This is a genomic window from Paracoccus sp. S3-43 (assembly GCF_029027965.1).
In the GTDB taxonomy this organism is placed as follows: Bacteria; Pseudomonadota; Alphaproteobacteria; order Rhodobacterales; family Rhodobacteraceae; genus Paracoccus.
This window is the reverse complement of record NZ_CP119082.1, coordinates 3,178,641-3,221,824: the sequence shown is the minus strand read 5'-3', so window position 1 is coordinate 3,221,824 and position 43,184 is coordinate 3,178,641. Positions and strand designations below refer to the sequence as shown.

At 68.0% G+C, this 43,184-nt stretch carries 47 protein-coding genes and 1 riboswitch (1 of these 48 only partly in view); of the genes, 19 read left to right on the top strand and 28 right to left on the bottom strand.

What is annotated here, in order from left to right; genetic code table 11:
- Positions 1-462: 462 nt before the first annotated feature.
- From rpsT to mutM, 3 genes are all read right to left on the bottom strand, one after another.
- On the bottom strand, positions 463-732 hold the full coding sequence (gene rpsT, locus PXD02_RS16750; protein ID WP_275104944.1) for a 30S ribosomal protein S20: 270 nt from the start codon (positions 730-732) through the stop codon (positions 463-465).
- A gap of 161 nt (positions 733-893) precedes the next feature.
- Entirely contained in the window at positions 894-1,670 is a 777-nt protein-coding gene (locus PXD02_RS16745; protein ID WP_275104943.1) for an enoyl-CoA hydratase, read from the bottom strand.
- Positions 1,671-1,740: 70 nt separating this feature from the next.
- Positions 1,741-2,586 carry a bifunctional DNA-formamidopyrimidine glycosylase/DNA-(apurinic or apyrimidinic site) lyase gene (gene mutM / locus PXD02_RS16740; protein WP_275104942.1) on the bottom strand — a complete coding sequence of 282 codons (846 nt, stop codon included), beginning with the start codon at positions 2,584-2,586 and terminating at the stop codon, positions 1,741-1,743.
- A 75-nt stretch (positions 2,587-2,661) separates the two neighbouring features.
- Between mutM and ubiE the strand changes: the two genes are divergently transcribed.
- Positions 2,662-3,408 (top strand): bifunctional demethylmenaquinone methyltransferase/2-methoxy-6-polyprenyl-1,4-benzoquinol methylase UbiE, encoded by a 747-nt coding sequence (gene ubiE / locus PXD02_RS16735; RefSeq protein WP_275106462.1) that lies wholly within the window; start codon positions 2,662-2,664, stop codon positions 3,406-3,408.
- The gene (gene ubiB, locus PXD02_RS16730; RefSeq protein WP_275104941.1) at positions 3,405-4,943 is read left to right on the top strand and encodes a 2-polyprenylphenol 6-hydroxylase; all 1,539 of its coding nucleotides are present in this window, start codon (positions 3,405-3,407) and stop codon (positions 4,941-4,943) included. The genes ubiE and ubiB overlap by 4 nt, the downstream gene beginning before the upstream one ends.
- A gap of 25 nt (positions 4,944-4,968) precedes the next feature.
- On the opposite strand, the gene PXD02_RS16725 is transcribed toward ubiB, so the two are convergent.
- The 10 genes from PXD02_RS16725 to thiD form a co-directional block, all read right to left on the bottom strand.
- A complete protein-coding gene (locus PXD02_RS16725; protein WP_275104940.1) occupies positions 4,969-5,847 on the bottom strand; it encodes a DUF2189 domain-containing protein in 879 nt (292 codons plus the stop codon).
- 193 nt (positions 5,848-6,040) lie between these two features.
- Positions 6,041-6,778 (bottom strand): ABC transporter permease, encoded by a 738-nt coding sequence (locus PXD02_RS16720; RefSeq protein WP_275104939.1) that lies wholly within the window; start codon positions 6,776-6,778, stop codon positions 6,041-6,043.
- The gene (locus tag PXD02_RS16715; protein ID WP_275104938.1) at positions 6,775-7,437 is read right to left on the bottom strand and encodes a TenA family protein; all 663 of its coding nucleotides are present in this window, start codon (positions 7,435-7,437) and stop codon (positions 6,775-6,777) included. Before PXD02_RS16715 ends, PXD02_RS16720 begins: the two co-directional genes overlap by 4 nt.
- Entirely contained in the window at positions 7,434-8,363 is a 930-nt protein-coding gene (locus PXD02_RS16710) for an ABC transporter substrate-binding protein (RefSeq protein ID WP_275104937.1), read from the bottom strand. Before PXD02_RS16710 ends, PXD02_RS16715 begins: the two co-directional genes overlap by 4 nt.
- Positions 8,360-9,304: a HesA/MoeB/ThiF family protein gene (locus PXD02_RS16705; RefSeq protein ID WP_275104936.1), complete on the bottom strand. Its 945-nt coding sequence runs from the start codon at positions 9,302-9,304 to the stop codon at positions 8,360-8,362. Before PXD02_RS16705 ends, PXD02_RS16710 begins: the two co-directional genes overlap by 4 nt.
- Complete coding sequence (locus tag PXD02_RS16700; RefSeq protein ID WP_275104935.1) at positions 9,301-9,897, bottom strand: thiamine phosphate synthase; 597 nt, start codon at positions 9,895-9,897, stop codon at positions 9,301-9,303. The genes PXD02_RS16705 and PXD02_RS16700 overlap by 4 nt, the downstream gene beginning before the upstream one ends.
- On the bottom strand, positions 9,894-10,655 hold the full coding sequence (locus PXD02_RS16695; RefSeq protein WP_275104934.1) for a thiazole synthase: 762 nt from the start codon (positions 10,653-10,655) through the stop codon (positions 9,894-9,896). The genes PXD02_RS16700 and PXD02_RS16695 overlap by 4 nt, the downstream gene beginning before the upstream one ends.
- A 4-nt stretch (positions 10,656-10,659) precedes the next feature.
- Entirely contained in the window at positions 10,660-10,854 is a 195-nt protein-coding gene (gene thiS, locus PXD02_RS16690) for a sulfur carrier protein ThiS (RefSeq protein ID WP_275104933.1), read from the bottom strand.
- Positions 10,838-11,788, bottom strand: a complete 951-nt coding sequence (locus tag PXD02_RS16685) for an FAD-dependent oxidoreductase (protein ID WP_275104932.1) — start codon at positions 11,786-11,788, stop codon at positions 10,838-10,840. The genes thiS and PXD02_RS16685 overlap by 17 nt, the downstream gene beginning before the upstream one ends.
- Positions 11,785-12,603, bottom strand: coding sequence for a bifunctional hydroxymethylpyrimidine kinase/phosphomethylpyrimidine kinase (gene thiD, locus PXD02_RS16680; protein ID WP_275104931.1), 819 nt, complete (start codon positions 12,601-12,603; stop codon positions 11,785-11,787). Before thiD ends, PXD02_RS16685 begins: the two co-directional genes overlap by 4 nt.
- A 68-nt stretch (positions 12,604-12,671) precedes the next feature.
- Positions 12,672-12,778, bottom strand: a riboswitch (TPP riboswitch).
- A gap of 346 nt (positions 12,779-13,124) precedes the next feature.
- On the opposite strand from thiD, the gene PXD02_RS16675 reads away from it, so the two are divergent.
- Positions 13,125-13,460 carry an H-NS histone family protein gene (locus tag PXD02_RS16675; protein WP_275104930.1) on the top strand — a complete coding sequence of 112 codons (336 nt, stop codon included), beginning with the start codon at positions 13,125-13,127 and terminating at the stop codon, positions 13,458-13,460.
- A 237-nt stretch (positions 13,461-13,697) separates the two neighbouring features.
- On the opposite strand, the gene PXD02_RS16670 is transcribed toward PXD02_RS16675, so the two are convergent.
- The 3 genes from PXD02_RS16670 to PXD02_RS16660 are packed head-to-tail and all read right to left on the bottom strand — an operon-like array spanning position 13,698 to position 16,452.
- Complete coding sequence (locus PXD02_RS16670; protein WP_275104929.1) at positions 13,698-14,987, bottom strand: TRAP transporter large permease; 1,290 nt, start codon at positions 14,985-14,987, stop codon at positions 13,698-13,700.
- A complete protein-coding gene (locus PXD02_RS16665; protein ID WP_275104928.1) occupies positions 14,980-15,474 on the bottom strand; it encodes a TRAP transporter small permease in 495 nt (164 codons plus the stop codon). The genes PXD02_RS16670 and PXD02_RS16665 overlap by 8 nt, the downstream gene beginning before the upstream one ends.
- Positions 15,475-15,480: 6 nt before the next feature.
- Positions 15,481-16,452 carry a TRAP transporter substrate-binding protein gene (locus tag PXD02_RS16660; protein ID WP_275104927.1) on the bottom strand — a complete coding sequence of 324 codons (972 nt, stop codon included), beginning with the start codon at positions 16,450-16,452 and terminating at the stop codon, positions 15,481-15,483.
- A 395-nt stretch (positions 16,453-16,847) separates the two neighbouring features.
- Between PXD02_RS16660 and PXD02_RS16655 the strand changes: the two genes are divergently transcribed.
- The 5 genes from PXD02_RS16655 to PXD02_RS16635 are packed head-to-tail and all read left to right on the top strand — an operon-like array spanning position 16,848 to position 21,235.
- The gene (locus PXD02_RS16655) at positions 16,848-17,438 is read left to right on the top strand and encodes a carboxymuconolactone decarboxylase family protein (RefSeq protein WP_275104926.1); all 591 of its coding nucleotides are present in this window, start codon (positions 16,848-16,850) and stop codon (positions 17,436-17,438) included.
- A complete protein-coding gene (locus PXD02_RS16650) occupies positions 17,435-18,508 on the top strand; it encodes an acyl-CoA dehydrogenase family protein (protein ID WP_275104925.1) in 1,074 nt (357 codons plus the stop codon). The genes PXD02_RS16655 and PXD02_RS16650 overlap by 4 nt, the downstream gene beginning before the upstream one ends.
- Positions 18,505-19,284: an ABC transporter ATP-binding protein gene (locus PXD02_RS16645; protein WP_275104924.1), complete on the top strand. Its 780-nt coding sequence runs from the start codon at positions 18,505-18,507 to the stop codon at positions 19,282-19,284. The genes PXD02_RS16650 and PXD02_RS16645 overlap by 4 nt, the downstream gene beginning before the upstream one ends.
- A gap of 11 nt (positions 19,285-19,295) precedes the next feature.
- Positions 19,296-20,483 (top strand): ABC transporter substrate-binding protein, encoded by a 1,188-nt coding sequence (locus PXD02_RS16640; RefSeq protein ID WP_275104923.1) that lies wholly within the window; start codon positions 19,296-19,298, stop codon positions 20,481-20,483.
- On the top strand, positions 20,480-21,235 hold the full coding sequence (locus PXD02_RS16635; protein WP_275104922.1) for an ABC transporter permease: 756 nt from the start codon (positions 20,480-20,482) through the stop codon (positions 21,233-21,235). The genes PXD02_RS16640 and PXD02_RS16635 overlap by 4 nt, the downstream gene beginning before the upstream one ends.
- A gap of 171 nt (positions 21,236-21,406) precedes the next feature.
- On the opposite strand, the gene PXD02_RS16630 is transcribed toward PXD02_RS16635, so the two are convergent.
- From PXD02_RS16630 to pqqA, 12 genes are all read right to left on the bottom strand, one after another.
- Positions 21,407-21,745, bottom strand: a complete 339-nt coding sequence (locus PXD02_RS16630; protein ID WP_275104921.1) for a hypothetical protein — start codon at positions 21,743-21,745, stop codon at positions 21,407-21,409.
- Positions 21,742-22,359: a hypothetical protein gene (locus tag PXD02_RS16625; RefSeq protein WP_275104920.1), complete on the bottom strand. Its 618-nt coding sequence runs from the start codon at positions 22,357-22,359 to the stop codon at positions 21,742-21,744. Before PXD02_RS16625 ends, PXD02_RS16630 begins: the two co-directional genes overlap by 4 nt.
- An 88-nt stretch (positions 22,360-22,447) precedes the next feature.
- On the bottom strand, positions 22,448-23,770 hold the full coding sequence (locus PXD02_RS16620) for an ATP-binding response regulator (protein WP_275104919.1): 1,323 nt from the start codon (positions 23,768-23,770) through the stop codon (positions 22,448-22,450).
- On the bottom strand, positions 23,760-24,926 hold the full coding sequence (locus PXD02_RS16615) for an FIST N-terminal domain-containing protein (RefSeq protein ID WP_275104918.1): 1,167 nt from the start codon (positions 24,924-24,926) through the stop codon (positions 23,760-23,762). The genes PXD02_RS16620 and PXD02_RS16615 overlap by 11 nt, the downstream gene beginning before the upstream one ends.
- Positions 24,926-25,633 carry a response regulator transcription factor gene (locus PXD02_RS16610; RefSeq protein WP_275104917.1) on the bottom strand — a complete coding sequence of 236 codons (708 nt, stop codon included), beginning with the start codon at positions 25,631-25,633 and terminating at the stop codon, positions 24,926-24,928. Before PXD02_RS16610 ends, PXD02_RS16615 begins: the two co-directional genes overlap by 1 nt.
- A 196-nt stretch (positions 25,634-25,829) precedes the next feature.
- Positions 25,830-26,090, bottom strand: coding sequence for a thiosulfate oxidation carrier complex protein SoxZ (locus PXD02_RS16810; RefSeq protein ID WP_342759287.1), 261 nt, complete (start codon positions 26,088-26,090; stop codon positions 25,830-25,832).
- The gene (locus PXD02_RS16805; RefSeq protein WP_342759285.1) at positions 26,042-26,419 is read right to left on the bottom strand and encodes a thiosulfate oxidation carrier protein SoxY; all 378 of its coding nucleotides are present in this window, start codon (positions 26,417-26,419) and stop codon (positions 26,042-26,044) included. Before PXD02_RS16805 ends, PXD02_RS16810 begins: the two co-directional genes overlap by 49 nt.
- A 3-nt stretch (positions 26,420-26,422) precedes the next feature.
- Entirely contained in the window at positions 26,423-27,559 is a 1,137-nt protein-coding gene (gene pqqE, locus PXD02_RS16600) for a pyrroloquinoline quinone biosynthesis protein PqqE (RefSeq protein WP_275104916.1), read from the bottom strand.
- Positions 27,556-27,876, bottom strand: coding sequence for a pyrroloquinoline quinone biosynthesis peptide chaperone PqqD (gene pqqD, locus PXD02_RS16595; RefSeq protein ID WP_275104915.1), 321 nt, complete (start codon positions 27,874-27,876; stop codon positions 27,556-27,558). Before pqqD ends, pqqE begins: the two co-directional genes overlap by 4 nt.
- Positions 27,873-28,616 (bottom strand): pyrroloquinoline-quinone synthase PqqC, encoded by a 744-nt coding sequence (gene pqqC / locus PXD02_RS16590; RefSeq protein WP_275106461.1) that lies wholly within the window; start codon positions 28,614-28,616, stop codon positions 27,873-27,875. The genes pqqD and pqqC overlap by 4 nt, the downstream gene beginning before the upstream one ends.
- Positions 28,617-28,621: 5 nt before the next feature.
- Positions 28,622-29,503: a pyrroloquinoline quinone biosynthesis protein PqqB gene (pqqB, locus tag PXD02_RS16585; protein ID WP_275104914.1), complete on the bottom strand. Its 882-nt coding sequence runs from the start codon at positions 29,501-29,503 to the stop codon at positions 28,622-28,624.
- A gap of 71 nt (positions 29,504-29,574) precedes the next feature.
- A complete protein-coding gene (gene pqqA / locus PXD02_RS16580; protein WP_275104913.1) occupies positions 29,575-29,667 on the bottom strand; it encodes a pyrroloquinoline quinone precursor peptide PqqA in 93 nt (30 codons plus the stop codon).
- Between the two features lie 185 nt (positions 29,668-29,852).
- Between pqqA and PXD02_RS16575 the strand changes: the two genes are divergently transcribed.
- The 11 genes from PXD02_RS16575 to PXD02_RS16525 form a co-directional block, all read left to right on the top strand.
- Entirely contained in the window at positions 29,853-30,686 is an 834-nt protein-coding gene (locus tag PXD02_RS16575) for an MBL fold metallo-hydrolase (protein ID WP_275104912.1), read from the top strand.
- Positions 30,662-30,856, top strand: a complete 195-nt coding sequence (locus PXD02_RS16570) for a hypothetical protein (protein ID WP_275104911.1) — start codon at positions 30,662-30,664, stop codon at positions 30,854-30,856. The genes PXD02_RS16575 and PXD02_RS16570 overlap by 25 nt, the downstream gene beginning before the upstream one ends.
- Before the next feature lie 82 nt (positions 30,857-30,938).
- Positions 30,939-32,306 carry an ABC transporter substrate-binding protein gene (locus tag PXD02_RS16565; RefSeq protein WP_275104910.1) on the top strand — a complete coding sequence of 456 codons (1,368 nt, stop codon included), beginning with the start codon at positions 30,939-30,941 and terminating at the stop codon, positions 32,304-32,306.
- A gap of 52 nt (positions 32,307-32,358) precedes the next feature.
- Positions 32,359-33,354 (top strand): carbohydrate ABC transporter permease, encoded by a 996-nt coding sequence (locus PXD02_RS16560; protein ID WP_275104909.1) that lies wholly within the window; start codon positions 32,359-32,361, stop codon positions 33,352-33,354.
- Positions 33,354-34,487, top strand: coding sequence for a carbohydrate ABC transporter permease (locus PXD02_RS16555; RefSeq protein WP_275104908.1), 1,134 nt, complete (start codon positions 33,354-33,356; stop codon positions 34,485-34,487). The genes PXD02_RS16560 and PXD02_RS16555 overlap by 1 nt, the downstream gene beginning before the upstream one ends.
- Positions 34,480-36,024 (top strand): alpha-amylase family glycosyl hydrolase, encoded by a 1,545-nt coding sequence (locus PXD02_RS16550; protein WP_473092037.1) that lies wholly within the window; start codon positions 34,480-34,482, stop codon positions 36,022-36,024. The genes PXD02_RS16555 and PXD02_RS16550 overlap by 8 nt, the downstream gene beginning before the upstream one ends.
- Positions 36,025-36,036: 12 nt before the next feature.
- Complete coding sequence (locus PXD02_RS16545) at positions 36,037-37,146, top strand: ABC transporter ATP-binding protein (RefSeq protein ID WP_275104906.1); 1,110 nt, start codon at positions 36,037-36,039, stop codon at positions 37,144-37,146.
- A 237-nt stretch (positions 37,147-37,383) separates the two neighbouring features.
- Entirely contained in the window at positions 37,384-39,798 is a 2,415-nt protein-coding gene (locus PXD02_RS16540) for a membrane-bound PQQ-dependent dehydrogenase, glucose/quinate/shikimate family (protein ID WP_275104905.1), read from the top strand.
- A 67-nt stretch (positions 39,799-39,865) separates the two neighbouring features.
- Entirely contained in the window at positions 39,866-40,810 is a 945-nt protein-coding gene (locus PXD02_RS16535) for a GAF domain-containing protein (protein WP_275104904.1), read from the top strand.
- Between the two features lie 127 nt (positions 40,811-40,937).
- Positions 40,938-42,464, top strand: a complete 1,527-nt coding sequence (gene adh, locus PXD02_RS16530) for an aldehyde dehydrogenase (RefSeq protein ID WP_275104903.1) — start codon at positions 40,938-40,940, stop codon at positions 42,462-42,464.
- A 103-nt stretch (positions 42,465-42,567) separates the two neighbouring features.
- A protein-coding gene (locus PXD02_RS16525; protein WP_275104902.1) for a DNA topoisomerase IB crosses the window boundary here: on the top strand, positions 42,568-43,184 show its 5' portion. The gene runs 442 nt beyond the window's last position; 617 of the gene's 1,059 nt are visible here — the first part of the coding sequence; its start codon is at positions 42,568-42,570; the stop codon falls past the right edge of the window.

The window sequence follows — 43,184 nt, the reverse complement described above, 5'->3', positions numbered from 1 at the left end:
CCTGCGGCCCCGGACGGGCCGCATGACTGAGGCTTTCGCCCGATGTCCAATCCAAGACACGGGGTTCCGCGCAGCCGGTGGCAGCCGTCTGCAAGAACAACCCGAGGGCCGTGAAGGCGCCTGAAGCCTTCTGGCCCGACCGATGCCCGCGACCCTTTCGGATCCGCGGGAAACCGGCCCGTCCCCAACACAGCGACGTGAATCGCCTCATGAGGTTAGCAATGGCGCGCGGCCCGCTGCAACCGAACTATGTGCTTGACAGGGGCTTTGCCAAATCGAATCTGCGAGCCCCTTGACTCGAAAGGAAAGAATCCTGAACGCCTTGATATGTCGGCATTTTTGCAACATTCGCAGGCGCAGAAACGGAAATCGGGCGCGGTTTCGCAACCGCACCCGACCGGGTTTCCTGGCCCCGCGGGGCCGCGATTTCAAGGCAATCAGCGCCGCGCAAGGCGCGGGGGATCAGGCCGCCGACAGGGCCTTCACGCGCGATGCCAGGCGCGAGATTTTCCGCGACGCGGTATTCTTGTGGACGACGCCCTTGGTCACGCCGCGCATCAGTTCCGGCTGGGCCGCTTGCAGGGCCGCCTTGGCCTCGTCGGCATTGCCCGAGGCGATGGCCTCTTCGACCTTGCGGATGAAGGTGCGGATGCGCGAACGGCGGGCCTTGTTCACGTCGGTGCGACGCTCGATCTGGCGGGCGCGTTTCTTGGACTGGGGCGAGTTGGCCATGGGTCTTGTTCTTCCTGTTCAGGTCTTCAGCGTTTCGATTGCGCAAAAGACCCAAGACGCCGCCTTCCGGGGAAAGCGGTCATGATTCTTGCCTAAGCGGGCCCACGCGCATGTAAGCCGGGGCCTATAGGGCAAATGGCCCGCAAAGGAAAGCCCGAAAATCAGCGGTCGCGGAATTGCGGCTCGCGCTTTTCCAGGAAGGCGGCCATGCCTTCCTTCTGGTCCTCGGTGGAAAACAGCGCCTGGAAATTGCGGCGTTCGAACAGGATGCCTTCGGTCATGGTCGTCTCGTAGGCGCGGTTGACGGCCTCTTTCGCGGCCTTGACCGAGATCTGCGATTTTTCCGCGATCTTGCGGGCGGCGGCCATCGCCTCGGGGATCAGCTTGGCGGCGGGGACCACGCGGCTGACGAGGCCCGACCGTTCCGCCTCGGCCGCGTCCATGAAGCGGCCGGTCAGGTGCATGTCCATGGCCTTGGACTTGCCCACGAATCGCGTCAGCCGCTGGGTGCCGCCGATGCCCGCGATGACGCCCAGGTTGATTTCCGGCTGGCCGAATTTCGCGGTGTCGGCGGCGATGATGAAGTCGCAGATCATCGCCAGTTCGCAGCCCCCGCCCAGGGCATAGCCGGAAACGGCGGCGATGATCGGCTTGCGGATGCGGGTGATGGCGTCGATGCGGGCGCCGAACAGATCCTCGTCATAGGCGTCCACGAAGGTCTTGGTGGACATCTCCTTGATGTCGGCCCCGGCGGCGAAGGCCTTTTCGCTGCCGGTCAGAACGACGCAGCGGATCTTGTCGTTGCGGTCGGCATCCGCCAGGGCCTGGCCCAGTTCGGTGATCAGCGCGGTGTTCAGCGCGTTCAGCGCCTCGGGGCGGTTCAGCCGGATCAGGGCGACGCTGCCCTCGATCTCGACGATGATGGTGTCATAGGCCATGGGCTACGTCCCGGTTGCAAAGGGTTCGTGGCGGACCCTATCAAAAGCGCGGGCGGAAAGCCAAGGCGGGCTATCGCTGGCACATCGGACAGAAGAAACTGGATCGCCCGCCCTGCACGATGCGGCGGATGGTGCCCGCGCAGCCGGGGGTGGGGCAGGGCGCGCCCTCGCGGTCATAGACGCGGAAGCTGTGCTGGAAATAGCCCAGTTCCCCGCTGGCCTGGCGGTGATCGCGCAGACTGGATCCGCCCGCCGCGATGGCATCGGTCAGCACCTCGCGGATATGGCCGACCAATGCGGCGATGCGCGCGGCCCCGATGCGCCCCGCCGCCCGGCGCGGGTCGATGCCCGCGCGGTGCAGCGCCTCGGACACATAGATATTGCCCAGCCCCGCGACGATCCGCTGGTCCAGCAGCGCCTGTTTCACCGGCACCTTGCGGCCCGCGAAGGCCGCCGCGAGAGAGGCGGGCGAGAAGGCGTCGTCGAAGGGTTCCGGCCCCAGGTGGTCCAGCAGCGGATGCGACACCCCTTCGCGGATCAGGTCCACCATGCCGAAGCGGCGGGCGTCGTTGAAGGTGATCGTGGCCCCGGCATCCGTCACCAGCACCACATGATCGTGGCGCGGCAGGATCGCCGGATCGCGGTGGAAATCGCCAAGGCTGCCCCCCTCCACCAGCATCCGCCCCGACATGCCCAGATGCATCAGCAGCGTGCCGCCCCGGTCCAGATCGGCCAGCAGGTATTTCGACCGCCGCCGCAGCGCCGTGACCGTGGCGCCGGTCAGCACCTGCACCAGATCGACGGGCAGCGGCCAGCGCAGGTCGGGGCGGCGAACCTCGGCCCGCGCGATGCGTTGGCCTTCCAGATGCGGCAACAGGCCGCGGCGGACGGTTTCGACTTCGGGCAGTTCTGGCAATCCCGGTCCTTTCGATCCATTGTGCCGCAGGCGCGTCGGGTCTATCTGGCGATGAAACAGCGGATCGGCAAGCGGATGAGCGACAAGAAGCAGACCCATTTCGGTTTCCAGACCGTGGACGAGGATGCCAAGGCCGGGATGGTCCACGGGGTCTTTTCCAGCGTCGCGTCCCGTTACGACCTGATGAACGACCTGATGAGCGCTGGCATCCACCGCGTCTGGAAGAATGCGATGATGGACTGGCTGGCGCCGCGCGACGGCCAGCACCTGCTGGACGTGGCGGGCGGCACGGGCGACATCGCCTTCCGTTTCCTGGACCGCGCGCCGGGCGCCCGCGTCACCGTCTGCGACATGACCGAACAGATGCTGGTCGAGGGGCGCAAGCGCGCCGATGCCGTCGAAAAGTCCGACCGGCTGGCCTGGGTCACGGGCGATGCGATGGCGCTGCCCTTTGCCGAGAACAGCTTCGACCGCTATACGATCAGCTTCGGCATCCGCAACGTCACCCGCATCCCCGACGCCCTGGCCGAGGCGTTTCGCGTGTTGCGCCCCGGCGGGCGGCTGATGGTGCTGGAATTCAGCCAGATCCCGGTGCCGGCGATGCAATGGGCCTATGACCGCTACAGCTTCAACGTCATTCCGGCGATGGGCCAGGCGGTGACGGGGGATCGCGACAGCTATCAGTATCTGGTCGAATCGATCCGCAGGTTCCCCGACCAGGACGCCTTTGCCGGCCTGATCCGCGCCGCCGGGTTCGACCGCGTGCAATATCGCAACCTGTCGATGGGCATCGCCGCCCTGCATTCGGGCTGGAAGCTTTGAGGGGACCGCACAACCTTCTGCGCCTGATCCGCACCGGCGCCACCTTCGAACGCACCGGCGCGATGGGCGCGGTCCTGGACGCGGTGGAGGCGCCGCCCCGGCTGCGCGCCGCCGCCCGGATCCTCGGCTGGCCGTTCCGCTGGCTGGGCTACAGGGGCGACCCGGCGCTGCCGCCGATCACGCGGGCGATCACCGCGCTTGGCCCGGCCTATATCAAGTTCGGCCAGATCCTGTCGACCCGCGCCGATGTGGTCGGCGTGCAGATGGCCGACCAGCTGCGGATGTTGCAGGACCGCCTGCCGCCCTTTCCGACGGATCAGGCGAAAGAGATCATCCAGACCGATCTGCGCCAGCCGGTCGATCTGCTGTTTTCAGAGTTTTCCGAACCCGTGGCGGCGGCCTCGATCGCCCAGGTCCACCGCGCCCGCGTGCGCGAGACGGGGCGCGAGGTCGCGGTCAAGGTGCTGCGCCCCGGCATCGCGGGCGCCTTCCGCCGCGACATCGACGCCTTTCATTTCGCGGCCGGAATCATCGAGTTCCTGTCGCCCGGCAGCCGCCGCCTGCGCCCGCGCGACGTGGTGGCCCATTTCGAAGCCACCGTCACCGCCGAACAGGACATGCGGCTGGAGGCGGCGAACGCGTCCGAATTCGCCGAAAACACCAAGGGCGATCCGGGTTTTGCCATTCCCCATCCGCATTGGGATCTGTCCTCGCGCCGCGTCCTGACCTCGGACTGGGCCGAGGGCCTGCCGATGGGCGACCGCGCCGGGCTGCTGGCGGCGGGCCATGATGTCAGCCGCATCGCCACACGGGTGATCCAGCTGTTTCTGCAACATGCCCTGCGCGACGGGTTCTTTCATGCCGACATGCATCACGGCAACCTGAAGGTCGCGGCGAATGGCGATGTGATCGCCTATGATTTCGGCATCATGGGCGAGATCGACGAATACACCCGCCGCATCTATGCCGAGATCCTGTATGGCTTCATCCAGCGGGATTACCGCCGCGTCGCCCGCGTGCATTTCGAGGCCGGCTACGTCCCCCGCGACCGCGACGAGGCGCAGTTCGCCCGCGCCCTGCGCGCCGTGGGCGAGCCGATCTTCGGCGCCAATGCCAGCCGGATTTCCATGGCGAACCTGCTGGCCTATCTGTTCGAGGTGACGGAACGCTTCGGGATGCAGACACAGACGCAACTGATCCTGCTGCAACGCACCATGGTCGTGGTGGAAGGCGTCGCCCGGTCGGTCGATCCGCAGCTGAACATCTGGGACGCGGCGAAGCCGGTGGTGTCGGACTATATCCGTTCGAACATCGGCCCCAGGGCGCTTGCGGGCGACATGGCGCGCGTGGCTCACACGGTGGGGCGCTATGGCCCGCTGCTGCCGCGCATTGTGGAACAGGCCCTGTGGGAACGCGCCCACCCCGAGGATGCGCGCCGGATCCAGCCGGTCGTGATCCGAAGCGGCGCGCCGGTCTGGCTGGCGGTGGCGCTGGCATTGGGGGCCGGGGCGGCGATCGGGATGGTGCTGGTCTAGGGTCGCCTGCGCTCGGGGACGGTCCTCAATCGGCGGCGGGGTCCGGGAAGGTCACGGCGCGGCGATAGAGGTGCCAGGTCGCATGGCCCAGGATCGGCAGCACCACGATCAGCCCGGCAAAGAGCGGGATCATCCCCAGCACCAGCAAACCGGCTACGACAAGCCCCCAGGCAGCGGTGGCGCCGGGATTTGTCCGGGCCACGGCCAGCGAGGTCACAAGGGCCAGCGGGACGCCCACGGGGCGGTCGATCAGCATCGGGAAGGAGACCATGCCGATGCAGAGGACCAAAGCCGCGAACAGAAAGCCCGTGGCGGTCCCCAGGACCAGCATCTCTCGTCCCGGTTCGGTGGTCAGGCAATCCCGCAGCAGGGCCAGAAGGCTGTCATAGGTCTGCGGTCCCAGCGTTGCGCCCCAGATGGCATGGGCGGCATTCAGCCACAGCACGAAGACGACCAGCAGCAGCAGGCCAAGCATCAGCACCGGCCCCAGCACCCGTCCGCTGAGGGCCGAGAGTGCCGCGCCCCAGTCGGCGGGAAGGCCCGCCTCGCGGCGGCGGCTCATCTCATAGAGGCCCAGGGCCGCGACCGGGCCGACCAGCGGAAAGCCTGCGGCGAGCGGGAAAAGCAGGTGAACCTGCCCGGCGTTCAGCACCCAGACCGCCAGGATGAAGCCGATCACCGGGTAGAGCACCACCAGGAAGATCACGTCGGAACGCAGCGCTGCGAAATCGGATGCGCCTTCCCGCAGGGCCGCGCGGATATCGGCAAAGTCGATCCTATTGACGCGCGGCCGGGCGATCTGGTGGCTGCCGATCCCGTCGATGGCCTGGCCAAGGCCCCGGCCCATCCCGGCCAGCCTTTGCGCGCTCCAGCTCAGCGGGTTTCCAATCGTTCGGTCGGACATGATGGCTTTATCCTCCCCATGCAAAGGGTCGGCCCATCCGCAGCATCCGCCGGAGAGCTCGGCATCCGCCCTGTGCTTGGGCCAATCCGTCCTCGAACCGCCACTCTAGCAGATCCGGACGATTCCCGCACGCCATGATTGCAGGGCGCGCCATCTCGAACCGCTCCGGCGGCGTTCCATCGGTCTTCCGGGTTCATCGGGCTTGATCCGATCCGGCCGCATGACGCTCCAGCCGCAGGGCCAGGCGGGACACGGCGGCCTTGAACAGGACCGCGATCAGGATCGTCGTGGCAAGGGCCGCGAACATCTGGTCGATCTTCATGCGCCCGCTGGACTGGATCATCACCGCACCAAGCCCTCGCGACCCGCCGACCCATTCGCCGACGATGGCCGCCGCCGGGGCGTAGACGGCGGCAATTCGCAGCCCGCTTGCCAGATCCGGCAAAGCGGCGGGAATGCGCACGATCCGCAAAGCCTCCAGCGGCGTCGCGCCCATGCTCTCGGCCAGTTCGCGAAAGACCCTGGGGGTGCGTGCCAGCCCGTCGCCAAAGGCCGAGGCGACGGGAAAGAACACCATCAGCGCGACGATCGCGATCTTGGGCGCGATGCCATAGCCCAGCCACAGCGTCAGCAGCGGCGCGAAGGCGAAGATCGGGACCGTCTGGCTGAAGGTCATCACGGGCGTCAGCGTCCGGCGCAGGCCGGGCAGCAGCCCCGTCAGCAGCGCCAGCACGATCCCCAGCCCCGCGCCGATGACAAAGCCCGCCGCGATCTCGGCCAGGGTCGTCAGCGCGGCGCGGGCCAGCAGGTCGGGGGCGTCCAGCATGGCGCGACCCACGGCCAGCGGGCCGGGCAGCAGGAAGCGCGGGATCTGCAAGGCCCAGACCGCCAGCTGCCAGGCCAGCAGGGCGCCCAAGGCGAAACGGATCACCCCGCCACTGTCCAGAACTGCGCTTCCAGCCGGGTCGCGGTCGAGAAGTGGTCCTGCAACCGCGCCCAGCGGGGCAGCGAAGGCGCATCCGGCCCCAGGCGGCACTTTACCGCGCCGTCGATCAGGGCGGCGGTGCCATGACACAGCGCCTGATAGTCGGCCCCGCCATATGTGGCGATCCATTCCGCGTAATCGGGGGCATGGGGTTCGGCCAGAAGCCGCGCGCCGATCTCTCCATAGCCGAGGACGCAGGGGGCCAGAGACGCAAGCAGGTCCAGGAAATCGCCGCTGTAGCCCGCCTCCAGCACATAGCGGGTATAGGCCAGGTTCTGCGGCGCCTCGATGGCGGCGGCCAGGGCATCCTCGGTGATCCCGGCGCGGCCGCACAGCGCGACATGCAGCCGGGTCTCGGTTTCCAGCAGGGCGTGGACGGTGGCGGAACAGGCACGCATCTCGGCCAGGGAACCGGCCTTCGTGACCGCCAGAGACCAGGCGCGGGCGAAATGGATCAGGAACAGGTAATCCTGCGCCAGATAGGTCAGGAAGGCCCCGCGCGGCAGGCTGCCATCGGCCAGGGCCCTGACGAAGGGCGCGCGGACATAGGCGTCCCAGTCCGGCGCGCCCGCCCGCCAGCGGGAAAAGCAGAGGCCATAGCTCATGCGCCCGGATCCGTCGCAAGGGCGCTGACGGGCAGCACCCCGTCGATCAGGCCCGCGTCGCGCAGGAACGCCTCGAACCGGGCATAGCGGCCGTGATCGACCGCGCCGGGGCTTTGGGAAAAGCGCGGCAGGGTGGCGGCCCAGGCCGCGCGGTTCAATTCGTCGTCCAGATCGGGATGGGCGTCGCGGAACACCTGCCAGGCCTGCTCGGGATGGTTCAGGATGTAATGCGCGCCCCGTTCCATCGCGGCCACGAAGCGTTGGGTGGCGTCGGGATCCATCATGCCGGGATTGGCCAGCAGGATCAGTTCGTCATAGGCGGGGATGCCCTGTTCCTCGACGAACAGGCAGCGGCCTTCGGCGCCTTCCAGCCGCATCTGCGTCATCTCGAAATTGCGGAACCCGCCCAGGGTGGCGTCCACCTGGCCGGTCATCAGCGCGGGTGACAGCGACCAGCCGACATTGACCAGGTCCACGTCGTCCAGCGTCAGGCCCGCACGGTCCAGCATCGCGCCCATCAGCGCCGTCTCCATCCCCGGCACGGAATAGCCGACCTTGCGGCCCTTCAGATCCGCGACCGACTGCACCGGCCCGTCGGCCATCACCGTCAGGCAGTTCAGCGGCGTGGCGACAAGGGTGGCGACACGGGTCAGGGGCAGACCCTCGTGGACCTGAAGATGCAGTTGCGGTTGGTATCCGACCGCCAGATCCACCTGACCCGAGGCCAGCATTCGAGGCGGATCCGAGGGATCGGCGGGCGCGGTGATCTCCACCGTCAACCCGGCATCGGCAAAGAAGCCCAGTTCCTGCGCGACGATGATCGGGGCGTGGTCGGGGTTCACGAACCAGTCGAGCATCAGCGACAGATCCTGGGCGGCGGCGGGGCCGGCGGCCAGCAGGGCAAGGGGCAGGGCAAGGGATCTCATGCGGGGTCTCCAAGGGCGATGAGGGCGATGTCGCCCGGCCAATGCTGGCGCAGGCGGTCGGCGGCGGCCCAGGCGCGCAGGCCGGACCGGCAGGCAAAGACGACGCGCTGGCCCTCGGCCGGGCGCAGCCTGTCGGGCTGGCGCAGGGCCTGGGGCACGAAGGGCAGGGGGGCCTCGTCCGGGCCGCGCAACTCGACGGCCAGATCGTCGGGGCGGATCTGGCTGGCGGCGATGAAGCGGTGGCCGAGCCTGGGTTCCGGCGCGCCGTCGAAGCGGAAGCTGGCCGGGCGCAGCCCGTCGAAGCGGATCATCTGGCCCAGCGGCGATGGGGTCAGCCCCAGCAGGACCGACATCGCCATCTGCGCCTGCAACGCGCCGATCAGGCCCGCCATCGGCCCCATCACGCCCGCCGTCGCACAATTGCCCGCCTGCAAGGGCAGGTCGGGAAACACCGCCCGGACCGAGGGCGCGCCGCCGCAGAAGCCCCCCGCGAAGCCCTCGATCCGCAGAACAGAGGCCGCGATCAGCGGGCGTCCGGCCGCCAGGCAGGCGTCCGACAGCGCATAGGTCGCGGCAAAGCTGTCGGCGCAATCCAGCACCAGATCGGCCGCCGCCACCAGGTCGGGCGCATTGGCCGGATCCAGTCGCGCGACCAGCGGAACGACGGTGGTGTCCGGGTTCAGCACGGCCATTTCCAGGGTCGCCGCCACGGCCTTGGGTCCGCCGACATGGCGGCCATAGATCGGCTGGCGGTGCAGGTTCGAGGTCTCGATCCGGTCGGGGTCGATCAGGGTGATGCGGCCGACACCCGCGCCGGTCAGATATTGCAGCACCGGGATCCCCAGGGCGCCCGCGCCGACCACCAGCACATGCGCGGCGGCCAGCCGGGCCTGGCCCGCATCGCCGATCAGGGGCAGGACGGTCTGGCGCGCATACCTCATCCGGCGGCCTCCAGCCATTCGCGGATCCGTGCCTCGGGATCGGGGTTCAGGGTGATGTCGGTCACGGCGGCGGCCAGATCGGCGCCCGCCGCGAAGGCCAGCCGCGCCCGCTCCGGCGTCAGCCCGCCAATGGCGCATAACGGAACGCCGCCGATCCGCGCCTTCCACTCGGTCAGCTTCCCGACCCCCTGCCGATGCCATTTCATCTGCTTCAGGATCGTCGGCCAGACCGGGCCGAGCGCCACATAATCGGGCTTGCAGGCCAGGGCGCGGTCCAGTTCCGCATCGTCATGGGTCGAGACGCCCAGCCGCAGCCCCGCCGCGCGGATGGCGGGCAGGTCGGCCCCGTCCAGATCCTCTTGCCCCAGATGCAGGAAATCGCAGCCCAGGTCGATCGCCAGGCGCCAGTGATCGTTGACGACCAGGATCGCGCCATGCTGGCGGCACAGATCGCGGGCGCGGGCGATCTCGGCGCGCAGGGCGTCCTCGGGGCGGTCCTTGATGCGCAACTGCACCAGCCGCACGCCCAGGGGCAGGGCGCGGGCGATCCAGTCGGCGCTGTCGAAGATCGGATAGAAGCGCGGCAGGCTCACAGGAAGGCCCGCCCGATCACCGGGGTCGAGGGGACGGCCATGTCGGTCCGCTCCATCGGGTCGGCCAGCCAGCCGGCGCGCCCGGCGCGGATCGCCTCGGCCATGGCGGCAGCCATCGCGGCGGGATCGCCCGCGCGGGCGACGGCGCTGTTCAGCAGGATCGCGTCATAGCCCATCTCCATCGCCGCCGCCGCGTGGCTGGGCAGGCCGATCCCGGCATCGACGACCAGCGGCACATCGGGAAAGGCCGCGCGCAGCGCCCGCAGCCCGTGCGGGTTGTTCAGCCCCAGCCCCGACCCGATGGGCGCGCCCCAGGGCATCAGCACCTCGCAGCCCGCCGCCAGCAGCCGGTCGCAGACCGTCAGATCCTCGGTGCAATAGGGGAACACCTTGAAACCCTCCGAGGCCAGGATCCGCGCGGCCTCGACCAGCTCGAAGACATCGGGTTGCAACGTGTCGGCATGGCCGATCACCTCCAGCTTGATCCAGTCGGTGGCAAAGACCTCTCGGGCCATCTGCGCGGTGGTGACGGCCTCGCGCGCGCCGTGGCAGCCCGCGGTATTGGGCAGCAGCCGGACGCCCAGCGACCGGATCAGCGCCCAGAAATCCTGACCGCCCCCGGCCTCGCGCCGCAAGGACAGGGTGGCGATGCCCGCGCCCGATCGGGCAAAGGCATCGGCCAGGATCTTGGGCGAGGGATAGCCCGCCGTGCCCAGCATCAGCGGGCTGTCGACGTCGGTGCCATAGAAGACCGGCATCGCCCTAGCCCCCCTGCATGGGCGCCAGGGCCTCGATGGCGTCGCCGTCGCGCAGGGGCGTGGTCTCGCGCAGGGCGGCAGGAATGAAATCGCCGTTCAGCGCGGTGGCGATGCGGCCGGTCAGGTCCGCCTCGGCCAGGGCGCCCGCCAGGGTGGTTGCCGCGACATCGCGCGGGGTGCCGTTAATCGTGATCCGCATCCATGAACTCCGGTCTGGTCTGGTGTTGAAGGTGGTCGGCCACCATGCGGGCGACCGCCGGGGCCAGCAGGAAGCCGTGGCGGTAAAGGCCGTTGGCGTGGATAACGCCCCCTACGCGGCGGATGCGAGGCAGGTTGTCGGGGAAGGCCGGGCGCGCGTCGGCGCCCAGTTCCAGCACCTCGGCCTCGGCCAAGGCGGGGTGCAGGGCGAAGGCCGCCGACAGCAGTTCCAGCACCGCCCGCGCGGTGGGCGGGCCGCGCCGGTCGCTTTCCACCATGGTCGCGCCCAGCATGAACACCCCGTCGCCGCGGGGCACGACGTAAAGCGGCATCCGGGGATGCAGCAGCCGGACGGGGCGGGAAAGCCGGATCTCGGGGCAGCGGATCACCACCATCTCGCCCCGCACGCCGCGCAGGTCGTGCAAGGCGTCGCGTGCCGACAGGCCGCGGCAGTCGATGACGGTGCCGGTCGCCGTGTCGCTGCGCCCCAGGCGTTCCGACAGGATCGCCAGGGCCTGGCGCGGGGCCAGATGCGCCTCTGACTCGAAGAACAGCGCGCGGCTGAAGCGGGTGCCGAGGTCGGGTTCCAACGCGGCGATGCCCTGGGGGTCCAGCGTCCGGTGGCCCTGGCTGCGCCGGGCAAAGCGCGCCAGCGCGCCCGCATCGCGCGCCGGGCTGACGACCAGCGTGCCGTTCCGCGTGACCGGCACGCCCTGGCCCTGCCACCAGTCGGCGGCGCCCAGCCCGTGGCGCACCACCGCCGGTTCGGCGCTTTCGCCCTCGCACCAGGGGGCCAGCATCCCGCCCGCCCACCAGGAACAGGCCTGCGGGCCGGGCGCCTTGTTGTCCAGGATCGCGGCCGGGATGCCGCGCGCGGTCAGTTCCGTGGCGATGCAGAGGCCCATCACGCCGCCGCCGATGACGGTCACGCTCATGCCGCCGCCTCGGCCCGGCGGGGCCAGAGCGCGTGGAAATGATGCACCGGCCCGTTGCCGCCGCCCACCGCCAAGCCGTCGGCGGCCAGGATCGCGCGGTGCAGCCAGTCATGCGCGCGGCCCGCCGCCTCGGCGACCGTCAGCCCCTGCGCCAGCCCCGCCGCGATGGCCGAGGAGAGGGAGCATCCCGTGCCATGCGTGTTCCGCGTGCCGATGCGGGGCGAGGTAAAGCGCGCCACGCCCTCGGGCCCGGCCAGAAGGTCGGTGCAATCCGCGCCCGCCGCATGGCCGCCCTTCATCAGCACATGGCGCGGCCCAAGCGCGCGCAGTCTGGCGGCCTGGGCCACGGCACCGGCATCGTCGCGGGCCGGATCGGCGCCCAGAAGCCGCGCGGCCTCGGGCAGGTTCGGCGTCAGCACCCCGGCCGGCGGCAGCAGGTCGCGGATCAGCGCGCCGATCGCCTCGTCCGGCATCAGCACGTCGCCCGACTTGGCGACCATCACCGGATCCAGCACGATGGGAATCGGGCAGTCCCGCAGCGACGCGGCCACCGCCGCGATCCCGGCCGCCGATCCGACCATGCCGATCTTGATGGCATGAACCTGGATGTCGTCCAGCACCGCGTCGATCTGCGCCCGGATCAGATCCGGCGGGACCAGATGGACGGCCGCGACGCCGCGCGTGTTCTGCGCGGTCACCGCCGTGATCGCGCTGGCGCCATAGCAGCCGAGCGCCGAGACCGTCTTCAGATCGGCCTGGATTCCCGCGCCCCCGCCGCTGTCGGATCCCGCGATGGTCAAGACGGTCGGTGTCATCGGCCTCTCCTTCGGCATGTCGGGCCGTGAGGGGAGGGCGGCGGCAGACGGGATACGGCAAGGCGCCGGGCGTCCGCCTATCCGTTCCCTCCGCCGGCATGACCCGGATCAGGTTCGATGGGTCGGCGCGCATTGCACCTCTCAGCCCCGCGACGGGACGCCCCAACGGATAGTGTCAGGGACAGACTAGCCGCCCCCGCGCCGGACGTCCAGAGGCTTCGTGCGGAACAACTCGCAAGGCTGGTAAGGCGCGTTGAAGGGGGCCAACCCGACGGTTTCGGAAGCAGGGTCGGCCGCATGAGCCGCAATCGTGTTGCGCAGAGCCGCCAGCGTTTCTTTCGAAGAGGCTGTCTTTTTGCGGGATAACAGGGAAGAACGGTCTGGCCGAAACCCGCCCTGCTGCCGTCGATCGGAAAAGGGCTCTTCCAGTCAGCCAATTCCCCGCGCCTCTGGAAACCAGAGATCTGGCCTTTCCATAAAGACTTTCCATAAACAGCAGCGTGTCGTATCGAAGCGGTAAAATGACGCAGAAAGGCCTGCCTATGGATATTGACTACGATGCGCTGACGCTTGAGCAATTGAAAGAGATCAACCGCAAATCCGCGGCGGCCATCAGGGGTTACGAAACCCGCAGCCGAAAAGAGGCCATTGCCAGGGCGACCGAAATTGCCAAGGCCGCCGGTTTTGCCTCGCTTGAAGAGATGGTGGCCGCTCAGCCCGCCAAGGGAAGCAAGGCCGAACCGAAATACCGCCATCCGGAAAACCCCGATCTGACCTGGACCGGGCGCGGCCGAAAGCCCAACTGGATCGCCGAAGCCCTGGATGCCGGAAAGTCCCTGGACGATTTCGCGATCTGATTCGCGATCTGGCCGAAAGGCGCTCTCGATGTCCTGGACGACAGAGCGCCTATTCCGGTCTTGAATGCCCGGCCAAAGGCCTCTGGCCGTCAAAGGAATGGCGCGGGGCATGTCATGTCTGGCCGCCCGCTGTTCACAAGCCGCGCGCGTCCCGGATCCAACACAGCGAAGACATGGCAGGACGGAGACTCTTCAGGGGGTATCGCTGCGGACAACCCCCGATCCGGTCCTGCGCCGCTATCGGGCAAAGCCGCTGATCCGCGGCAGCCAGGTCGACAGCGCCGGCACGAAGGTCAGGATCAGCAGCGCCACCATCGCCGCGATGAAGAACGGCGGCAATTCGCGGATCAGCGCCGAGGGCCGCTGCTTCGTGGCCGAGGCGACGACAAAGATCAGGCTGCCGACCGGCGGCGTCATCAGGCCAAAGGTCAGGTTGACGATGACGATGATCGCGAAATGATCCGCCGCGATCCCCAGGCCGTGGGCGATGGGCGCCAGGATCGGCACCAGGATCATCACCCCCGGCAGCGGGTCCATGAACATGCCGAAGACCAGCAACAGCAGGTTCACCATCAGCAGAAAGGCGATGGGCGACAGGTTCATGGCGATCACCGCGTCGGCCATGGCCTGCGGCACGCCCTCGATGATCAGCACCCAGGCAAAGGCGCGGGCTGCGGCCAGGATCATCAGCACCGCGACCGACATGATCGCCGAGCGCAGGAAGGCCCCCCAAAGATCGGTCCAGCTGAAGCCGCGATAAACCACCGCCGAGACGACGATGGCATAGAACACCGCCACGACCGAGGCTTCGGTCGGCGTGAACAGCCCGACGCGGATGCCGCCGACGATCAGCACGATCAGCATCAGCGCCGGCAGCGCCGCGCCGGTATTGAGAAGCATCTGCCGCAACGGCGGGCGCTGTTCCAGGCTGCGATAGTCGCGCTTGCGGCTGATCCACCAGTTCACCGCCGCGATCAGCCCCGAGATCAGCAATCCCGGCAGCAACCCGGCCATGAACAGCGAGCCGACCGAGACATTGCGGTCCTGCAACGCATAGATGATCATGGTGATCGAGGGCGGGATGATCGGATCGACCACCGCGACCGAGATGGTCAGCGCCCCCGCATAGCCCTTGGAATAGCCCGAACGCTCCATCATCCGGGCCATCATCGCGCCCGGCCCGGCGGCCGAGGCCAGGGCCGAGCCGGAAATCCCCGCAAACAGCGTCCCCGTCAGGATATTGGCATAGCCCAGGCCGCCGCGCAGGTGGCCGACGAATTGCGAGGCAAAGCGCAGCAGCATCCGCGAGATCGCCCCGGTGGACATGATCTCGGCTGCCAGGATGAAGAAGGGCACCGCCAGCAGCGGAAAGCTGTCCAGGCCGGTGAACATCTCCTTGACGACCACCACCAGGGGATAGCGCCCGCTGATCGCCACGGCGGCAAAGGCGGCCATGGCCAGCGAAAAGGCGACGGGCACCCCCATCACCATCAGGACCAGGAAGGCGGCGATCAGGATCTCAACCAAGGGCGGCCTCGTCGGAATGGTCAAGCCCTGCGCGCAGATAGCGCGGCGCGATCAGCGCCAGATGCACGATCAGCAGCGCGAAGCCCACCGGCATCGCGGCATAGACCCATTTCATCGGCACCCTCAGCGCGGCGGATTTCTGCACCGACATCCGGCCCATGTAATCCAGCCCGACCCAGACCATGAAGGCGAAAAAGCCGAACAGCAGCACCAGGATGACGCCCCGCAACAGGCGCTGGCCCTGCGTCGGCAGGGCCTCTTGCGCATTGGTGATCGCGGCATGGGCCCCTTCGCGCAGCGCCAGCCCCGCGCCGAGGAACGTCACCCAGATCATCGCGTAACGCGCCACCTCATCCGCCCAGGTCAGAGAGTTGCCGGTCAGATAGCGACCGGCGACGTTCCAACCCAGGATCAGGGCCATCGCCATCAATGCCAGCACCAGCACGGCGCCGTTGACGGCGACAAAGGCGCGTTCGATCCTTTGCATGACCGCTTATTCGACCGCCTGGATGCGGTCCATCAGATCCTTGCCGAACTGGGCCTCATAGGATTTGTAGGGCTCGGCCAGGGCCTCGCGGAACGCCGCCTTCTGCTCGGCCGACAGCTCGTTCACCGCCATGCCCTGTTCCTGCATCGCGGCCACCCCCGAGGCATCGACCTCATCGACATAGGCGCGCATGGCGGCCACCGCGTCCTTGGCGGCCTTCTGGAAGGCGGCCTGCTGGGTTTCGTCCAGCCCGCCCCAGAGTGAGGGCGAAACCAGGATGATGGTCGAGGAATAGACGTGGCCGTCCAGCGTCAGGTTCTTCTGAACCTCGTCCAGCTTGGCCGAGACGATCACCGACAGCGGGTTTTCCTGCCCGTCGATGGCGCCCTGCTCCAGCGCGCCGATCACCTCGGGCCAGGCCATGGGTGTGGGCGCGGCGCCAAGGGCGCGGAAGGCCTCGATGTGAACCGGATTCTCCATGGTGCGGATCTTCAGCCCGGCCATGTCCGCCGGGGTCTCGATCGGGCCGCGGTTCGACGTGATGTGGCGGAAGCCCTGCTCGCCCCAGGCCAGCGCGTGCAGCCCGGCATCGTCGAACTTCGCCAGCATCTCCTGGCCGATCTCGCCGTCCAGCACCTTGCGGGCGTGGTCCTTGTCGCGCAGCAGGAAGGGAATGCCCAGCACGCCGACCTCGGGCACGAAATTCGTCAGCGTGCCGTCCGAGGCGATGGTCATCTCGACCGTGCCCAGTTGCAGCCCTTCCAGAACCTCACGCTCGCCGCCCAGGCCCGAGGACGGGAAATGCCGGAAAGTGAACGCGTCGCCCAGGCTGTCCTTCAGCGAGGCCTCGAAAGCCTTGGCACCGGCGCCGTAATGGCTGTCCTCGGCCAGTGCATAGCCGATCTTGATCTCTTGCGCCGCGGCGGCGGGCAGGGCCAATACGGCACCCAGCAGCGATGCTGCCAGAACGTGTTTCATTGCGAGCTTCCTCCATGGTCGGGACGCGGTCTAACGCGATAACGTGATTTGACGCAATCCCAAAGCCCCCCCGACGGGGCCGCACGCAAGATCCTTTTCGCGCGCTGCTTCCGCAGCATCGGGGCTCTGGCGGGCCATGCGGACGCCCCTCGCATATCGTCTGGCCCGTCATGCACCGCACGCGCGCGCAGGTGGTGCAGCTGATGCGCCCCCATGCGGCTGCCGCACGCCGATCGGCGGCCCGGAGCGGCAGCGGGTGATCGATCTTTTGCGGAAGATTCTTCTGCTCGGCACCGGTGCAGGGGAAACAAACCTGCCTGTCACAGAAGAAAGAAGAAGACATGCTTCATTGTATGCTGCGGCTCGCTCTCTTATGGTCCGGCGCAAACGCCTGGATGCAGGAACAGGAAAGGCTCGCCATGTCTCGTCTCCCGTTGCGCACTCTTGAAGATGCACCCGCCGAAGCACGGCCTCGACTGGAGGCGGCGCAGAAGAACAACGGTTTCCTTCCCAACCTCGTGCGCCTTCTGGCCAATGCGCCGGTGGCCCTGGAAACCTATCAGACCGTATCGGCCATCAACGGACGTGCCTCGCTGACGCTGGCCGAACGCGAGGCCGTGCAGATCACCGCGGCGGCGACGCATGGCTGCGGCTTCTGCGTGGCGGGCCACAGCGCGGTCGCCGACAAGAAGGCGCATCTCGACCAGGCGACGATCGGCGCCTTACGAGCCCTTGGGCCGGTGCCCGACGCCCGGCTGGGCGCGGTGGCAGAATTCACCAGGGCGGTCATCGCCTCGCGCGGGAATGTCCCGGATGCTGAACTGAGCGCCTTCAAGGAGGCCGGGTTTGATGACCAGGCCGCGCTGGAGGTCGTCCTGGGTGTCAGCCTGGCGACGCTGTGCAACTTTGCCAACAATCTGGGCCGGCCCGAGTTGAACCCCGAACTGTCCGCCTATGAATGGCAGCCAGAGGTTTCCGCGCAATGACCTTTGCCCTGCCCGACGATCTGGCCGAATGGCTTGCAGGCTCGGCAGACGGGATCGATCTGGGGCAGATTCCGGCAACCGATCTGCTGCCGCGTCTGGCGCAGGCGGGGTTGGCCGGGATCGGCGTGCCCGAAGCCCTGGGCGGTGGGGGCGGCACCGCCATGGATGCCGTCCGGGCCGTCGCGGCGGTGGCGCGGGAATCGCTGGCTGCGGCCTTCGTGCTGTGGGGCCATCGCTGCTTTGTCGAATTCCTGGTCCAGACCCCGAACCATGCCCTGCGCGACCGCCTGTTGCCCGACCTTCTGGCGGGGCGGGTCGCGGGCGCCTCGGGCCTGTCGAATGTCATGAAATTCTTGGCGGGCCTGGAGCCGTTGCAGATGACGGTCCGCCCCGAGGGCGGGGATCTGGTCGTCGACGGCGCGCTTCCCTGGGTCACCAACCTGCGCGGGCAGGGCTTTGTCGTCGCCGCCGCCGCCGATCCGGCGGATGGCGGGCCTGCGATGATCGTGGCGCTTGCCCATGACGATCCCGGCGTTCACAGAAGCGCGGATCTGGCGCTGATGGGGATGCGGTCCTCGGATACCGCGTCGGTGCGGATCGAGGGCGTTCGGATCGGCCGCGACCGGATCATCGCCGCCGATGCCCCCGAATGGCTGCCGGGCGTGCGCCCCAGCTTCATCGCCCTGCAATGCGGGATGGCCATCGGCCTTGCCCGCCGGTCCCTGGCCGAGGCCGGCTGCGCCGGAGGAGCGGGGAGGGGGGTTCTGGAGACCCCCATCGCGGCGCTCGGCACGCGGCTGGACAAGATCGTCGCGTCGTTGAAGGCGGGTCTCGATTCGGGCGGCTTCGTCGCCCGGCCCGCCGCCCTGTTCGAACTGCGCATCGCCCTGTCCGAAATCGTGTTCGAGGCGGTGGCCCTGGAATTGCAGGCAGGCGGCGGGCGCTGCTATCTGGACGGTCCGGGCCGGGGTTTCGCCCGGCGCTGGCGCGAGGCGGCCTTCGTGCCGATCATCACCCCCAGCACCGTGCAGCTGCGCACGATCCTGGACGCCGCGGGCAAGGCCGCATGACCCTTTCCGAGGCTGGGCCCGTGCTGCGCGCCGCAGGCGTGACATTGCGCTATCCCGGCGCGGCCGCGCCGGTGCTGGAAGGCTTCGACCTGGATCTGTCGCCCGGAGAGATCGTCTCGGTCCTGGGGCCCAGCGGAGTCGGCAAGTCCAGCCTGTTGCGCGTGCTGGCCGGGCTGCAACCGGCCGATGCCGGCCGGATCGAGATGGAGGGCGCCCCCCTGGCAGGCGTCCATCCCCGCCTGGCCATGGCCTTTCAGCAGCCCGGTCTGCTGCCCTGGCTGGATCTGGAACGCAACGTCGCCTTCGGGCTGGACTTCAAGCGCCAGCCTTCCCTGACGGCGGCGGAACGCCAGGGCCGCATCGACCGCGCCATTGCCGAAGTCGGGCTGGATCATGCCCGCCACCTGCGGCCCGCCGCCCTGTCCGGCGGCATGGCGCAGCGCGCGGCCCTGGCCCGCTGCCTGGCCCGCCATCCGCAGGTGCTGCTGCTGGACGAACCCTTCGGCGCCCTGGACGAGGTGACGCGGGCCATGATGCAGGATCTGCTGGTCAAGATCGTGGCCGATTACCGCACTGCCGCCGTGCTGGTCACCCATGACATCGACGAGGCGCTGCTGGTATCGGACCGCATCATCCTGCTGGGCGGCAGCCCGGCGGGCCGGATCGGCGAATGGCATCTGGATCTGCCACGCCCTCGCGAAGATGACCTGGCCCAGCTTGGCCGCATCCGCATCGACATCGTCGCCACGCTGCGCCGCGCAACAAAACGCCATTGAAGGAACCCGTCATGCCCACCGAGGATAGTCTGTTTTCCCGCCGCGACATCATGCGCCTGTCGGCGCTGCTGACCGCTTCGGGGGCGCTGCCCTTCCTGAACGCGCGCGCCGCCCGCGCCCAGGATCCCGACGAGCCGGTCAGGATCGGCTATCTGCCGATCACCGATGCCACGCCCCTGCTGGTGGCCCATGGCAAGGGCTTCTTCGAGGCCGAGGGTCTGGCCGTCGAAAAGCCGGTGATGTTCCGCGGCTGGTCCCAGATCGTCGAGGCCTTCCTGGCGGGCCAGGTGAACGTCGTCCACCTGCTGTCGCCGATCACCGTCTGGGCGCGCTATGGCAGCCAGATCCCGGCCAAGGTGGTGGCCTGGAACCACACCTCGGGTTCGGCGCTGACGGCGGCGAACGACATCGACGCGATCGCGGATCTGGGCGGCAAGACCGTGGCGATCCCCTATTGGTATTCGATCCACAATGTCGTGCTGCAACGCCTTCTGCGCGAGAACGGATTGAAGATCGTCACCACCGGCACGCCTGCCGCTGACGAGGTCGCGCTGTCGCTGATGTCGCCCGCCGACATGGTGCCTGCGCTGGCGGCGGGCCAGATCGCCGGATATATCGTGGCCGAACCCTTCAACGCCGCGGCCGAGATCAACGGCATCGGCAAGGTTCTGCGCTTTACCGGCGACGTCTGGAAGGATCACGCCTGCTGCCTGGTCTTCATGCAGGAACAGGATCTGGTCCAGCGGCCGGAATGGTCGCAGAAGGTCGTCGACGCGATGGTCAAGGCGCAGCTGTGGACGCGCGACAACCGCGCCGAGACCGCGCAGCTTCTTTCGTCTGCCAACCCGCAGAAATACACCCCTCACAGCCCCGAGATCCTGGCCCGCGTGCTGACGCCCTCGGATGCCGATACCCAGGGCTATGTCGCCTCGGGCGCGATCCGGCATCCCGACTGGAAGGACAAGCGCATCGATTTCCAGCCTTATCCCTTCCCCTCCTATACCGAGGAACTGGTGCGGATGCTGAAGGATACCGAGGTGGCGGGCGAACGCGGCTTTCTCGACGACCTCGACCCGGCCTTCGCCGCGACGGATCTGGTCGATGACAGCTTCGTGCGCAAGGCCCTTGAACGGGTCGGCGGGCTGCCGGCCTTCGGCCTGCCCGAGGGCTGGACCCGGTCCGAGGTCGTCCAGGCGTGAGGACCAGGGCGCAGGGCGCGGTGCTGGGGCTCGCGGGGATCGGGCTGCTGCTTCTGGCCTGGTGGATCGCCACCGACGTGATCGCCGGGGACACCAGCTTCGCGCGGCGCTTTTCGCCGACGCGCACCTTTCCCGCCCTGGCCGGGCTTCTGGCGGCCCCCGATCTGTGGCTGCATATCGGCCAGAGCCTGCGGCGCGTGCTTGTCGGGCTGGCCGCGGCCCTGGCGACCGGCGTGCCCCTGGGCCTGCTGGTCGGCGCCTCGCGCCTGGCAGAGGCCGCGACCACGCCCGCCTTCCAGTTCCTGCGGATGATCTCTCCGCTGTCCTGGATGCCGATCGCGGTGATGGTCTTCGGCGTGGGCGACGCGCCGATCTACTTCCTGCTGGCTTTCGCGGCGATCTGGCCGATCCTGCTGAACACCGCCGCGGGCGTGCGGCAGCTGGATCCGCAATGGCTGCTGCTGTCGAAAAGCCTTGCCGCCACCCGCTGGGAAACCCTCAGCCGCGTCATCCTGCCGGGCGTGCTGCCCCAGGTGCTGACCGGCTTGCGGCTTGCCATCGGCATCACCTGGATCGTCCTGGTCCCCTGCGAGATGCTGGGCGTGCAGGCGGGGCTTGGCTATTTCATCCTCGATACCCGCGACAGGCTGGCCTATGACCAACTGATGGCGGTGGTGCTGATGATCGGTATCCTGGGATATATGCTGGACGCCCTGGCACGCGCCGCCATCCGCCGCGTCGGGGTGCTTTAGGTCGGAAGACCCGCGGTCGGTCCCATGATTTCTGCCTGAGCGGAAGAGAACCGCGTCAGATGCGGTCCGGAAACACCGACGCTCAAACTCCGCGATGCGTTTTGGCGGGATCCAGCCGGATTGCGGGCATTGGATATGGGGCCCCCTGCCCCGCGGCTTGCGCCTTGCCGCTCAGAAACACAAAATCTCGGCCTCGGCCTCGGCGCGTTTCAGATGGGCGATGATCTCGGTCATCTGCGGCATCCCCCGGAACATGCCGGATCGTTCGCCGGTCGTCTGCTGCATCCGCAGCACCGTTTCGGCGCTGACGTAATCGTCATAGGGCAGCACCTCGGCGATCTGGTCGATGGCGCAGGAACAGCGGTCCAGCATGTCGCGGGTCTGGCCGTTCGTCGCCATGCAGGCGAAGACATATTCCGCCCGCGCATTGGTCGGATAGTCGTTGACCGCCTGCGCCCAGGCGGGCGCCGTGCCCATCGCCAGGGCCAGAAAGGCCAGCCGGGCGATCATTGCAGCGCCATGCGTTGCACATAGCCGGGCTGCGCCCCGGCCGTCTCGGCGCGCAATTCGCGGATCGGCTGGACCGGATCGTCCAGCACGAAGGTCAGGGTCAGCGTCTCGAATCCCTTCATCCGGTTCGCGTTCGGATCGTCGGCGAAGGGCTGGAAGCTGGCGACCGACCCGCCCTCGTGCGCGGCGATCCGGCCGCCCTGGAACAGCGCCTCCTTGATGCGGTTGCGGATATAGAACGGGCTGCCGCCGGTCAGGTTGGCCATGTCGCGCGTGACCTGTTCCAGAAAGAAGGTCAGCACCGGATCCCCGGCCGAGATCGGGAACGGCCCGATCCGCCGGGTCCGCGAATCGGTCTTCTGCACCAGTTGCAGCACCGGCTGGGCGTCGGACGGGTCGATCACCTGGGTCAGCGTCAGGCTGCCGTCCCGGACCGGCAGAAAGCCCTGGGCCTGCGGCCCCTGGACATGCAGGGACCAGTGCAGGTCGCGGCCCTCGATGGACCAGGGGCCGCGTTCGGCAAAGACGGCGTCGCCCGCCTCGCCCGCGGCGGCCATGCCCGGCGACAGGACCGACAGCCCCAGCCACAGGGCCACGGCAATGGCTCGTTTCATGCTATCCCTCCCATATGCCGGGGCAGTTTGCGCCCCCTGCCGCGAAGGGCAAGCCCCGCCGCGCGCGCCATCGGCCTTTGGTCGCAGATCATGCCAGGATGCCGCCCAGCATCTCGGCCAGTTCCGAGGGGCGCACGGGCTTTTCCATCAGATGCACCCGCATGGCGGCGCAGTTGCGGGCGATCTGGGGGTCGCGATGGGCGGTGATCATCACGGCGGGGATCGCCTGGCCCGCCGACCGGCGCAGGGCGGCGATGGCCTGGACGCCGGTATCGCCGTTTTCCAGGTTGTAATCGGCCAGGATCACGTCGGGCGGATCGTCGCCCATGGTGGCCAGGGCCTCGGCCGTGCCGCCGGCGATGCGGGCCACCATGCCCAGCCGGTCGCGCAGGATCATCTCGTATCCGCGCCGCATCCCCTGGTCGTTTTCCACCACCAGGGCGACCCGGCCGCGCAGGGGCAGGGTGGCGCGGGCGGGGCGGTTCGGGCCGCTGCGGTCCTGGCGCTGCACCAAGGGCAGGCCCACGCGAAAGACCGTGCCGCGCATCGCCTCGGAATCCAGGCGGATCGGGTGGTCCAGCTTGGCGCAGGCGCGGCGCACGATGGACAGGCCCAGGCCCATGCCGGGGGTCCGGGCGTCGTTGCCAAGCCGCTGGAATTCATCGAAGATCCGGTTCCGGTCCACGGCCGGGATGCCCATCCCCGTGTCATAGACGCACAGCCAGGCCAGCGGCCCGCGCTTGCGCGCGCCCACCACCACGCCGCCCCGGTTGGTATATTTGATCGCGTTCGACACCAGGTTCTGCGCGATCCGGCGCAGGAAGACCGGGTCGCTTTCGACCACCGCATCGGTCGGCACGAAGGACAGGCGCAGGCCCTTCGCCTCGGCCGGGGGGGCGTATTCGATGGCCAGCTTGCGGAACAGATCGCCCAGCGGCACCGGCTGGCGGTGGAATTCGATCCGCTGGCTGTCCAGCCGAGAGATGTCGAGGACCGCGTGCATCAGCTGTTCCACCGATTCGAAGGCCCCCGACAGCCGGTCGGTCAGTTCGGTCTGCTGTTCGGTCATCGGCGTGTCGGCCAGCATCGACAGAAACAGCCGCGCCGCCGACAGGGGTTGCAGCAGGTCGTGGCTGGCGGCGCGCAGGAAGCGGGTCTTGGACCGGTTCGCCTCTTCGGCCGAGGCGCGGGCCACGGCCAGTTCGCGGTTTCTCTGCGACAGGTCGGCAAGCGCCCGTTCCAGGTCGCGGGTCCGGGCCATCACCTCTTGTTCCAGGGCGACGGCGGCCTGGAACATCGACCAGGCGGAACCGCGCGATTCCTCCAGCCGGTCGATGCGGTCGATCAGCACCTGGTTGATGCGGGCCAGCTTTTCGACCCGCCGTTCCGGGCCGTCGTCCTCACGCAGCATCGGGGGCCGCCTCGTCGGCATTGGGCATGAAGGCCAGGCCCACGAAGGTCTGGTTCACATGCATCCCGCTGTGCTGTTCGCCATAGGTGTTGAAGCCCGCGACGCGGTATCGGGCCAGCAGGTCCGACATCTGGTCGCGCAAGCCTTCGCGTTCCAGGGCCAGCCTTCGCAGGATGCAGTCGAAGCCCAGCACCATCAGCGGCGGGCGAGGCAGGGCGGCAAGCGCCTCGGCGAAGCCTTGCGTCATGTCCTCGGCCCGGCCAAGGGTCAGGACGGTGCCGGTGTCGATGGCCGACATCAGCGACAGCCCGCCATCGGCGGTCTGGGCGCTGATGGCGCGGACATGGTGGTGCCGGCCCATCCGCAGCAACAGCGGATGGCGCGCGAATTCGGTGGGCGTCAGGGCGTCGCGGGCGATGCCGGTCAGGCGGGCATATTCCTCGGCCGCGGGTTCGGCGTTCAGTTCCAGGATGCGGCGCTTTTCGGGGATCGCGGCGGTCACGACCACGCGCCGGTCGGTGGGGCTGAAATGGGCGAAGGTCACCTCGCTGACGGCCAGATCGGTTTCCACCAGCAGGAAGACGGCGGCATTGGTCACGACCTCGCCCTGGGCCAGCAGCCAGGTCTGGCGGAACAGCAGCCCGTCGCCCGCCGACCCGCCCAGCGTCGGGACCGAGGGCAGCGCCGCGTCGATGGTCGCCACAAGCGCGTCTTCCTGGCCCGCCAGCCCGTCGACCAGCAGCAGCCCGAACAGCGACCGCTGCGGATCGGGACCGAAGCCCGCCTGCAACCGGCGCAGCGCCGCCATCCAGTCCGACACCGGCAGCGCATCCAGATCCGGCAGCACCAGGGCCGAGGCGCGGAAATGCGCCGCCGGAAAGCCGATGGCGATCACGCTGCCCGAGGCATAGCCCGACGGCCCGATTTCGCCCGCCGACGAACAGCCCGCGATCACGCAGCCTTCGGGCAGGCCCGCCCGCAGCGCCGCGTCAAGCGCGGCCAGTTCGGGACCATGGGCGCCGAAGACCAGGACCAGGGCCGGGTTGGCTCCGCGCAGGCCGTCCAGCAGGATCCGGCCGTGATCGGCCTGTCCGCGGTCGGCCTGCACGGCCACCGGCCCGGTGGCGCCCTCCTTCGCAGCCGGGCCGGTATTCATCAGCCCGCCTCGAACAGGCGGACCGTATTGGCAAGCAGCACCGCCTGGGTGCGGCGGCGCGCGTTGATCTTGGACATGATGGCGGTGATGTGGGTCTTGACCGTCGCCTCGGCGATGGACAGGTCATAGCTGATTTCCTTGTTCGCCTTGCCCTGGCAGATCAGCCGCAGGATCTTCATCTGCTGCGGGGTCAGGGTGGCGAAGCGGCGGGCGAGTTCCGCCTTGGCCTCGTCCTCGGCGCCCGTCTGGTCGGGGGCATAGCCTTCGGGGGTGACATGCTCGCCCTCCCACATGCGGCGCAGGCTGTCGACCAGGGCCTCGCGGCCGAGAGACTTGCTAATATAGCCCTGCGCCCCCGCCGCCATCGCGGCCGAGATCATGGCGCCGTCCATGTCGGCGGAAATCATCGTGATCGGCACGTCGGGCAACTGCCGGCGCAGGGTGACGATGCCTTCCGCCCCGCGCGCGTCGGGCAGGTTCAGATCCAGGATCACCGCGTCCGGCGCGCCCTGCACCTTGATCCCGTCCAGGGCCGCGCCCAGGCTGCGGGCGGTCCGCACGTTCTTCAGGCCGAAGCTGATCTTCAGGGTCAGCGCCAGAGCGTCGCACATCAGCGGGTGATCGTCCACGATCAGGATTTCGCGGACCTGATCGGCGTTTTGCCGTGGCGTCAGCGGCGAACGGGCCTGCATGGCTGCGGCTGTCATCGTGAGTCCTCCTCGGATGATGTCGCGGTCTCCCGTCCGCAACATTCCTTCACGATTGTAGGGCAGCGGCGCGCCAAAGCAACCCCGCTGATGCGACCAAGGTCGCGGTCGGGCCGGGTCGGGTCAGGCGGGTTGGCCGGCGATCCAGCCCTGCGCGTCGGTGACGGTGGTGGCGCGTTTGGTCCTGAGGGTGTCGTTATCCGTTGACGGCATCGAAGCTCTGGTCCCAGGTGTTGCCGTCCGTATCCTCGGCATGGACGCGGACCGGCTGGCCGTTCGGGGCATAGGCGAAGCGGAAGACCGGATCCTCGCCCTGCCGGACCTTCAGCCGGTCGATGAAATGGGCCGGGATGTTCAGCAGCGTCGCCTGGTCGCGTTGCAGGCCCGAGAAGTTCGGATGCCGGATCATCAGCGTGCCGATGGTCCGCCCGTCCTGGGCGGCGCTTTTCCACCGCATCCGGCCCATGGTCGCCTCGACCTCGGCCATGTCCTTGCCCGCCGGGGCCGAGCAGCCGCCCAAGGGGCGGGGTTTTCGTCGATCACCAGCGTCACCGCCTGGACCGGCGGCGCATCCGCGGGCTGGGTCAGGCGGATCGGGACGATCGCGGCCTCATGCGCGCGGACGGGGGCGTCCAGATCCAGCACGGCCGCGTCCTGCGGCACATCGGCGGCAAGGCTCAGCACGGAATCGCGCAGGTCGTCCCAGGCCGGCGAATTCTTCAGCGGATTGTCCTGCGCCGCCGCCGGTCCGGCCAGAAGCAGCGCGGCAAGGATATGGGCCTTCATCGCTTACTCTCCCTTCCTCATGCGGCGATAGATCAGATCGGCGGTGTCCGCGCCCGCATCGGCTTCGGCGCGGGCCACGACTTCAGCGTGAAGGGGGGACAGCGAACAGACCGGATCGGTCGCCCGCGCATCCCCCGCAAGCGCCATCGCCTGACAGCGGCAGCCGCCGAAATCGACGGTCTTGCGGGCGCAGCTTCGGCAGGGTTCGGGCATCCAGCCGGTGCTGCGAAAGGCGTTGAAGCTGTCCGAGTTGTGCCAGATCTGGTCCAGATCCCGGTCGCGGACGTTCTCGAAGCGCATCCATTTGATCGACTGCGCGGCGTGGCAGGGCAGCACCGTGCCATCCGGCGCGACGTTCAGCCCGGTCGATCCCCAGCCGCCCATGCAGGCCTTGGGATAGACGGCGTGGTGGTCGGCGGGGACATAGTCGATGACCATCCGCCCGCGCAGGCGGATGCGCGCCTCGTTCACCACCTGACGCGCGAAGGCGGCCTGTTCGCGCGTCGGCATCAGCGCGCGGCGGTTCAGATCGGCCCAGCCGTGGAACTGCACCGTCGCGACCTCGATCCGGCGCGCGCCCAGCCGTTCGGCCAGATCGATCATCTCGGGCAGGCGTTCCAGGTTCTGGCGATGCACCACGGCGTTGATGGTCAGCGGAAAGCCGATCTGCTGCACCCAACCGGCGAAACCCATCTTCTTGTCCCAGGAACCGGGATGGCCGCTGATCCGGTCGGCCATGTCGGGCCGGATGCCCTGCAACGACAACTGCACATGATCGACGCCCGCGCGGTCCAGCTCCTCCAGCCGGTCGCGGGTGATGCCGATGCCCGAGGTGATCAGGTTCACATACAGACCCGCATCGCGCGCATGGGCGACGATCCGCGCCAGATCGCGCCGCGCGCCGGGTTCCCCGCCCGAGACATGGACCTGCAACACCCCCAGGTCGGCGGCCTGGCGGAACACCCGGCCCCAGTCGTCGGCGGTCAGTTCCTGCGCGGCGCGGGTCAGGTCCACGGGGTTGGAGCAATAGGGGCAGGCCAGCGGACAGCGATGGGTGATTTCGGCCAGCATCGCCATGGGCAGGCCGGGGGTGACGGGATTGCCGTCCAGGTCGCGGGGCTGGTCGCGGTGGTCCTTCATGGCCTGTCCCTTACAAAGACCATCCGGCGTTCGATCAGCCCGGTCAGGAAATCGCGCACGTCACCCGCGATCTGATCCTCGGGCGCGCTGTAGCGGGCCGCCAGGTCGCGGACGATCCCGGCCATGGTCCGCGCGCCGTCCAGTTCCGACAGGATCGCGTCGCCGATGGCGTCCAGCTGCATCGCCCGTTCGGGGGCCTGCAAGACGCGGATGCCGCGCACCCGGTCACAGGCCAGCCGCACGCCGCGCGGCAGATAGGCAATGTCGTCGGGTTCGATCAGGGCGGCTGGCCTTAGGGGGGCTGGCTGGGCGTTCATGGGGCCATCCCCTCTCCCGGCCGCCAGGCGCCCGGCGGGATATTGCCCTCGACATAGCCGTGCCACAGCGCGTCGAGCTGCGCCCACAGCACGTCGGTCTTGAAGATCAGCGCCGCCGCCGCCGCGTCCTGTTTTTCCAGCGTGTCGGCATGGGTCAGCACGTAATCGAGGCCGAATTTCACGTCCTCGGGCGCCTTGGTCAGGCGCTTCCTGAAATAGGACAGGCTGGCGTCGTCGGCGAAATCGTAATGGGCCAGCAGCCCCTCGATCCGCTGGGCGTGGATCTTGGGCGCGAACAGTTCCGTCAGGCTGGCGGCCACCGCGTCCAGCAGCGGCATGTCGCGGACGAAACGGACATAGGCGTCGACCGCGAAGCGCGTGGCAGGCATGACGCCAACGCCGCTGGCGACGTAATCCGGGTCCAGCCCTACGGCCTGCGCCAGGGCCAGCCAGCGGCGGATGCCGCCGCCTTCGGTGGGGCCCCCGTCGTGATCCTCGATCCGCTTGCGCCAGGCGCGGCGCAGGTCGGGATCCTCGACGCGGGACATGAAGGCCGCGTCCTTCATCGGGATGCGCGACTGATACATCCAGCGGTTGATGATCCAGGCGCGAACCTCGTCCGGGGTGCAATGCCCGCCATGCAGCCGTTCGTGGAACGGGTGGCGGTCGTGATAGCGTTCGGCGCCGATGGCGCGCAGCCGGGCCTCGAAATCGTCGCGCGATTGCGCCTGATCCTGCATGTCCTTCACAGCGTGATCTCCATTCCGTCGCGGCCGATCTGCCAGCCAGCGGCCTGGGCTTCGGCGGCCTGCGTGCTGCCGGGATCGGTCAGCGGGTTCGAATTGTTCATGTGGACGAAGACCCGCCTGCCGACCGGCACGTCCCGCAGCGCGGCCATCGCGTCCGTCACCGGCATGTGACCCATGCGCAGGCCGGTCTTTTGCCCAAGTCCCATGCGGATCATCTCGTCATCCTCCCACAGGGTGCCGTCGAACATCAGCAGATCGGCGCCCGCGATGCGGTCCAGCAGCCAGCCCGGCAGGTCGGCGCAGCCGGGGATATACAGCGCGCGGCGCCCCTTGGCCGCCAGTTCCACGCCCACGGTGGTTTCCCCCACCAGCCCGGTTTCGACCACCGCGCTTTCCTGATACAGCGGCACCTTGCCCGGCACCGCGAACAGCGTGGCGGTCAGCCCCGGCGCCAGGTCGATCGTCTGGTCCAAGGCCACGGTCCGGCGCGGCACCAGATCCTCGCGCAACGCGCCCAGCATCGGGTTCTCGGCAAGCGCCGCATGGATCGCGGCTGTCGCATAAAGCGCGAAAGGCTGGCCTTCGCGCAGCGTCAGCAGCCCCGCCACATGGTCGATATCGCCGTTCGTCACCAGCACCGACCGCAGCGGCACATCGCGCAGCCCGGTCGGGTGCAGCGCGGGCGTCGCCGCCAGTTGCGCGCGGATATCGGGCGAGGCGTTCAGGATCGCCCAGTCCCGGCCATCCGCGCTGACCGCGACCGAGCTTTGCGTCATCGCCGGAATACGGCCGACCCGGGCGGCGTTGCAGTTGCCGCAGCCGCAGTTCCATTGCGGCAGGCCGCCGCCCGCCGCCGCGCCCAGCACGATGATCCGCATGATCCCCCTGACGAAAAGACCCCGCCCGATAGCGTCGGACGGGGCCGGTCATGACGCCTGAAGCGAAAGCCTCAGAACAGGACGGGTTCGTCCTCGGCCGGGGCGTACATGTTGATTTCCATGCCGCAGGCGATTTCTTTCAGGATGGGTTTCGACCAAGCCATGCATTTCCTCCAAATCCACGGCCGCCCAATTGGCGACTGTCTGTGATGTTAGCCCAGAGACAACGCGATTCAACACGACCAAGGTCGGAGGTCACGAAAACTTGGAAAGCGCAACCGCTTCTTTGGGAAGATCCGGCAATGTTTCATGCCATCTTATCCGCCTGCCTTGCCGCGAATCCGCCGACTTGCGCCCCGATGACGCTGGTCGCGCCGCCTTTGCGTCCCTGGCGGAATGCGAGGCCCAGGCGCCGCGAATCGCCGAAGGGTGGCTGGGGGACCGTCCCTCGCTGGTCCAGGGCGGCTTGTCCTGCGCACCCCTGGCCGACCTGCCCGCCCTGCCGGTTCAGGCGGTGGCGGATGGCATCCACGTCCATATCGGCCAGATCGCCCAGTTCGAGGACAGCCCGGACGGCTGGATCGCCGATCTGGGCTTCGTCATCGGGCAGGACAGCATCGCGGTGATCGACGCGGGCACGTCCCGCCAGCAGGGGCAGGCGTTGTTCGCGGCGATCCGGCGGATCAGCGACAAGCCGATCAGCCACCTGATCGTCACCCATATGCATCCCGACCATGCCTTCGGGGCCGAGCTCTTCCACGAGGCGGGCACCGTCATCGTCGGCCATGCCCGGCTGGGGGACGCGCTGGCGGCGCGCAGCCCGGTCTATCTGGACAACCTGACCGCTCTTTACGGGCCGGGGCCGATGATCGGCACGCGGGTGGTGCTGCCCGACATCGCGGTCGCGGACAGCATGGACATCGACCTGGGCGGGCGCATCCTGACATTGACCGCCACAGGCCCCGCGCACAGCGACACCGACCTGACCGTGCGCGACAGCGCCACCGGCACGCTGTTCGCGGCCGATCTGGTGTTTCGCGGGCTGACCCCATCCTGGACGGATCGCTGCCCGGATGGCTGGACTGGATGGCGGCGGCCCGGACCGGCGGTCCTGTCGTGCCGGGCCACGGGCCGGTCGCGGCGGACTGGACGCAGGCGGTGGGCGCGCAGCAGGAGTTCCTGACCGCCTTGGCCGCCCGCATAAGAGAGGCCGTCGCGGCCGGTCTGCCCCTGTCGCAGGCGGTCCCCGCCATCGTCGCCGCCTTGCAGCCCTTCGCCTCGGACTGGGCGGCGTTTCCCGAATCTGCCGCGCGCGATGCGACGGCGGCCTTCAAAGAACTGGAATGGGAATAAGCGTTTGACAGAATGGGTCTTATCAAGAGACCATCGGGCCAAATTTTCGCGCATAAGCTGCGAAGACTGGAAGGGGGGGGACATGAGGACATCGTTTCATGCGACCGCGATGATTGCCGTGACGATTGCCGCGCTGACGGCCGGTGGCGCGCAGGCGCAGCTGGTGATCGAAAAGGGCAGCGACGACCGGATCAACTGGCAGAGCCTTGAGGATTTCGGGGCCGCCCATCCCGACCTGCAAGGCCAGAGTGTCACGATCCTGGCGCCCTGGCTGGGACCGGACCAGGAGCTTTTCACCTCGATCGCCGCCTATTTCGAGGACGCGACGGGTGCCACGGTGAACTATTCGGGGTCGACCAGTTTCGAACAGCAGATCGTCATCGACAGCGAGGCAGGCTCGCCCCCCGACATCGCGGTGCTGCCGCAGCCGGGGCTGGCGGCGGATCTGGCCTCCAAGGGATATCTGCGCGATCTGGGCGAGGAGACCGCGCAATGGGTGCGCGACAATTACGCGGCGGGCGACAGCTGGGCCGCGCTTGGCACCTATGCCGGCCGGGACGGAGCCGATCATTTCTTCGCCTTCCCCTACAAGGCCGATGTGAAGTCGCTGGTCTGGTATGTCCCGGAAAACTTCGAGGATGCCGGATACGACATCCCCACGACCTATGAGGATCTGAAGGCGCTGACCGAACAGATCGCGGCGGATGGCGAAACCCCCTGGTGCATCGGTCTGGCGTCGGGCGGGGCGACCGGCTGGCCCGCGACCGACTGGGTCGAGGATCTGATGCTGCGCCTGACCACGCCCCAGGATTACGACGCCTGGACCACCAACGCGCTGCCCTTCAACGATCCCAAGGTCGTCGCCGCCATCGAGGAATTCGGCTGGTTCGCCAGGAATCCCCATTTCGTGGCGGGCGGCCCGGCCTCGGTCGCGTCCAGCGATTTCCGCGACAGCCCCGCCGGTTTGTTCGAAAGCCCGCCCGCCTGCTACATGCACCGGCAGGCCAGCTTCATCCCGTCCTTCTTCCCCGAAGGCATCGTGGTGGGCGAGGATGCGGATTTCTTCTATTTCCCGGCCCCCGCCGATGGCAGGCTGGGCCAGCCGGTGCTGGGTGGCGGCACGCTGTTCGGGGTGTTTTCCGACAACCCCGTGGCCCTGGCCTTCATCGAGTTCCTGAAGACCCCCGCCGCGCATGAATTGTGGATGGCGCAATCGGGCTTCACCACGCCCCATACCGGCGTCAACATGGACGCCTATGCGGATGAAACCCAACGGCGGCTGGGCCAGATCCTGCTGGATGCGACGGTGTTCCGCTTCGACGGGTCGGATCTGATGCCGGGCGCGGTCGGCGCGGGCGCCTTCTGGACGGGCATGGTGAATTTCGTCGGCGGCGCTTCCGCGCAAGAGGTCGCGGACCGGATCCAGCAGACCTGGGCCACGCTGAACTGAGGCCCGGCGCGGCGGACCCACCGCCGCGCCCAGTCGCATCGGGGGCATCGGAATGGAACTGCTCTGGCTGGCCGTCGGCACCATCGCCATCGGCGTCTTCGGCTGCGTGGCCTGGTTCTGGGGATCGAACCTGATCCTGGACCGCATCTATCCCCCGCGCGGGCCGAATGCCGGGGATAATATCCGCAAGGCGGGCCAGATCCGGCCCTGGCTGTTTCTGGGTCCGGCGATCCTGTTCCTGGGCGTCTATCTGGTCTATCCGATCTTCGACAGCCTGTGGCGGTCGCTCCACAATGCGCGGGGCACCGAATTCGTGGGCGGGTCCAACTATGCCTGGCTGATGGGTGACGGAAAATTCCGCGAATCCATGCGCAACAACCTGCTGTGGCTGCTGGTCGTGCCGGCGCTGTCCACGCTGTTCGGGCTGATAGCGGCGCAACTGACCGACCGGCTGAAATGGGGCCATATCGGCAAGTCGCTGATCTTCATGCCGATGGCGATCAGCTTCGTCGGCGCCGGGGTGATCTGGAAATTCATCTATGAATACCGCGCGCCGGGCGAGAACCAGATCGGGTTGCTGAACGCCATCGTCCAGGCGCTCGGCGGGGGGCCGCAACTGTGGCTGACGCTGATCCCCTGGAACAACCTGTTCCTGATGATCGTGCTGGTCTGGATCCAGACCGGGTTCGCCATGGTGATCCTGTCCGCCGCCCTGCGCGGCATCCCGGAAGAAACCATCGAGGCCGCGATCCTGGACGGCGCGTCCCCTTGGCAGGTGTTCTTCAGGATCAAGGTGCCGCAGATCATGGGCACCATCGCGGTGGTCTGGACCACCATCACCATCGTGGTGCTGAAGGTCTTCGACATCGTCTTCGTGATGACCAACGGGCAATGGGGCACGCAGGTGCTGGCGAACCTGATGTATGACTGGATGTTCCGCGGCACCCCTGATTACGGGCGCGGATCGGCCATCGCCATCATCCTGATGCTGCTGGTCACGCCGATCATGATCTGGAACATCGTCCACGCCCGGCGCGAGGCGCGGTGATGAAGGGCATGGCCGGACAGAAATCAAGCCTCGTCTGGGCGGTCAACATCGCGGCCTTCCTGCTGGTGCTGTTGTGGACCATCCCGACGCTGGGCCTGCTGGTGTCGTCCTTCCGGGATCGCGACCAGATCCTGACCTCGGGCTGGTGGCGGTCGTTTTCCGCGCAGGAGGCCACCGGCTTCCTGCGCAGCGGCACGGCCGAGGACGCGGTCCAGCGGGACGGGCAATATGTGATCGAGGGCAACGTGCTGACCGAAGGCCAGACCCTGATCGCCTGGGGCACCCGCGCCCGCGAACCGGGGGCCTTCCAGCCGGGCGACACGGCCAAGATCGGCGACGGCTGGCAGATCACCGTGGCCGGCGACGGCAGCTATCGCATGACCTCGCCCACCCCGTTCGAGATGCGCCGGGGCGAGCGGATCTTCGTCACCACCCGCGCCCCCGCCCGCCTGATGGCCGAGACCTACAGCCGTGTCCTGACCGCCGAAGGCCTGGGCCGGGCCTTCATGAACACGCTGACCGTGACCATCCCCGCCACCGTGATCCCGATCCTGATCGCCGCCTTCGCCGCCTATGCCCTGGCCTGGATGGAGTTTCCGGGCCGCGCCATCCTGACCGCCGCCGTGGTGGGGCTGCTGGTGGTGCCCTTGCAGGTGGCGCTGATCCCGCTGTTGCGGCTGCACAACGAGCTGGGGATCGGCAAGGGCTATCTGGGGATCTGGCTCGCGCATACCGGCTTCGGCCTGCCGCTGGCGATCTATCTTCTGCGCAACTCCATGGTCGGCCTGCCGCGCGAGGTGATCGAATCCGCCCGTGTCGACGGCGCGACAGAGTTCCAGATTTTCCGCAAGATCGTCCTGCCGCTGTCTTTTCCGGCACTGGCGGGCTTTGCGATCTTCCAGTTCCTGTGGGTCTGGAACGACCTGCTGGTCGCGACCGTTTTCCTGGGCAATACCAGGGAGCAACTGGTCATGACCGGCGTCCTGCGCGAATTGATGGGATCGAAGGGCGGGGAGTGGGAAATCCTTGCCGCCTCGGCCTTCGTCTCGATCGCGGTGCCGCTGGTCGTGTTCTTTGCGATGCAGAAATATCTGGTTCGCGGATTGCTGGCCGGATCGGTGAAAGGTGGATGACTTGACGGAAAAGACCGTGGATTGGTGGAAGGGCGGCGTGATCTATCAGATCTATCCGCGCAGTTTTCAGGACACGACCGGCGACGGCATCGGCGATCTGGCGGGGATCACGCAGCGCCTGCCTTATGTCGCCTCGCTTGGGGTGGATGCGGTCTGGATCTCGCCCTTCTTCACGTCGCCCATGAAGGATTTCGGCTATGATGTCTGCGACTATCGCGGCATCGACCCGCTGTTCGGCGGGATGGAGGATTTCGACGTCCTGATCGAACGCGCCCATGAGTTGGGCCTGAAGGTGATGATCGACCTGGTGATGTCGCATACCTCGGACCAGCACCCGTGGTTCATCGAAAGCCGCGCCAGCCGCGACAACGACAAGGCCGACTGGTATGTCTGGGCCGATCCCAAGCCCGACGGGACGCCGCCCACCAACTGGCTGTCGATCTTCGGCGGTCCGGCCTGGCAATGGGACGCGCGGCGCGAACAGTATTACCTGCACAATTTCCTGGCCTCGCAGCCCGACCTGAACTTCCACAACGCGGAAGTGCAGGACGAATTGCTGGACATGGCGAAATTCTGGCTGGACAAGGGCGTGGACGGCTTCCGGCTGGATACCGTCAACTTCTATTTCCACGACGCGCAACTGCGCGACAACCCGCCCCTGGCGAAGGAATTGCGCAAGTCCGACACGGCCCCGGCGGTCAATCCCTATAACCACCAGAGCCACCGCCATGACAAGTCGCAGCCCGAAAACATCGCCTTCCTTGAGCGGATGGCGACGCTGCTGCGCAGTTACGGCGCCGCCGTGATCGGCGAGATCGGCGACAGCGAACGCGCGCTGGAACTGCTGGAGGAATATACCGGCGTCGCGGGCCGGATGCAGATGTCCTATGTGTTCGACTTCCTGTCGGGCCAGGATCTGGCCGCCACCCGCATCTCCGAGGTGTTCGAGGCCCTGCATTCCGTCGCGCCGAATTCCTGGCCGTGCTGGGCGATGTCGAACCACGATGTCGTGCGCCATATCAGCCGCTGGAACCTGTCGGACCAGGCCGCCAAGGCCTATGCGACGGTGCTGCTGTGCCTGAAGGGATCGGTCTGCCTGTATCAGGGCGAGGAACTGGGCCTGCCCGAGGCTGACATCGCCTTCGAGGATTTGCAGGATCCCTATGGCAAGGAATTCTGGCCGGAATTCAAGGGCCGCGACGGTTGCCGGACGCCGATGGTCTGGGACATGGGCGTCAATGGCGGCTTTTCGACGGCCAAGCCCTGGCTGCCGGTGCCTCATACCCATCTGCAACGCACCGTGGTGGGGCAGGAAGCCGACGCGCAATCCATGCTGCACCATTACCGCTGGGCCATCGGGCTGCGCCGCAAGCATTCGGCGCTGCGTGGCGGATCCATGACGGACATGCATGCCGACGGCCCGGTCCTGACCTTCAAGCGCGCCGACCACCATCAGACGCTGCATATCCGCGCCAACCTGTCGGACACCGAGGCGGGCGGCCTGAACCCGTGGCAGGTCCAGATCATCGAGGGGTGACAGGGGAAGCTCATGGTCGATCTGAAGCTGACCGGGATCGCCAAGTCCTATGGCGACGTGCAGGTGTTGCGCGACATCGACCTGGAGATCAGGTCGGGCGAATTCATCGTGTTCGTTGGGCCGTCGGGTTGCGGGAAATCGACCCTGCTGCGGATGATCGCCGGGCTGGAACGGATCGGCGCCGGGACGCTGGACATCGACGGGCAGCGGGTGAACGACATCCCGCCCAGCCAGCGTGGCATCGCCATGGTGTTCCAGTCCTATGCCCTTTATCCGCACATGACGGTGCGCGACAACATGGCCTTCGCGCTGAGGATCGCGGGCAAGTCGCGCGCCGAGGTGCGCGAGGCCACCGACCGCGCGGGCCGGATGCTGCAACTGACCCCCTATCTGGACCGGCTGCCCAAGGCGCTGTCGGGCGGGCAGCGCCAGCGGGTCGCCATCGGCCGGGCGATCCTGCGCGATCCCAAGGTCTATCTGTTCGACGAGCCGCTATCGAACCTGGACGCCGCCCTGCGCGTCGCCACGCGGATCGAGATCGCGCAGCTGAAGGCCGTGATGCCCGACCGCACGATGATCTATGTCACCCATGACCAGACCGAGGCGATGACGCTTGCCGACCGCATCGTCGTTCTGGCGGGCGGCGGCATCGCCCAGGTCGGCGCGCCGCTGGAACTCTATGCGCGCCCGATGAACGAACTCGTGGCCCGCTTCATCGGCAGCCCGGCGATGAACCTGCTGCCGGGCCGCGTGACCGGCATCGGCGCCACGACCACCGTGCAGCTTGACGGCGGCGGCACCGCGCAGGTGGCGATCCCGACCCGCGCGGGGGACGAGGGGATGCGCGTCAACCTGGGCCTCCGCCCCGAGGACATGCGCGAAACCGACGGTCCCGCGATCTTCGCAGGCACGGTCGACCTGACCGAGGCCCTGGGCGAGGTGACGCTGCTTTATTTCGGCCCGGGGGGCGAGGGCGTGCCGGTCGTCGCCAAGCTGCCCGGCATCCATCCCGGCCTTACCGGCCGGATGGTGCGCCTGACCGCCGATCCGGCGGCGCTGCACCTTTTTCACAACGGGCAATCGCTGCTGTATCGCGACGGGGGGAACTGCCGCCCTGTGTGACAGGGGTTCCGGCTGCGCCTGCGGATTCCGGTCTGCTGGTAGAGGGCGGGCGGGGGCCTTTCCGCGAGGCCCCCGGCCAAGACCCTCCTTCGCGACGCGATCCGCCCGCCACCCACACCGCCAGGCTTCGAAAACCTGCCCCGCGTCTGGTGCATATCCGCTATGCCGATCCCGGTTTCCACAACGTCTTGGGAACCATCGTCCAGGGTTCCGAGTCACCTTCGAAAAGGGGGTACCATGCGCATCTTCCTCACCCTGGTCTTTGGCATCATCGGCGCCGCCCTGCTGGCGGGCGGCATCTATCTTGCGATCCTTGGCGGCAGCCCGTTCATCGCCGTCGCGGGCGCGGCGCTGCTGCTGGTGGCGCTGCTGGCCTTCGTGCGCAGCCCGGTGACCCACTGGGCCTATGCCGGTTTCCTGATCGCGCTGTCGGCCTGGTCCTGGTTCGACGCGGGCTATGACTGGTGGGCGCTTGCCTCGCGCATGGGGATGTTCCTGATCCTGGGCCTGCTGTTGCTGCTGCCCTTCGGGGCTCCGCGACAGCGGTCTGGACGGGTTGCGCTGCTGGCAGTGGCGGTGATCGCCGGACTGGGTCTGCTGGGCAGCCTCGCCACCGACCCGCATGAAATCAAGGGCACGCTGCCCGACCAGATCGCCAATGCCGATCCCGACATGGGACCGCCCGGCGGGCCCGAGGACTGGCTGGCCTATGGCCGCACCGATTTCGGGCAGCGGTATTCCCCGTTGGACCAGATCACCGCCGAAAACGTCGCCGCGCTGGAAACCGCCTGGACCTATCGGACCGGCGACCTGAGGCAGCCCGGCGACACGGACGAGACGACCTATCAGGCGACGCCGATCAAGATCGGCAACACGCTGTATCTGTGCACGCCGCATAACTGGCTGGTGGCGCTGGATGCCGATACCGGCGCGGAGCGGTGGGTCTACAAGGCCGATATCAGCCCGCTGAGCCAGCGCCAGCACCAGACCTGCCGGGGCGTCAGCTACTGGCCCGGCGATGGGGGCGCGGCGGCGCCCTCGGGTGCGGCGGCGGTCCTGCCCGCCGATACCGACCATCCCGCCACCCCCGCCGTCGCCGCCGCCGTCACCGCGGATGCGACGCCCGACATGCGATGCGACACGCGGCTGTTCATGCCGACCTCGGACGCGCATCTGCTGGCCCTGGATCCGACCACGGGCGAGCTTTGCGCCGATTTCGCCGACAACGGATCGCTGAACCTGATCCACAACATGCCGTTCCGGCAGGCGGGCTTCTATTACTCCACCTCGCCCCCGGTGATCGTCGGCAATGCCCTGGTGGTCGGCGGCGCGGTCAACGACAATTACGATATCGACGCCCCGTCGGGCGTGATCCGCGCCTATGACGTGCGCGACGGGCGGCTGTTGTGGAACTGGGATTCCGGCAATCCCGGCGCGACCGAACCCTTCGATGTCAACGACCCGGCGCAAGTCTATACCCCGTCCTCGCCCAACAGTTGGGCGCCCATGTCGGCGGATCCGGCGCTTGGGCTGGTCTATGTGCCGATGGGCAACCGCACGCCCGACCAGCTGGGCATGTTCCGCAACGAAGCCGAGGAAACCTATGCCAGTTCGGTGGTGGCGCTGGATGCGGCCACCGGGCAGGCCCGCTGGGTGCAGCAGTTCGTGCATCACGACCTGTGGGACATGGACACGCCCGCCCAGCCGACGTTGCTGGATCTGGACATGCCGCAGGGCCGGGTGCCCGCCCTGGTCGTGCCGACCAAGCAGGGCGATGTGTATGTGCTGAACCGCGAGACGGGCGAGCCGATCCTGCCCGTCACCGAACGCCCCGCGCCCCAGGGCACCGTCCCCGAGGATTTCGCAGCGCCGACCCAGCCCGTTTCGGCGCTGAGCTTCGAGCCGGAACCGCTGACCGAATCGCAGATGTGGGGCGCGACGCTGATCGACCAGATGCTGTGCCGCATCCGGTTCCGGCAGTTGCGATACGAGGGACGCTATACCCCGCCCTCGTTGCAGGGCACCATCGTCTATCCCGGCAATTTCGGCGTCTTCAACTGGGGCGGCATCGCCGTCGATCCGCGCCGCCAGGTGATGTTCGGAATGCCGCTGCAACTGGCCTTCACCTCGCGCCTGGTGCCTGCGGACCAGGCGGAAGGGGCGACCAATTCCGGCGAACAGGGGCTGAATTCCAATACCGGCGCCCCCTATGCGATCGAGATGGGACCGTTCCTGTCGCCCTTGGGCGTCCCCTGCCAGCAGCCGCCCTGGGGGTTCGTCGCGGGCGCCGACCTGCGCACGGGCGAGATCGCCTGGAAGCACCGCAACGCCACGACCATGGACATGACCCCGCTGCCGATCCCGCTGCCCCTGGGGATGCCCGGCATCGGCGGGCCGGTCGTCACCGGGTCGGGCGTGGTCTTCCTGGCCGCCGCCGTGGACAACTATATCCGCGCCTATGACCTGACGACCGGACAGGAACTGTGGCGCGGCAGGTTGCCCGCGGGCGGGCAGGCGACGCCCATGACCTATCTGGACAGCCAGGGACGGCAGGTGGTGGTGCTGGTCGCAGGCGGACATGGATCCATCGGCACCGACCTGGGCGACCATGTGCTGGCCTGGCGGCTGCCTGCGGGGACCGGGGGCAATTAGCCCTTGGTCCTCTTGCAGAGTTGCATGTTATACTGTCCGCTACCGGCCGAGGAGGAGCCGGCCCGGTATGCGTCACGCGGATTACGTCGCAAGGCAGTCGCAGTCGAGTTCCGCGACCTCGGCCCTGACAGCGTCATGGCGGCGGTCGCTGCTGAAGCACGGGCTGGATCCCGCCGACGCCCGCCGCCCCGAACGGCTGACCCTTGCGGAGCTGAGCCAGCGCCGGCAGGCCATGGATCCGTTCCTGCGCGTGGCCGCCCCGCAACTGGACCAGCTGTTCAACCTGGTCGGGCTGTCGGGCTGCAACGTGATGCTGACCGATGCCGACGGGGTGGTGCTGGACCAGCGGGTGAACGGCGCGGATGCCGAACAGTTCCGCGACTGGGGGCTGTGGCAGGGCACGCGGTGGTCCGAGGCCGCCCAGGGCACCAACGGCATCGGCACCTGCCTGGCCGAGGGGCGGCAGGTCACCATCCACCGCGACGAACATTTCCACACCCGCAACACCGGCATGTCCTGCATGGACGCGCCGATCTGGGGACCGGACGGGCGGCTGCTGGCGGCGCTGGATGTCAGCTCGGCCCGCGCCGAACAGACCGAACGCTATAACCGGCTGATCGCGGCCCAGGTGGCGCAGACCGCGCGGGCCATCGAGGCGGTGTTCTTCCGCGCCAGCTTCCCCGACGCGCGCATCGTCGTGGCCGACGACACGGCGGATGCCGCCGTCCTGCTGGCCCTGGACAAGGACGACCTGGCCATCGGCGCCACCCGCGCCGCGCGCCGCGCCCTGGGGCTGGAGCGCGAGGGCGCGATCCGCCCGCGCCCGGCGGCCGACCTGCTGGGCCGCGACGACGACCTGACCGGCTTCGAGCGTGCCGAACGCGCCGCCGTGGTCCGCGCGCTGGCGCGGTCCGACGGCAATGTCTCGGCCGCCGCGCGCGCCCTGGGGATCGGGCGGGCGACGCTGTATCGCCGCATGTCCCGGCTGGGACTGGCGGAAAAATCCGGCTGACTGTCTCATCCGTGAGACAGCGTCCGCATCGCGGCGCTCTGGGGCGATTGCAACGAATCACCTCTGCCGCAAGCTTCGACCCATACCCGGAGGAGGGAGACTCCGGGCCATTCCAGAGGAGGAAACGATGCCGAACGACCAGACGCATGAATTCAAGGGCGTGGGCGTGATGCCCTTTGCCAAGCGCTACGACAACTTCATCGGCGGGCAGTGGACCGCGCCGAAGTCGGGCAAGTATTTCACCAACACCACCCCCATCACCGGCGCCGAGATCGGCGAGATCGCCCGGTCGGGTGCCGAGGACATCGAGGCCGCGCTGGATGCGGCCCATGCCGCCAAGGACAAGTGGGGCCAGACCTCGGCCGCGGAACGGTCGCTGATCCTGCTGCGCATCGCCGACCGGATGGAACAGAACCTGGAACTGCTGGCGACGGCGGAAACCTGGGACAACGGCAAGCCGATCCGCGAGACGATGGCCGCCGACCTGCCGCTGGGCATCGACCATTTCCGCTATTTCGCGGGCGTGCTGCGCGCCCAGGAAGGCGGGATTTCGGAAATCGACCACGACACCGTGGCCTATCACTTCCATGAACCCCTGGGCGTCGTGGGCCAGATCATCCCGTGGAACTTCCCGCTGCTGATGGCGGTGTGGAAGCTGGCGCCCGCCCTGGCCGCCGGGAACTGCGTGGTGCTGAAACCGGCCGAGCAGACCCCAGCCAGCATCATGGTTTGGGTCGGGCTGATCGCCGACCTGCTGCCGCCGGGCGTGCTGAACGTCGTCAACGGCTTCGGGCTGGAGGCGGGCAAGCCGCTGGCCTCGAACCCGCGCATCTCGAAGATCGCCTTCACCGGCGAGACGACGACCGGGCGGCTGATCATGCAATACGCGTCGGAACACCTGATCCCGGTCACGCTGGAACTGGGCGGCAAGTCGCCCAACATCTTCTTCGAGGATGTTCTGCGCGAGGATGACGATTTCTTCGACAAGGCCCTGGAAGGCTTCGCGATGTTCGCGCTGAACCAGGGCGAGGTCTGCACCTGCCCGTCGCGCGTGCTGATCCAGGAATCGATCTATGACCGCTTCATCGAACGCGCCCTGAAGCGCGTCGAGGCGATCAAGCAGGGCGATCCGCGCGACAGCGCCACGATGGTCGGCGCGCAGGCATCGTCGGAACAGAAGGAAAAGATCCTCTCCTATTTCGACATCGGCCGCAAGGAAGGCGCCGAGGTTCTGATCGGCGGCGAGGCGGCCGATCATGGCGGGGAACTGTCGGGCGGCTATTACATCAAGCCGACCGTGTTTCGCGGCAACAACAAGATGCGCATCTTCCAGGAGGAGATCTTCGGTCCCGTGGTGTCGGTGACGACCTTCAAGGATCAGGACGAGGCGCTGTCGATCGCCAACGACACGCTCTATGGCCTGGGCGCGGGCATCTGGTCGCGCGAGGCCAATACCTGCTATCGCTTCGGCCGCGCGATCAAGGCGGGCCGGGTCTGGACCAACTGCTATCACGCCTATCCGGCCCATGCGGCCTTCGGCGGCTACAAGCAGTCGGGCATCGGGCGGGAAAACCACAAGATGATGCTGGATCATTACCAGCAGACCAAGAACATGCTGGTCAGCTATAGCCCGAAGAAGCTGGGCTTCTTCTGATCGCGTGACGAAACCGGGCGCGCGGGCCGCAATACAGGCCCGCGCAACCAACCTGGGCGGCTGGCGTTGACGGGAACATCCCCCTTGGCCCCCGGATCCGCCCATGCCCGACGATGCCGTCATCCCCGACCCGCGCGATGCCGCGAAAGAGGCGGGGCTGGTCTATGTGAACGACGACATGCCCGGCATCACGCGGCAGCGGTCCGGCAAGGGGTTCAGCTATCGCGGCCCGGACGGCGGGACCATCACCGACAAGGCCGAACGCAAGCGGCTGGCCGCGCTGGCGATCCCGCCCGCCTATACCGATGTCTGGATCTGCCCCGATCCGCGCGGCCATATCCAGGCCACCGGCCGCGATGCCAAGGGCCGCAAGCAATACCGATACCATCCCGATTTCCGCGCGATCCGCGACGGGGCCAAATACGACCGCATGCTGGACTTCGCCCATGCGCTGCCGCAGATCCGCGACCGGGTGGACCGGGACATGTCGCGGCGCGGTCTGCCCGCCGAAAAACTCGTGGCGACCGTGGTGCATCTGCTGGAAAACACCATGATCCGGGTGGGCAATGCCGATTATGCCAAACAGAACAAGTCGCACGGGTTGACCACCCTGCGCGACCGGCATGTCAAGATCGACGGCAGCGAGGTCCGGTTCCGTTTCAAGGGCAAGTCGGGCAAGGAATGGAACCTGGGCCTGAAGGACCGTCGCGTGGCCCGGAT

Excerpts from the sequence above, each read along its gene's own strand:
- rpsT (WP_275104944.1), bottom strand. The coding sequence starts at position 732 with ATGGCCAACTCGCCCCAGTCCAAGAAACGCGCCCGCCAGATCGAGCGT.
- PXD02_RS16745 (WP_275104943.1), bottom strand. The coding sequence starts at position 1,670 with ATGGCCTATGACACCATCATCGTCGAGATCGAGGGCAGCGTCGCCCTG.
- ubiE (WP_275106462.1), top strand. The coding sequence starts at position 2,662 with ATGAGCGACAAGAAGCAGACCCATTTCGGTTTCCAGACCGTGGACGAG.
- PXD02_RS16725 (WP_275104940.1), bottom strand. The coding sequence starts at position 5,847 with ATGTCCGACCGAACGATTGGAAACCCGCTGAGCTGGAGCGCGCAAAGG.
- PXD02_RS16715 (WP_275104938.1), bottom strand. The coding sequence starts at position 7,437 with ATGAGCTATGGCCTCTGCTTTTCCCGCTGGCGGGCGGGCGCGCCGGAC.
- PXD02_RS16710 (WP_275104937.1), bottom strand. The coding sequence starts at position 8,363 with ATGAGATCCCTTGCCCTGCCCCTTGCCCTGCTGGCCGCCGGCCCCGCC.
- PXD02_RS16705 (WP_275104936.1), bottom strand. The coding sequence starts at position 9,304 with ATGAGGTATGCGCGCCAGACCGTCCTGCCCCTGATCGGCGATGCGGGC.
- PXD02_RS16695 (WP_275104934.1), bottom strand. The coding sequence starts at position 10,655 with ATGCCGGTCTTCTATGGCACCGACGTCGACAGCCCGCTGATGCTGGGC.
- thiS (WP_275104933.1), bottom strand. The coding sequence starts at position 10,854 with ATGCGGATCACGATTAACGGCACCCCGCGCGATGTCGCGGCAACCACC.
- PXD02_RS16685 (WP_275104932.1), bottom strand. The coding sequence starts at position 11,788 with ATGAGCGTGACCGTCATCGGCGGCGGCGTGATGGGCCTCTGCATCGCC.
- thiD (WP_275104931.1), bottom strand. The coding sequence starts at position 12,603 with ATGACACCGACCGTCTTGACCATCGCGGGATCCGACAGCGGCGGGGGC.
- PXD02_RS16675 (WP_275104930.1), top strand. The coding sequence starts at position 13,125 with ATGACGCAGAAAGGCCTGCCTATGGATATTGACTACGATGCGCTGACG.
- PXD02_RS16665 (WP_275104928.1), bottom strand. The coding sequence starts at position 15,474 with ATGCAAAGGATCGAACGCGCCTTTGTCGCCGTCAACGGCGCCGTGCTG.
- PXD02_RS16660 (WP_275104927.1), bottom strand. The coding sequence starts at position 16,452 with ATGAAACACGTTCTGGCAGCATCGCTGCTGGGTGCCGTATTGGCCCTG.
- PXD02_RS16655 (WP_275104926.1), top strand. The coding sequence starts at position 16,848 with ATGCAGGAACAGGAAAGGCTCGCCATGTCTCGTCTCCCGTTGCGCACT.
- PXD02_RS16650 (WP_275104925.1), top strand. The coding sequence starts at position 17,435 with ATGACCTTTGCCCTGCCCGACGATCTGGCCGAATGGCTTGCAGGCTCG.
- PXD02_RS16645 (WP_275104924.1), top strand. The coding sequence starts at position 18,505 with ATGACCCTTTCCGAGGCTGGGCCCGTGCTGCGCGCCGCAGGCGTGACA.
- PXD02_RS16640 (WP_275104923.1), top strand. The coding sequence starts at position 19,296 with ATGCCCACCGAGGATAGTCTGTTTTCCCGCCGCGACATCATGCGCCTG.
- PXD02_RS16630 (WP_275104921.1), bottom strand. The coding sequence starts at position 21,745 with ATGATCGCCCGGCTGGCCTTTCTGGCCCTGGCGATGGGCACGGCGCCC.
- PXD02_RS16625 (WP_275104920.1), bottom strand. The coding sequence starts at position 22,359 with ATGAAACGAGCCATTGCCGTGGCCCTGTGGCTGGGGCTGTCGGTCCTG.
- PXD02_RS16620 (WP_275104919.1), bottom strand. The coding sequence starts at position 23,770 with ATGCTGCGTGAGGACGACGGCCCGGAACGGCGGGTCGAAAAGCTGGCC.
- PXD02_RS16615 (WP_275104918.1), bottom strand. The coding sequence starts at position 24,926 with ATGAATACCGGCCCGGCTGCGAAGGAGGGCGCCACCGGGCCGGTGGCC.
- PXD02_RS16610 (WP_275104917.1), bottom strand. The coding sequence starts at position 25,633 with ATGACAGCCGCAGCCATGCAGGCCCGTTCGCCGCTGACGCCACGGCAA.
- PXD02_RS16810 (WP_342759287.1), bottom strand. The coding sequence starts at position 26,090 with ATGCGGTGGAAAAGCGCCGCCCAGGACGGGCGGACCATCGGCACGCTG.
- PXD02_RS16805 (WP_342759285.1), bottom strand. The coding sequence starts at position 26,419 with ATGAAGGCCCATATCCTTGCCGCGCTGCTTCTGGCCGGACCGGCGGCG.
- pqqE (WP_275104916.1), bottom strand. The coding sequence starts at position 27,559 with ATGAAGGACCACCGCGACCAGCCCCGCGACCTGGACGGCAATCCCGTC.
- pqqD (WP_275104915.1), bottom strand. The coding sequence starts at position 27,876 with ATGAACGCCCAGCCAGCCCCCCTAAGGCCAGCCGCCCTGATCGAACCC.
- pqqC (WP_275106461.1), bottom strand. The coding sequence starts at position 28,616 with ATGCAGGATCAGGCGCAATCGCGCGACGATTTCGAGGCCCGGCTGCGC.
- pqqB (WP_275104914.1), bottom strand. The coding sequence starts at position 29,503 with ATGCGGATCATCGTGCTGGGCGCGGCGGCGGGCGGCGGCCTGCCGCAA.
- pqqA (WP_275104913.1), bottom strand. The coding sequence starts at position 29,667 with ATGGCTTGGTCGAAACCCATCCTGAAAGAAATCGCCTGCGGCATGGAA.
- PXD02_RS16565 (WP_275104910.1), top strand. The coding sequence starts at position 30,939 with ATGAGGACATCGTTTCATGCGACCGCGATGATTGCCGTGACGATTGCC.
- PXD02_RS16560 (WP_275104909.1), top strand. The coding sequence starts at position 32,359 with ATGGAACTGCTCTGGCTGGCCGTCGGCACCATCGCCATCGGCGTCTTC.
- PXD02_RS16555 (WP_275104908.1), top strand. The coding sequence starts at position 33,354 with ATGAAGGGCATGGCCGGACAGAAATCAAGCCTCGTCTGGGCGGTCAAC.
- PXD02_RS16545 (WP_275104906.1), top strand. The coding sequence starts at position 36,037 with ATGGTCGATCTGAAGCTGACCGGGATCGCCAAGTCCTATGGCGACGTG.
- PXD02_RS16540 (WP_275104905.1), top strand. The coding sequence starts at position 37,384 with ATGCGCATCTTCCTCACCCTGGTCTTTGGCATCATCGGCGCCGCCCTG.
- PXD02_RS16535 (WP_275104904.1), top strand. The coding sequence starts at position 39,866 with ATGCGTCACGCGGATTACGTCGCAAGGCAGTCGCAGTCGAGTTCCGCG.
- adh (WP_275104903.1), top strand. The coding sequence starts at position 40,938 with ATGCCGAACGACCAGACGCATGAATTCAAGGGCGTGGGCGTGATGCCC.